Annotated in this window: 64 protein-coding genes and 1 other RNA gene (1 of these 65 cut by a window edge); 25 read left to right on the top strand and 40 right to left on the bottom strand. The window is 47.1% G+C overall.

The features are described from left to right. Window positions 1-13 precede the first annotated feature (13 nt). From P397_RS0110470 to P397_RS0110480, 3 genes are all read right to left on the bottom strand, one after another. On the bottom strand, window positions 14-490 hold the full coding sequence (locus tag P397_RS0110470) for a glutathione peroxidase (protein WP_028106499.1): 477 nt from the start codon (window positions 488-490) through the stop codon (window positions 14-16). A 74-nt stretch (window positions 491-564) separates the two neighbouring features. After that, window positions 565-783 (bottom strand): hypothetical protein, encoded by a 219-nt coding sequence (locus P397_RS0110475; RefSeq protein ID WP_028106500.1) that lies wholly within the window; start codon window positions 781-783, stop codon window positions 565-567. Between the two features lie 94 nt (window positions 784-877). After that, window positions 878-1,177 (bottom strand): hypothetical protein, encoded by a 300-nt coding sequence (locus P397_RS0110480; RefSeq protein ID WP_028106501.1) that lies wholly within the window; start codon window positions 1,175-1,177, stop codon window positions 878-880. 247 nt (window positions 1,178-1,424) lie between these two features. Between P397_RS0110480 and P397_RS0110485 the strand changes: the two genes are divergently transcribed. Both P397_RS0110485 and P397_RS0110490 read left to right on the top strand, forming a co-directional pair. Then, window positions 1,425-2,396 (top strand): DUF2268 domain-containing protein, encoded by a 972-nt coding sequence (locus tag P397_RS0110485; protein WP_028106502.1) that lies wholly within the window; start codon window positions 1,425-1,427, stop codon window positions 2,394-2,396. 176 nt (window positions 2,397-2,572) lie between these two features. Next, a complete protein-coding gene (locus P397_RS0110490) occupies window positions 2,573-2,761 on the top strand; it encodes a hypothetical protein (protein WP_026833230.1) in 189 nt (62 codons plus the stop codon). Window positions 2,762-3,022: 261 nt separating this feature from the next. Here P397_RS0110490 and P397_RS0110495 read toward each other — a convergent pair whose 3' ends face one another. After that, window positions 3,023-3,307 (bottom strand): hypothetical protein, encoded by a 285-nt coding sequence (locus P397_RS0110495; RefSeq protein ID WP_035414168.1) that lies wholly within the window; start codon window positions 3,305-3,307, stop codon window positions 3,023-3,025. Next, complete coding sequence (locus P397_RS0110500; protein ID WP_026833232.1) at window positions 3,307-3,606, bottom strand: DUF2089 family protein; 300 nt, start codon at window positions 3,604-3,606, stop codon at window positions 3,307-3,309. The genes P397_RS0110495 and P397_RS0110500 overlap by 1 nt, the downstream gene beginning before the upstream one ends. A gap of 187 nt (window positions 3,607-3,793) precedes the next feature. On the opposite strand from P397_RS0110500, the gene P397_RS0110505 reads away from it, so the two are divergent. The 5 genes from P397_RS0110505 to P397_RS0110525 all read left to right on the top strand — a co-directional run bounded on the left by P397_RS0110505 (window position 3,794) and on the right by P397_RS0110525 (window position 7,111). After that, on the top strand, window positions 3,794-4,207 hold the full coding sequence (locus tag P397_RS0110505) for a DUF4064 domain-containing protein (protein WP_028106504.1): 414 nt from the start codon (window positions 3,794-3,796) through the stop codon (window positions 4,205-4,207). Between the two features lie 27 nt (window positions 4,208-4,234). Then, window positions 4,235-4,924 (top strand): ABC transporter permease, encoded by a 690-nt coding sequence (locus tag P397_RS0110510; RefSeq protein ID WP_028106505.1) that lies wholly within the window; start codon window positions 4,235-4,237, stop codon window positions 4,922-4,924. Next, on the top strand, window positions 4,924-5,853 hold the full coding sequence (locus tag P397_RS0110515; protein WP_028106506.1) for an ABC transporter ATP-binding protein: 930 nt from the start codon (window positions 4,924-4,926) through the stop codon (window positions 5,851-5,853). The genes P397_RS0110510 and P397_RS0110515 overlap by 1 nt, the downstream gene beginning before the upstream one ends. Before the next feature lie 85 nt (window positions 5,854-5,938). Beyond that, a complete protein-coding gene (locus P397_RS0110520; protein ID WP_028106507.1) occupies window positions 5,939-6,178 on the top strand; it encodes a hypothetical protein in 240 nt (79 codons plus the stop codon). A gap of 15 nt (window positions 6,179-6,193) precedes the next feature. Further along, the gene (locus P397_RS0110525; protein WP_028106508.1) at window positions 6,194-7,111 is read left to right on the top strand and encodes a DMT family transporter; all 918 of its coding nucleotides are present in this window, start codon (window positions 6,194-6,196) and stop codon (window positions 7,109-7,111) included. A 171-nt stretch (window positions 7,112-7,282) separates the two neighbouring features. On the opposite strand, the gene P397_RS0110530 is transcribed toward P397_RS0110525, so the two are convergent. From P397_RS0110530 to P397_RS0110540, 3 genes are read right to left on the bottom strand one after another with little or no spacing between them, the layout of a single operon-like run. Then, entirely contained in the window at window positions 7,283-7,681 is a 399-nt protein-coding gene (locus P397_RS0110530) for a cytidine deaminase (RefSeq protein WP_028106509.1), read from the bottom strand. Beyond that, window positions 7,678-8,151, bottom strand: a complete 474-nt coding sequence (locus P397_RS0110535; RefSeq protein ID WP_028106510.1) for a GNAT family N-acetyltransferase — start codon at window positions 8,149-8,151, stop codon at window positions 7,678-7,680. Before P397_RS0110535 ends, P397_RS0110530 begins: the two co-directional genes overlap by 4 nt. A 38-nt stretch (window positions 8,152-8,189) precedes the next feature. Next, window positions 8,190-8,477 carry a hypothetical protein gene (locus tag P397_RS0110540; RefSeq protein WP_028106511.1) on the bottom strand — a complete coding sequence of 96 codons (288 nt, stop codon included), beginning with the start codon at window positions 8,475-8,477 and terminating at the stop codon, window positions 8,190-8,192. A 176-nt stretch (window positions 8,478-8,653) separates the two neighbouring features. Here P397_RS0110540 and P397_RS0110545 point away from each other — a divergent pair, with 176 nt between their 5' ends. Next, window positions 8,654-8,890, top strand: coding sequence for a hypothetical protein (locus P397_RS0110545; RefSeq protein WP_028106512.1), 237 nt, complete (start codon window positions 8,654-8,656; stop codon window positions 8,888-8,890). Between the two features lie 61 nt (window positions 8,891-8,951). Here P397_RS0110545 and P397_RS0110550 read toward each other — a convergent pair whose 3' ends face one another. Further along, entirely contained in the window at window positions 8,952-9,251 is a 300-nt protein-coding gene (locus P397_RS0110550) for a hypothetical protein (protein WP_028106513.1), read from the bottom strand. 363 nt (window positions 9,252-9,614) lie between these two features. On the opposite strand from P397_RS0110550, the gene P397_RS0110555 reads away from it, so the two are divergent. Together P397_RS0110555 and P397_RS0110560 are read left to right on the top strand one after the other, a co-directional pair. Then, window positions 9,615-9,860, top strand: a complete 246-nt coding sequence (locus P397_RS0110555) for a hypothetical protein (RefSeq protein WP_014970583.1) — start codon at window positions 9,615-9,617, stop codon at window positions 9,858-9,860. Between the two features lie 341 nt (window positions 9,861-10,201). Then, window positions 10,202-10,525: a DUF3784 domain-containing protein gene (locus tag P397_RS0110560; protein ID WP_028106514.1), complete on the top strand. Its 324-nt coding sequence runs from the start codon at window positions 10,202-10,204 to the stop codon at window positions 10,523-10,525. A gap of 115 nt (window positions 10,526-10,640) precedes the next feature. Here the strand turns inward: P397_RS0110560 and P397_RS0110565 are convergent, their stop codons facing one another. Together P397_RS0110565 and rnpB are read right to left on the bottom strand one after the other, a co-directional pair. Continuing rightward, window positions 10,641-11,786: a THUMP domain-containing class I SAM-dependent RNA methyltransferase gene (locus tag P397_RS0110565; protein WP_026833246.1), complete on the bottom strand. Its 1,146-nt coding sequence runs from the start codon at window positions 11,784-11,786 to the stop codon at window positions 10,641-10,643. A 110-nt stretch (window positions 11,787-11,896) separates the two neighbouring features. Beyond that, an RNA gene (gene rnpB, locus P397_RS17790) (RNase P RNA component class B) lies at window positions 11,897-12,270 on the bottom strand. Between the two features lie 134 nt (window positions 12,271-12,404). On the opposite strand from rnpB, the gene P397_RS0110570 reads away from it, so the two are divergent. Beyond that, window positions 12,405-12,848: a hypothetical protein gene (locus P397_RS0110570; protein ID WP_235183981.1), complete on the top strand. Its 444-nt coding sequence runs from the start codon at window positions 12,405-12,407 to the stop codon at window positions 12,846-12,848. A 53-nt stretch (window positions 12,849-12,901) separates the two neighbouring features. Here the strand turns inward: P397_RS0110570 and P397_RS0110575 are convergent, their stop codons facing one another. The 4 genes from P397_RS0110575 to P397_RS0110590 all read right to left on the bottom strand — a co-directional run bounded on the left by P397_RS0110575 (window position 12,902) and on the right by P397_RS0110590 (window position 16,538). Beyond that, on the bottom strand, window positions 12,902-14,245 hold the full coding sequence (locus P397_RS0110575; protein WP_028106516.1) for a S8 family peptidase: 1,344 nt from the start codon (window positions 14,243-14,245) through the stop codon (window positions 12,902-12,904). Between the two features lie 60 nt (window positions 14,246-14,305). After that, on the bottom strand, window positions 14,306-14,722 hold the full coding sequence (locus P397_RS0110580) for a hypothetical protein (RefSeq protein WP_026833248.1): 417 nt from the start codon (window positions 14,720-14,722) through the stop codon (window positions 14,306-14,308). A gap of 59 nt (window positions 14,723-14,781) precedes the next feature. Continuing rightward, window positions 14,782-15,474 (bottom strand): hypothetical protein, encoded by a 693-nt coding sequence (locus P397_RS0110585; RefSeq protein ID WP_110418093.1) that lies wholly within the window; start codon window positions 15,472-15,474, stop codon window positions 14,782-14,784. Window positions 15,475-15,542: 68 nt separating this feature from the next. Continuing rightward, window positions 15,543-16,538, bottom strand: coding sequence for a potassium channel family protein (locus P397_RS0110590; protein ID WP_235183982.1), 996 nt, complete (start codon window positions 16,536-16,538; stop codon window positions 15,543-15,545). 68 nt (window positions 16,539-16,606) lie between these two features. Here P397_RS0110590 and P397_RS0110595 point away from each other — a divergent pair, with 68 nt between their 5' ends. The 3 genes from P397_RS0110595 (at window position 16,607) to P397_RS0110605 (ending at window position 18,074) form a co-directional block, all read left to right on the top strand. Then, the gene (locus P397_RS0110595; protein WP_026833250.1) at window positions 16,607-16,834 is read left to right on the top strand and encodes a DUF1659 domain-containing protein; all 228 of its coding nucleotides are present in this window, start codon (window positions 16,607-16,609) and stop codon (window positions 16,832-16,834) included. A 35-nt stretch (window positions 16,835-16,869) separates the two neighbouring features. Next, window positions 16,870-17,076, top strand: a complete 207-nt coding sequence (locus tag P397_RS0110600) for a DUF2922 family protein (RefSeq protein ID WP_026833251.1) — start codon at window positions 16,870-16,872, stop codon at window positions 17,074-17,076. Between the two features lie 98 nt (window positions 17,077-17,174). Next, window positions 17,175-18,074 carry a hypothetical protein gene (locus P397_RS0110605; protein WP_028106518.1) on the top strand — a complete coding sequence of 300 codons (900 nt, stop codon included), beginning with the start codon at window positions 17,175-17,177 and terminating at the stop codon, window positions 18,072-18,074. 149 nt (window positions 18,075-18,223) lie between these two features. On the opposite strand, the gene P397_RS0110610 is transcribed toward P397_RS0110605, so the two are convergent. Further along, on the bottom strand, window positions 18,224-18,646 hold the full coding sequence (locus P397_RS0110610) for a hypothetical protein (protein ID WP_014970193.1): 423 nt from the start codon (window positions 18,644-18,646) through the stop codon (window positions 18,224-18,226). A gap of 355 nt (window positions 18,647-19,001) precedes the next feature. Between P397_RS0110610 and P397_RS0110615 the strand changes: the two genes are divergently transcribed. The 3 genes from P397_RS0110615 (at window position 19,002) to P397_RS0110625 (ending at window position 21,205) form a co-directional block, all read left to right on the top strand. Beyond that, complete coding sequence (locus P397_RS0110615; RefSeq protein WP_028106519.1) at window positions 19,002-19,685, top strand: lytic transglycosylase domain-containing protein; 684 nt, start codon at window positions 19,002-19,004, stop codon at window positions 19,683-19,685. Between the two features lie 15 nt (window positions 19,686-19,700). Continuing rightward, a complete protein-coding gene (locus P397_RS0110620) occupies window positions 19,701-20,282 on the top strand; it encodes a DUF1643 domain-containing protein (protein ID WP_014970191.1) in 582 nt (193 codons plus the stop codon). A gap of 125 nt (window positions 20,283-20,407) precedes the next feature. Beyond that, window positions 20,408-21,205, top strand: coding sequence for an SMI1/KNR4 family protein (locus tag P397_RS0110625; RefSeq protein WP_028106520.1), 798 nt, complete (start codon window positions 20,408-20,410; stop codon window positions 21,203-21,205). Between the two features lie 255 nt (window positions 21,206-21,460). Here the strand turns inward: P397_RS0110625 and P397_RS0110630 are convergent, their stop codons facing one another. The 8 genes from P397_RS0110630 to P397_RS0110665 form a co-directional block, all read right to left on the bottom strand. After that, entirely contained in the window at window positions 21,461-23,836 is a 2,376-nt protein-coding gene (locus P397_RS0110630) for a glycoside hydrolase family 31 protein (RefSeq protein WP_028106521.1), read from the bottom strand. 158 nt (window positions 23,837-23,994) lie between these two features. Next, complete coding sequence (locus P397_RS0110635) at window positions 23,995-25,518, bottom strand: cardiolipin synthase (protein ID WP_028106522.1); 1,524 nt, start codon at window positions 25,516-25,518, stop codon at window positions 23,995-23,997. A 103-nt stretch (window positions 25,519-25,621) separates the two neighbouring features. Then, a complete protein-coding gene (locus P397_RS0110640) occupies window positions 25,622-26,746 on the bottom strand; it encodes a GTP-binding protein (protein ID WP_028106523.1) in 1,125 nt (374 codons plus the stop codon). Window positions 26,747-26,909: 163 nt separating this feature from the next. Then, window positions 26,910-27,779, bottom strand: coding sequence for an alpha/beta fold hydrolase (locus tag P397_RS0110645; RefSeq protein WP_028106524.1), 870 nt, complete (start codon window positions 27,777-27,779; stop codon window positions 26,910-26,912). A 12-nt stretch (window positions 27,780-27,791) separates the two neighbouring features. Beyond that, window positions 27,792-28,238 (bottom strand): DinB family protein, encoded by a 447-nt coding sequence (locus P397_RS0110650; RefSeq protein WP_028106525.1) that lies wholly within the window; start codon window positions 28,236-28,238, stop codon window positions 27,792-27,794. Further along, the gene (locus tag P397_RS0110655; RefSeq protein WP_014970185.1) at window positions 28,231-28,746 is read right to left on the bottom strand and encodes a GrpB family protein; all 516 of its coding nucleotides are present in this window, start codon (window positions 28,744-28,746) and stop codon (window positions 28,231-28,233) included. Before P397_RS0110655 ends, P397_RS0110650 begins: the two co-directional genes overlap by 8 nt. An 83-nt stretch (window positions 28,747-28,829) precedes the next feature. Continuing rightward, window positions 28,830-31,547 carry a bifunctional 2',3'-cyclic-nucleotide 2'-phosphodiesterase/3'-nucleotidase gene (locus P397_RS0110660; protein ID WP_028106526.1) on the bottom strand — a complete coding sequence of 906 codons (2,718 nt, stop codon included), beginning with the start codon at window positions 31,545-31,547 and terminating at the stop codon, window positions 28,830-28,832. Window positions 31,548-31,753: 206 nt separating this feature from the next. Continuing rightward, window positions 31,754-33,148 carry a hypothetical protein gene (locus P397_RS0110665; protein WP_028106527.1) on the bottom strand — a complete coding sequence of 465 codons (1,395 nt, stop codon included), beginning with the start codon at window positions 33,146-33,148 and terminating at the stop codon, window positions 31,754-31,756. A 163-nt stretch (window positions 33,149-33,311) separates the two neighbouring features. Here P397_RS0110665 and P397_RS0110670 point away from each other — a divergent pair, with 163 nt between their 5' ends. The 3 genes from P397_RS0110670 to P397_RS0110680 are packed head-to-tail and all read left to right on the top strand — an operon-like array spanning window position 33,312 to window position 35,318. Then, the gene (locus tag P397_RS0110670) at window positions 33,312-34,352 is read left to right on the top strand and encodes a phosphotransferase (protein ID WP_028106528.1); all 1,041 of its coding nucleotides are present in this window, start codon (window positions 33,312-33,314) and stop codon (window positions 34,350-34,352) included. 17 nt (window positions 34,353-34,369) lie between these two features. Then, a complete protein-coding gene (locus tag P397_RS0110675) occupies window positions 34,370-34,819 on the top strand; it encodes a hypothetical protein (RefSeq protein WP_051523990.1) in 450 nt (149 codons plus the stop codon). A gap of 4 nt (window positions 34,820-34,823) precedes the next feature. Continuing rightward, the gene (locus tag P397_RS0110680; RefSeq protein WP_028106530.1) at window positions 34,824-35,318 is read left to right on the top strand and encodes an SMI1/KNR4 family protein; all 495 of its coding nucleotides are present in this window, start codon (window positions 34,824-34,826) and stop codon (window positions 35,316-35,318) included. A 6-nt stretch (window positions 35,319-35,324) separates the two neighbouring features. Here the strand turns inward: P397_RS0110680 and P397_RS0110685 are convergent, their stop codons facing one another. From P397_RS0110685 to P397_RS0110695, 4 genes are all read right to left on the bottom strand, one after another. Beyond that, entirely contained in the window at window positions 35,325-35,888 is a 564-nt protein-coding gene (locus P397_RS0110685) for a GNAT family N-acetyltransferase (RefSeq protein ID WP_028106531.1), read from the bottom strand. A 128-nt stretch (window positions 35,889-36,016) separates the two neighbouring features. Further along, window positions 36,017-36,262, bottom strand: coding sequence for an MFS transporter (locus P397_RS17635; protein WP_051523991.1), 246 nt, complete (start codon window positions 36,260-36,262; stop codon window positions 36,017-36,019). Next, window positions 36,259-37,143 (bottom strand): MFS transporter, encoded by an 885-nt coding sequence (locus P397_RS17340; RefSeq protein WP_235184025.1) that lies wholly within the window; start codon window positions 37,141-37,143, stop codon window positions 36,259-36,261. Before P397_RS17340 ends, P397_RS17635 begins: the two co-directional genes overlap by 4 nt. Before the next feature lie 48 nt (window positions 37,144-37,191). Then, window positions 37,192-37,950, bottom strand: a complete 759-nt coding sequence (locus P397_RS0110695; protein WP_028106532.1) for an MBL fold metallo-hydrolase — start codon at window positions 37,948-37,950, stop codon at window positions 37,192-37,194. A 117-nt stretch (window positions 37,951-38,067) separates the two neighbouring features. On the opposite strand from P397_RS0110695, the gene P397_RS0110700 reads away from it, so the two are divergent. Next, window positions 38,068-38,478: an Lrp/AsnC family transcriptional regulator gene (locus tag P397_RS0110700; protein ID WP_028106533.1), complete on the top strand. Its 411-nt coding sequence runs from the start codon at window positions 38,068-38,070 to the stop codon at window positions 38,476-38,478. A gap of 95 nt (window positions 38,479-38,573) precedes the next feature. On the opposite strand, the gene adhE is transcribed toward P397_RS0110700, so the two are convergent. After that, on the bottom strand, window positions 38,574-41,168 hold the full coding sequence (gene adhE / locus P397_RS0110705) for a bifunctional acetaldehyde-CoA/alcohol dehydrogenase (protein ID WP_028106534.1): 2,595 nt from the start codon (window positions 41,166-41,168) through the stop codon (window positions 38,574-38,576). 333 nt (window positions 41,169-41,501) lie between these two features. On the opposite strand from adhE, the gene P397_RS0110710 reads away from it, so the two are divergent. The 4 genes from P397_RS0110710 to P397_RS0110725 all read left to right on the top strand — a co-directional run bounded on the left by P397_RS0110710 (window position 41,502) and on the right by P397_RS0110725 (window position 45,260). Next, window positions 41,502-42,053: a beta-class carbonic anhydrase gene (locus P397_RS0110710; protein ID WP_026833269.1), complete on the top strand. Its 552-nt coding sequence runs from the start codon at window positions 41,502-41,504 to the stop codon at window positions 42,051-42,053. Window positions 42,054-42,201: 148 nt separating this feature from the next. Then, entirely contained in the window at window positions 42,202-43,524 is a 1,323-nt protein-coding gene (locus P397_RS0110715) for a Na+/H+ antiporter family protein (protein WP_028106535.1), read from the top strand. Window positions 43,525-43,738: 214 nt separating this feature from the next. Then, window positions 43,739-44,332 carry a DedA family protein gene (locus P397_RS0110720; RefSeq protein ID WP_028106536.1) on the top strand — a complete coding sequence of 198 codons (594 nt, stop codon included), beginning with the start codon at window positions 43,739-43,741 and terminating at the stop codon, window positions 44,330-44,332. Window positions 44,333-44,390: 58 nt separating this feature from the next. Continuing rightward, the gene (locus tag P397_RS0110725; RefSeq protein WP_028106537.1) at window positions 44,391-45,260 is read left to right on the top strand and encodes a hypothetical protein; all 870 of its coding nucleotides are present in this window, start codon (window positions 44,391-44,393) and stop codon (window positions 45,258-45,260) included. Between the two features lie 147 nt (window positions 45,261-45,407). On the opposite strand, the gene P397_RS17345 is transcribed toward P397_RS0110725, so the two are convergent. From P397_RS17345 to P397_RS17350, 11 genes are all read right to left on the bottom strand, one after another. Beyond that, window positions 45,408-46,328, bottom strand: a complete 921-nt coding sequence (locus P397_RS17345) for a hypothetical protein (protein ID WP_051523998.1) — start codon at window positions 46,326-46,328, stop codon at window positions 45,408-45,410. 53 nt (window positions 46,329-46,381) lie between these two features. Then, window positions 46,382-47,611: a glycosyltransferase gene (locus tag P397_RS0110735; protein ID WP_028106538.1), complete on the bottom strand. Its 1,230-nt coding sequence runs from the start codon at window positions 47,609-47,611 to the stop codon at window positions 46,382-46,384. Further along, the gene (locus P397_RS0110740; RefSeq protein WP_028106539.1) at window positions 47,608-48,381 is read right to left on the bottom strand and encodes a hypothetical protein; all 774 of its coding nucleotides are present in this window, start codon (window positions 48,379-48,381) and stop codon (window positions 47,608-47,610) included. The genes P397_RS0110735 and P397_RS0110740 overlap by 4 nt, the downstream gene beginning before the upstream one ends. Before the next feature lie 115 nt (window positions 48,382-48,496). Further along, a complete protein-coding gene (locus P397_RS0110745; RefSeq protein WP_028106540.1) occupies window positions 48,497-49,264 on the bottom strand; it encodes an ABC transporter permease in 768 nt (255 codons plus the stop codon). Window position 49,265: 1 nt separating this feature from the next. Continuing rightward, complete coding sequence (locus P397_RS0110750; protein WP_028106541.1) at window positions 49,266-50,183, bottom strand: daunorubicin resistance protein DrrA family ABC transporter ATP-binding protein; 918 nt, start codon at window positions 50,181-50,183, stop codon at window positions 49,266-49,268. Between the two features lie 244 nt (window positions 50,184-50,427). Further along, entirely contained in the window at window positions 50,428-51,321 is an 894-nt protein-coding gene (locus P397_RS0110755) for a carbohydrate ABC transporter permease (RefSeq protein WP_081776981.1), read from the bottom strand. A 12-nt stretch (window positions 51,322-51,333) separates the two neighbouring features. After that, entirely contained in the window at window positions 51,334-52,221 is an 888-nt protein-coding gene (locus P397_RS0110760) for a carbohydrate ABC transporter permease (RefSeq protein ID WP_028106543.1), read from the bottom strand. A 51-nt stretch (window positions 52,222-52,272) separates the two neighbouring features. Then, window positions 52,273-53,511, bottom strand: a complete 1,239-nt coding sequence (locus P397_RS0110765) for a sugar ABC transporter substrate-binding protein (protein ID WP_028106544.1) — start codon at window positions 53,509-53,511, stop codon at window positions 52,273-52,275. A 154-nt stretch (window positions 53,512-53,665) separates the two neighbouring features. Continuing rightward, window positions 53,666-54,631: a LacI family DNA-binding transcriptional regulator gene (locus P397_RS0110770; protein WP_028106545.1), complete on the bottom strand. Its 966-nt coding sequence runs from the start codon at window positions 54,629-54,631 to the stop codon at window positions 53,666-53,668. A gap of 17 nt (window positions 54,632-54,648) precedes the next feature. After that, window positions 54,649-56,184, bottom strand: a complete 1,536-nt coding sequence (locus P397_RS0110775; RefSeq protein ID WP_028106546.1) for an alpha-amylase family glycosyl hydrolase — start codon at window positions 56,182-56,184, stop codon at window positions 54,649-54,651. A gap of 34 nt (window positions 56,185-56,218) precedes the next feature. Further along, a protein-coding gene (locus P397_RS17350) for a GH36-type glycosyl hydrolase domain-containing protein (RefSeq protein WP_051524007.1) crosses the window boundary here: on the bottom strand, window positions 56,219-56,385 show its 3' portion. The gene runs 3,055 nt beyond the window's last position; the window shows 167 of its 3,222 coding nt (coding positions 3,056-3,222); the start codon falls outside the window, past its right edge; the stop codon is at window positions 56,219-56,221.

The raw sequence follows: 56,385 nt of genomic DNA on the forward strand, positions 1-56,385 counted from the left end.
GGACGTGGTTTCATTATACATAGCGCGTCAGTGTTTTTTCAATCGTCTGAATCGAATCAACCGGCGCAAAACGTTTGACGACCCGCCCTTGACGATCGACGAGAAACTTCGTGAAGTTCCACTTAATGTTCGACGACAATAGTCCACCCTGTTGCTGTTTCAAATACGTATACAATCGATGTTCTGTCGGTCCGTTGACGTCAATCTTCTGAAACATCGGAAACGTCACACCGTAATTCCGCTGACAAAATTGCATCGTTTCTTTCGGATCAGCGAATTCCTGATTGTTGAACTGGTCACATGGAAATCCAAGGACCTTGACGCCTTGATCCGTATACTTGTCATACAACCGTTGCAGGTCTCCGAGCTGACCGACGAGTCCGCATTTGCTGGCTGTATTAACGATGAGAAGCACCTCTCCCGCGTAATCTTGTAATGAAACGGTCTGTCCGGTTGCGTCTTTAACCTCAATCTCATAGAGCGATGGCATCCCGTCGCACCCCCTTTGCCGTCAGTATACGCCGCTGAAAAAACTCCGTCTTTTTTGAACATGCAACCAGTTGCTTACCAGATGTGTTCTTCCCGGTCACTCAGCTTAACGACAAACGGCATAATCAATAGAAAAAACAGGCTGACGTATCCGAGTGATAGATAATGTTGTGTATCTTTTGAAAGATACTGCTTCTTACCACAGTTCGGACATGTCTTGCCGCGCGTCGCAAAAACGACGACCACCACGTCTTTCTTTTTCCACTTGTAGTCACAATTCGTGCATCGTACCATTTCATCATCCCCTTTCCTCTTTTTACCTGTTTTTTCAAGCAAAGGTTTCATGATTTGGACGATTTGTTGAGAAAAGTCAATCAGCGAAACACGTTCATTTCTTAGCCTTTAGTCTTTTCTCTACTTCCTGAAACGCTTTGATCCAATTCCGAAAATCATCGTCTACATGAAAATACTCGGTCGGGCTATTCTGCAAATCCATCCCATAGACTGTCGTCAGACAATGAAAAACAGCCAACTCATCCTTTGTCAGCGCACGGTTTTCTTTTTCTTCCCTCCATTCCATCGCCGTCATCTTTTCATACGCCCAATCCGACACTTCTTCCCGTGTCAGCTGATTTTCTAAAACCATTTCCAACTTTGTGATGATTTCACTGATTTGAACGTTCTCCATTACACCAACTCCTACCGAGCATTCTTCCTGAATTGTATCGTGAATTTGTTATTTCCCGTTTCATTTTTTGTAAAAAAACGGAATATATGAAACCTCATCCGATAGTGAACGTAAAAAATATAATAATGCATCACTATAGCAAAAGGAATACCGCAGAAGCGTTCAATTCTACGTTTATTATGAGAATATGCATTAAAAATATGGTTTATTTTTACATAAAATCAAAAAAACAATGGAGGTCATCCAGTTGAAAAAAGTAATCGTTCCTTTGCTTTGTGTCCCGTTCCTTCTGTTATCCGCATGTTCAGATGAAAAAGAAAAAGCAGTGACTCATGAAGAATCCACAGCTTTCCGACCGGAAACCATAAAGATCGGCAAAGACAGTGAACTGACAATCGTACCGCTGTACGCGCCGTATCAAACATATTTGAAGGCATCGCTTAAGAAAGATGACTCAGAGATGGACGTAAAAAATTATGCAAAGTATGTCCTCGGCTACATCGACGCGATTGGGGAACAGGAGAACTTCAACACAAACAGCTTAAAGAGCTTTTTCACGTTGCAATCGACAATCAATGAGCAAGATCTACTCGATCGTACGAATGAATTGACGAAACGGCATGACGAAATCAAAGAAATTATTACGAACAGCTACATTGCTTCCCATAAGGTTCTCCCTAAAAAGAACAGCACGATTTTCATCGCACCATCCAACCCAGAATTTTGGTCGATGATTGATCCGCTAGAAGGAGTCGGTGGAGCCGCTTTTAAGGATTCCATCATCTTTAATCTAAATCCCGACTTCGATAAGGACGTGCTTGCCTATACGGTCGCACACGAATACCATCACCTAGTCCTGAATGATACACCCGAGTTAAGTTCAATCGATACGTCTCTCGACTCTGTCATCTTCGAAGGGAAGGCGGATGCCTTTGCCGATCGCATCATTAAAGATGTCACACCACCGTGGGATAAACCAATCGATGAAGCAGCGAAGAAACATGTAGCGCGTCTGATTCAAAATGGTGAAGCCAATTATCAGGACATTACAATGGGGAACAGTCAAAAAGACATTCCTTTATGGAGCCGTTACTCTTTAGGTCGCGATATCTTAACGCATCATCTAAAGGCCAACCCTGATCTCGCCATCAAAACATGGACTTATGAAGAAAATGAGGACATTTTAGAGGGTTATAAGTACCAAGATCTTCTTGAATGATAACTGACATGTAATGACGACATCTCAAATTGTTTCCGAAGTCTGATGATAACCATGCTGTTTCGAGCGGATTCACCATTGAGTTAAAGCTCGAAAAGGATATCCTTTGTAAAATCCCTGTTCTAACGATATACTCTTACTTTCGAAAGCAATCAATTAATTTAAGGAGGCATATCATGGGGTCACTAAAGGAAACGTACGTTAAGCTAGACGGACACATCGTTGTCAAAAAAGACGGCGGGCATGTTCCCCACAAAGAATTTCTCCACGAATTTACACGTTGGTTGGAGTCAAGCGGATACGGTTGGACCGGATCTTCTGTCCAAGTCGACCAAGATGGAAACAGCATTGACGATATCGGTTAATTACATAATTATGATACAAAAAGCGGGCAGAGAATTCATTTCTCTACCCGCTTTTTGTATATGCTCATCGGACGACGAACCGAAAAAATACTATGACTATTTGACCAAATGAACTGAGCCTTCATTGCATGACTGGAAGCTATGTAATTTTTTTAACGTTCGAACGAAAGTTATTGCCTCACATTCAACCAAACAGATTAATAAATTGAACGTTATTGAAGAATCTCCACCACTAAAACAGATTCTCTAGATATCGTTGCTTTAATTGATATCATACGTTCTTATTTTTTCTAATTCTTTTTCCTGATTCTTTTTCATTGCCTTTCGTCCGCGTGACCATTCCTCGAAAAGAACGATTAGTCCGAATCCTAAAATTAAAGCGTATGCAAGAAAACTGTTATACCCACCCTCAAGATAACGCCATGTCATTCCTGTCACGAAGAGGACTGGAATGATGACTCCGAGATATGGATTATTTTTACTCGATAAAAGGTACTGTAATCCCAATCCTGCTGCGATAAACAAAGCTGAAACGAGAACATCCATTAAGTATTGCTCCTTTCTTGTCTATATTTATCAATTATTTTTTTGGCATCATCTATGCTAATGCGGTCCTCAATAGCCATTTGCTTGATATATGCGATAAAGGGTTCATTCTCTGCCTTAGAATTTAATTCGATTTTTTGAATGATTCGATCGACCCGAATTCTGACGGTCGGATAAGAAACGTTATAACCTTTAGCTAATTCTTTCAGTGATCCAGAACTCAAAATAAATTTTTTAATGAATTCTATTTCGTCAAGTTCTAGAGATAAAACCCACGCAGGAACTTCGTTTTTATTCATTATCCATCTCCTTCCTGTATACGTAGAATAGCAAAAAAATAAATAAAGTTAAAGTATTTTTTACATAAGTTTAAAAAATAAAGAACATTTTTTTGAATTATATTCATTTTTTACTTGAATACGTTAACTTATTCGTGTTAGTTTGGAGTTGTTAAATCGGAAAAATAAGGAAAAGGAGTTGTTGTATTTGAAAAGAACTGGAGAAATCGTGTTTTCTTTTATCGGTATCATTTTATTTGGGTCGCTTTGTATTGGTAGTTTTATGCTCTATGGAACGATTGGTGAGAGTGCTGGTACAAAAGATTTAGCACAAGAATTTATTACAGACGAAAATATTAAGGACGTAACAGCTGCTCAAATCATCACCTTCTTACAAAATTTCTTTTTATACTTAGGAGCCATTTCACTTTTATGTACAGCAGGAGGAATCCTCTCAATCATACGTATCAGAAAAAATGAATCTGTCGGAAAAGTCTTAATCGCGACCGCCATTCTTGGAGGTGTACTCACCTTATTCGCAGGTTTCTTAGGATCAATCGCTTATTTGATTGCAGGAATCACAAACGTATCGAAAAATAAGAAATTAGCTCGACAAAATTAAATCAACTTATAGAGATGAGGTAAATCAATGTTGGCTATTACACTTCGAGAATTTAAATCACTCTTCCAAAGCATAAGAGCGATCATCATCATTGTTGTTCTGTTCGGAGTGACGGTTGGATCCGCTAAACTGGTCAGTCAGTTTAAAAGTGAACTGAGCGGCTTAGGGTTAGGAGACAATGCTTATGTGATTGGATTGATGCTACTTCTCTTCTTGGCTGCACCGTTATTTGTGACAAGCATTTCGCATAGCAGTGTCAATAAAGAGATGGAATCTAAAACCATTCGATTCTTAGCGACGAAAACATCTCGCGAAAACATTATCTTCGGGAAGTTTTTAGGGAATATCTCGTTTTGGGTACTTTGCTTAAGTATCGCGCTCTTGTTGATTGTTCCATTTTCTAAGTCATTTTATTTTGTGGATTTGATTCAAAGCATCATCTTCGTTTCTTACTTCATAGGTCTATCGCTGTTCCTTTCGACAGTAGTAAATAACTCTTCGTTGACCATGTTCGCAGGAATCGTCCTCTCTATCGCTTTACCAGTAATCGGCATGTGGAGTCTTCTTTCAAAGAACGTAGCAATCGATGCAATTTCCTATTTAACTCCGTATTTTTACTACACTCATGCAAACACTTCTTATACGTATTTCGTTTTAATACATACAGTAGTTTTTGTCATGCTAAGTTTAATCATCTTTAAAAGGAGAGATCTCTGATGATAGCCCTTCGCGCAACGAATTTAACTAAGCAGTATGGAAACAAGACGGTCGTGAACAATTTAAATCTAGAAATAACAAGTGGCTCTATTTTTGGTTTTTTAGGTCAAAACGGCGCTGGTAAATCAACATTCATCAATATGATTACAGGACTTGTACGACCCACCTCAGGTACTTTTGAAATATTGGGAGCAGCAGGCAATTCTTTAGATGATGTTCGAACACGGATAGGCGTTTTACCCGATTACTCAACTTTTTACGAAAATTTTACAGCGCTTGATCACTTGAAGTATTTCAGTAAGGTTCTTGGCCTCAAATTGACCACGGAAGAATTAAAAAAAGTCTTAAGAGATGTTCAATTAGAAGAGGCAATGAATACAAAAACAAAAAACTACTCATTTGGAATGAAAAAAAAGCTGGGGATTGCCCAAGCTTTAATCAATAAACCAGACATTTTATTTTTGGATGAACCGACTTCAGGCGTAGATGCGAACTCTATTCTGGGTATTCACTCTTTAATCAGAAAGGTAGCTGCTGAAGGTACTACTATTTTCCTGACTTCTCATAACCTGGACGAGGTCGAAAAGCTTTGTACAGAAATTGCAATCATGAACAAAGGTTCGATTCAGACAAAAGGTACCATGAGTGAATTAAGAAGTCAGCATCAAAAAAGTATCACCGTTTATGTGAAACATGAAATGATCGATAGCGAAACTCAACAGAAGCTAACAATCGAACTATCGAAATTAGTAAAAGTCTTAAGCATCTCCGCTACACATTCTGAATTCATCGTGCAAAATGAAAGTGCTATTCCTGAGCTGAATAAGTACCTGGTCATGCAACAAGTAAATGTCTATCGATTAGAAGTAGAAGAAGCTTCCTTGGAAGAAATTTTCCTAAACTTAGGTGTTGAAGTACGAACGGCCTGAGATACCATGCACTATAAAATCTGGTCATTGTCATTTTTTAGTGAAAATGTATAATGAAACATGATTCTAAACTGGAGTTGAGTATATGCAGAAAACCTTATTTTACCTTTCCATACTAAACACCATCTACATCGTGACCAACTCATTCACGTATTCCGACAGTTTTCTCAACGCCCCGCTCGGTTTGACGACGCTGTTTGCTGTCGTTTTAATGGTTCTTAATGACAAAGCGAAGAAAACGGGGAAATCGATTTATACCAAAACAACGGATGTCCTCAGTTTCATCAACATCCTGATTGGATTTTCGCTGATTGTCTTGATCTAGGAGTGGAAAATACCGATGACGATTTTTATGTACATGTTTTGTTTATTGATCTGGGGGCTTAATTTCATTGCCGTCAAGATTCAAGGGACGCCGGTCAGCTTAGAGTTATCGTTGACCTATCGCTTATTCCTGACCGCGATTTTGTTTAGTATTCTGGTCTGGATCATGAAGCCAAAAGGAAAACCTTCGAAAGAGGATCTTCCGTATCTCCTGGTGTTTGGTATCTGTAACTTCGCACTCAGCTATCTGTGTCTCTATTACGCGACCATGTTCAGTTCAGCCGCGATTGTCACGTTGATTTTTTCCTTGAAAGTCATCTTCACGCCCGTTGCTTTACGAATCTTTTTAAAAGAACATTTACACATCCGCATCCTGATGGGGGGCATATTAGGTGTGCTGGGCGTTTTGATTTTACTCTATCCGACTCTACACGACATACATCCGAATGATGTAAAAGGAATCGTGCTTGCCCTGCTCGGTACTGCCATTACGGCAATCGGCGACGCCAGTTCAGCACGGAACGCGAAGAAACAAGTCGATCCGATTTATGCGAATGCAATTGGATTTATCGCAGGCGGTGTGCTTCTCGGCACAGTCGTCGTATTGCAGGGGCAAGACATCCGTCTACCGTCCTCTATTTCTTACTTATCTGCGCTTCTCTACCTCACGCTGCTTGCTTCGTTTGGAGCATGGCTCTTTTACTTAAAGCTGGTCAAGAAAATCGGTGGTGCCAAAAGCGGCTACATGGTAGCGCTGTTTCCAGCAATCGGAGGTATCGCTTCCGTCCTGATTGGTGAATCCGATCCATCGATCTACTTAATACTCGGTTGCTTGTCGAGCTGTGTCGGTGCCGCTGTTGCGTTAGGTGCAGGAACTTATTTCCGAAAGACTTTATCGCTAAAGAAACTTCCGGTTCGTGCTAGATTGAAATAGTCGTTTGTATCAACCGAAAAATCAAGATGAGCGTACACATGAAACTCATGTACGCTCATCTTTTTGCAATTAAACACATCGATATTCACTTAATTACGGAATGACCTTCATCTGGACGGTCATTTCTTCAAATTCTTCTTGTTCAACCTCACCTTCTAGCATGGATGTTACCTATTGATACGCTTTTAACCAATGGTACGGTTGCAACTCATGGAGTGCTTTAAAGAGTAGTGCTTGCTCGGGATTCGTGACGGCAGCTTTAACGTCCGCACCAAAGTAAAACAGACGCTCCTGGCAGACACCGCATGGACTCAAAATCTTGAACGGTGCCTGTTCATCGTCCCGCACGACACAAATCGTATGTGTGATCCGACAGTTCAACTTGTGTGCTTCGAGGATGGCACCGGTCTCGATACACAATTCGGTCGACGCGTTCACGACTTCCGGTGCGACACTCGTCAGGATCCGTCCGTCATCGGTCGCCATCGCCGCCGCTCCGCCCCATCCGTTCGGATACCTCGTTTCAATTAATTCTTTTGCTGCCTCAAATAACTGCTGTTCGATGTTCATTTCATCACTCCTGTATGCAGACGCATTTTGACGAATTCATAGCTTCCGCCGTTCGTTGCCTGCTGAAACTGCTCGACCGGTTCAAAACCGCTTTTAGTGTACAGCCGGATTGCCCGTTCGTTAAACGTTGCGACGGCTAATTCAATGTGACGTGGTTGATACTGCTTGATCGCAAAGGCAAGACCGGATTCCAAAAAAGCCGTTCCGTTTCCTCGCCCCGTCAAATCCGGCCGCATCCCTAACGCCAATTCAAGGCTGCCCTGTCCGGGTTCAAACACAAAAAATCCGATCAGTTGTGTACTATCCATAACAGCATAGTAATGTTCCGTCCGTTGATCCGGATCCAAAAATTCCGCCAGGTCCTCTGGATCATTTGGCATATCGTAGAACGCAAAGTCACCCTCGTATTGCCAGTCATACGCAATCTGTTCCGCCTGACGTTGTGTCAGTGGTAAATAGGTATAGGTCATTGCAAGCGACCTCCTTTCAAAAGGAATTTATGCATCAATCAAGATCGATTTTTTCTGTATTCGAGTAACAGTGGTGTCAGATTCAGTCCAATCGACACAATCGTTAAGAACCACCAGGCGCGTTCCATTCCGGGAACAACGTCTGCCAAAGCCCCCCAATCCTCGGCTTCGACCCAGCTCGCCAGTTGACTGTATTCCGCACACAGCGTGAGCGCCGTAAGCGATAGCCCGACAGCCATTGCCAGCTTATAGTCCTTGCCGATGAAGTACAAAATCAGATTCACCGCCGTCGCGAAGATGGCAAGTATTCCAAACAGTAACCACATAGCATTTCCTCCTGTTTTCCGCTAGTCTGTCTTTCGACAACTGATAAATCATTATCTTTTCAAAAGAGCTCTTCATCTTCTTTAACTTATATTTTACATTTTTTACAAATAATTTGATAATCTAAATGAAAATACATAAACAAATCATTACGCTTAGTATTAAAGGAGGAGTTCAAATGAGAAAAAAATTGGGTTGGATATCTGTTGCGCTGTTCATCTTCACCTTTGCTCAAATATATCTGTTACCTGTAAATGGTTTTTGGGGAAGAATTATCTTTTGGGGCGGTTTAGCAGCAGCACTTGTGACCGCTCTGTTCAGCATTAGAGGTGCCGGAAAAGTGATTGCCCTTATTCTATTATCAGGCTTTTTGATTTATTTCGTTTACGGTGTATATGTCATGATTGGATTTTGATGATGAAACTAAAAACTTCTCAAGTCGAGCGGTTTTTTAGGGCACCTCTCGTGATAGTTGCTCACTTCAAATCCTGTATTCTTATACGATTCCATTCTTTTTCCTGATTTGTCCGAAACACTTCTCGACCTCGATCCCACTCTGCAATCAAACAAAGCAGACCAAAACCTGTCATGAGCAGGTAGTGCATTGTACTGACGGACTCCACGTTAACATACCGCCAAGTCATTCCCGCTACAAAAAGCAACGGAACAACTGCCCCTAAGTACACATTCTTTTGACTCGATAATACATACTGTACTCCGAGTATGCCTGCATAAAGTAAACCCATAAACAGAAAATCCATAAACAGAAAATCCATTCTTCTTCCTCCCTAGTCGAGCATATTTTAAAATCTTCAATCGTCAAAAGTTTTTTCATACATACAGGCTGGTTTGTTCAACCATTTGCTAACATCAATAATTTACCATATTAAAACGAAAAATGATTTGATATTTCTGATGATTACAAAAATGTAAGCGAACACCTAAATAAAAAAGCTAAAAAACGATTCTTCTCGTGTAAGAGAACAATCGTTTTTCGTCTTCCATCTGAAACACTTAATTGGATCCTGTTTTCTATACATACAAGGACGATGATTTGACTAATTTTAATCAAACCAAGCATAATGATAAACAGCAAAGCGTTACACAACTCGCTCTGCAATGAAAGGATGTTGGTTATTATGTCATCAAAAAAAGTATGGTCAGTAGAAGGTTATGAGGAACATGGTGTAGAGAACCATCAAAAAGCAACTATGACGGAAACGTTTACGAATGAAGCCGATGCTCGTAAAGCTGCTAAAAAAATGGCGGATAAGTACGATCAACTCGATGTATACGTCATCTATACGAATACATCAAGCGGTAAAGCAGAAGAACGTTTCTTTAATTCGGATGGATCTTATAGTGAAGAAGGATTTGAATGGTAACATCTCAGCCGTCGATTTGACGGCTTTAATTATTTTTTAATGCTGTCTATTATAAATGAACAAATTGTGTCGAGAATAATTATTTTGAATAAAAAAGAAACTTATGAGATGGTCGAGACCACTCTTGACTTCAATTGTGATATGAATCTGCCTCTAACTCAATTTTTTTCGCATCAATTCATAAACTGCGCCGGCAAAAAAAGGAATTTATTTCTCTTTTTCGTATTTTCAAATCGCTTACCCTAAACCTTTTGAAAATTTAATTAACTGGACTATACTCTCCATTTAGCAACTCTTCCTTACAGTGTATATACTAAAAATATATAAAGGAGGTATTTATTGTGAATGGTGCGATTGTTAATCTTATTCTCCTGATTCCTTTTTTAACTTTTTCTATCTTCCTGTCAAAAGGAAAAGGAGCATCATTACTTGCAGGTTATAATACAATGTCTGACAGTGAAAAATCCAAATATGATGAAGTAGCTTTGTGTAAATTCATGGGGAAAATTATGTTTGGTATTAGCTTCAGTTTATTATTATTTGCAATGAGTGAGATATTAAAAAAGCAATTTTTATTTGTTATTGGCGTTTTTTTACTTTCAACTCTGATCATTTTGGCGTTGGTATATTCAAATACAAGAAACAGATTCAAAAAGAAAGTTTAATGATGATGGACAGAGATTTTTATATCTTAAAGTTTTAAATTAATTAAATCGACGTTACTATTATCTTTTAGGAGACACAAAAAAACCGCCCCTTCATAGGAGCGGTTTTTTCAAGTTACGCTTGCGGACGTTTCCGGCGCAATCCGTAGTATTGATAAAACTGAACTTCAATATTCCCGTTATAGAGTTTACGGCGTTTCGTCGCCGGGCGACCGAATGCTTTTTCGAACTCGACGTACGACGTGATCATGTAGACACTGTAATACGGGAATTCACGGAACGCATTGCCGATCTTCCGGTACAGCTGATGGACTTCGCGCGCGTCCTCCAGACGTTCACCGTACGGCGGGTTGCCGATGATGACACCAAAGTCTTCCTTCGGCTTGAAGTCGGCTGCGTCGCGTTGCATGACGTTAATCGCGTCCCGGACGTCAGCGAGCTCGGCGTTTTGCTTTGCGAGCTTGACCATCTCCGGATCCGTATCGTTGGCATAGATTTTGAGCGGCTTGTCCCACTCGGCTTTGTCGTTTGCTTCCTTGATTGCATCAAACCAGGCTTTTTTCGGAATACAGGCCCATTCCTGCGACGCGAACTCACGGTTGATCCCGGGTGCGATATTCCGTCCGATCATCGCGGCTTCGATGGCCAGTGTCCCTGAACCTGTAAAGACGTCGTACAGCGGCATATCCGGCTTCCAGTTCGTCAGCATCAGCATCGCTGCTGCCATCGTCTCTTTCAGTGGTGCCGCCGAGTGGAACTCCCGATAGCCGCGTTTATGGAGCGCATCGCCTGACGTATCGATCGTCAGCGTCGCAATGTCTTTTAAGAGCGCGACTTCGATCGGGAAGCTGGCACCGGTCTTCGGTAACCACTCGTCGCCCATGTTGTACGCTTCCTGCATGTGCGAGACGATCGCTTTTTCGGTGATCTTCTGACAGTCACGGATTGAGAACAACTTCGATTTGACCGAGCGGCCGTTGACGACGTAGTTCGCTTCCCACGGCAACAGTTCGCTCCACGGGAGGTCTTTGACCTGATCAAATAACTTTTCGAATGATGTCGCTTTGAATTCCGCGACGACGAGTTTGACACGGTCCGCCGTCCGTAACCAAAGGTTGAGACGAGGAATGTCCTCGAGCTCGCAATCGATGTAGACTTTTCCGTCCTCGACCGTACATTCGTATCCTAAATCGCGGACTTCCTTGGCGACGAGGGCTTCGATTCCCATTGCCGCCGTCGCGATGACTAAACGTTTTGCCATGATTGTTCACGCTCCTACCTGTTTCTAAAATTTCCAAAAATCATTTCAATAAAAAAAGAGCCCAGTTGGACCTGGACTCTCGTTCAAAGTAAAAATAACAGCCTATGTGGTCCTGTAAGCCATGTTCTGTTCCCTAGTGTTGCAAACGGTTTGACCCTCACACGCGGGCGACAATCATCTATCTCCGTATTTACATACGCTCTCCTTCGCGTTCAGTTCCGCTCCGGAAATTCCCCTACCAAATTTGGGTTTCTCGCTCGTGGGGTTTACCTCGTTCCACCCTTACTGTTTCCAGTAAGGCTCCGTCACTGTGGCACCTTCAAGAAGTTTCGGCCATATCCGAAGACTTAGGCGTTCCTTCTGCCGTCAGCACGACGCTGCCTACACTTATCTTTTCGTGTAGCACGATCACTACAACCATCGCAGGTTGTGCGAGCATGGACTTTCCTCAAAGCACCGGAGTGCCCCGCAATTGTCCGAACCAACATAGTCACTGCTTAACAGTGTAGCGCACACGACCGATTCTAGCAAGAGGTATTTCTCGATCAATGGGCGGAACAGTTGCGTTTTTACGTGATTTTGCGGTATAGTACAATGGTTCAGAAGGGGGCATGTACTATGAAAAAACGACGCTCTGGTACGAACCAGCGTACCGTACGGAAATTGACGTTCTTGATCGAGATCGACGAAATCAAGGCACTTCATCTCCGGAACGGCATTTTTGCCTTTTATCGCAAGGGTGAATTCATCCATGCGTTCGAGCCATTTAATGTAAAACAACCTGATGCGTTATCGAAACGGAGCTACCATTTCGACCAGCATGATATTTTATTGATGAATGAACGCTTCCCGCAACAAATTCCGCTGTACGATGAAGCGATGACGTTACGGTCGTGGGCGAATCAAGTTGAATACGGACTATATCAACTGATCGACTCCGGACGCCTGTCTTTCATTCATGAAGACGATACCGGCTACAAAATGGAAGCGACGATCCAGTGGACCGGCGAAACGCTTGTCGCGCCGACACCGGTTTATAAAAAAGGAAAAGACCCAAAGTGAATCCTTTGAGTCTTCCTAAGCTGTCTCCCACGTGGTGAGACGGCTTTTTTTATTTATTTGACGGTGATGACACGTTCCGTCACCCGTGTGTGACGCCCGCTCGACGTCGCAAAAACGAGTTTATACGTCCCTTTTTCCTTCAACGCGTAGGAATACTTATGCGTCCCGTTGCGCAAATAATCGTTCGCGAACGTCTTGACGACCTTGCCGTCCTTGTAGAGACGGGTCAGGGTCTTCGCATTCGAATACTCGTCAAAGTAAAACGCAAACGGCTGATTCGGTTTCAAGACCGACGGGACCGACACTTTCGAGACAGGTGCCGGAATCGTCGCGAGCATACCCGCATTCAGACGGCCTGTTCCGTAATGGGATGTCGTATCGCCGTTCTTTTTCGCCGCTGCCGCATAAAGTTTACTGCGCAACGTACTGTTCGAAATGAACGGATTCTTCGACTTCGCAAGGGCGATGACACCGCTGACGATTGGTGTTGCCATCGATGTCCCGTCGAGGTAGCCGTACTTGTTGCCGACGATCGTCGAGTAGACCCCTTCGCCCGGCGCCATGATGTTTAGTCCCTTCCCGTAGTTCGAGAAGGTCGACGCACGGCCAAGCGTTCCGACCGATCCGACGGCGATGACGGATTTCATCGAGGCCGGGAAGAGCAGTTTATTGCGTCCGTCATTCCCTGCCGCACCGACGACGGTGATGTTCTTCGCTTCGGCTTTTTTGATCGCGGCTTCCATGTACGGATCGTATTCATATTGTCCGAGCGACAAATTGATCACGTCCGCGCCTTGCGCGATCGCATACAAGACCCCGTCTCCGATATCGAGCGAACTGGCGAAGTCACCGTCAAAGACGTCGGCGCCAATCAGTTTGACACCGGATGCGACCCCGACCGTTCCCTTGCCGTCTTCAGCGGCCGCAACGATTCCCGCGACATGTGTCCCGTGATCGTCCGGTTTGCGGATACCGGAAATCGTCGTTGTTTTATAAATGACGTTCTTAAACTCCGAGTGATTGACGTCAATCGCATCATCGATGATGGCGACCCGGATGTCGGATTTGCCGCGGCTGTATTTCCAGTAAGTAGGAATACGCGATTGATCCAAATATGTTTGCTGCAATTGAGCCGAATCGGTCGCTTTTTCGACGACCGTGACCGGAATCAAATCGGCTTCAACATCTGCCTCATCGAGGTGCGGCAACGGTTCGACGAGCGAAAAACCGTCCTGCTTCAGTTCCCGTACTTCCTGCAGACCTTGTTCCGATAACCAGGATTGTTTTTGTTGTTCCGTAAATGTTGGATCGTACTGCACATATTGAGAATTAGCGAACGCAGAGGTAGGTAACCCTACGACGACAGCAAATGTGAGTAGTGCAAGTTTCTTTTTCAATGTGGACCCTGCCCTTCTCTTTTTACACGCCGATTCTATTGATGTGCTGACCCAAACGGACTAAAAAAATGGAACGGTCCCATCGGACTCTTCGCTGACTTCAAATGGAATGATTTTTCCGATCGTGACATAAGAATAATAACGGACAAGCACTGCTCGCCAACGTGCCGCATCAATTCCGGTCAGATCTTCTCCGAGCGGCGATCCGTCAAACGTCTCGAACTGCTGGCAAAAAAAGGCTTCTTCCGCCTCACTCCAGGTTACGGCTTCTCCAATAAATCCGGTGGAAAATCGGACGAAATCGGCAATCGACGGACCAATCACTTCGGATGGCAGACGTTCACTCATCCGACCGACCAGTTCGTAGCGATCGCGTTCCGCCTGCTCTGCTTCCTCTAATGAATGGCACAGCAAGACTTCCCGATTGATCTCCACCAAAACGACATAATCACCTTGCGGCAAATTGACGTGTATCATCACTACACCCCTTGGATTAAATTCGTGTAGTTTCTAGATGTCACTTTCTATCTGTTAACTTATAATGTCCATTTTCGATCAAACATCAATTCTATCGGTTCGTTATCCTTAGACTTTAACATACGAACACGGGTCGTATCAATTTGATCGAGTAAATCACCGTCGCTCAGTGAACGAATTGCAGGTGCTTCCGCCTGTTCAATCCGGTCATGAAACGGCACTAACAACTCCTGTTGTTTGCTGGCAAGCGCATACCACGCGAGGCGGGCAAACGGCTCGTCTTTCGCCGTTTCCAGCGCATAACTTTCAAAGATGTCCGGTAAGTAACTGCTGAACTGATCGAGGGCGTCAATCCGCTCCGCTAAATCAAGCACTGTTAACCAACTTGGGAGAGACAATAACGATTCACTTGACCACCAATCGATCAAATCAACGTGCTCCTTGAACAATTGTTGTGCTTCCGACCGATCGATGAAGTGGTGCATCGTCTGGATCAACTCATTCCAAGCAATCGTCCAGTATTCTTCCGATGGATTGGCCGAGATGAAGAATTGGCGGTAGACCGTCAGCAACTCCGATACTTCCGGTAACGTCTCGACTTCCAGCCGTTGGTTGAGACGGCTGACTGCTTTTGTGAAATAACTTGGCTCTAACGTCAACGCCATATAAAGTAATTTAGGGACATCTTTTAATTCGCCTTGATCGACCGTTTCAAATAATTCTTGGATCCATTCTGGTTGTGGGTTTGTCATCATACTAACTCCTCTGCATAGTAAATGTATTTACTATACCCGAAAAAGAATTAATTGAATCCTCCAACTTACAAGGCGCCGATTTGTTTCGCTGTTTCTTCGCTGCAGAGAACAATCAACGTCGTGTTCGGCGGAATAGCTTCATCGAGGCGGCGGTTCAAATCAAGTCGTTTGCCGTCTGATAAAATCGTCACCCCGTCTTCGAGTAAGGTGTGAAACGCATCCCGAAACGTCGTCCACTCCGGTTTTGCAGGAATCGAAAACATTCCGTCCCCGTCTTTCGTCAGCAGATTCGTCACGACTTTCGTCACCCCCGGATGATGGGCGGCGAGAATCGCCATCCGTGCCACGGTCTCGTCCCCGAGCAACACTTCATCGACCTTGACTTGTTCAAAACTGTCGAGGTGTTCCTCAAGCATCATCTCGACGATCGTATAGATGTTCGGATTCGCCCGTTCGATACTTGCCGCAATCAATAAAGTCCGTCCGTCAGCCAGTGCCGGCGGTATCGAATGGTCGGCGAGAACGATCGCCCGGGTCGCCTTTTTGATGTTCGCCCGCTGTAACGTCGATTCCAGTGCCGGATCGCCGCTGATATAGTGGAAGCGTGGATGACTGAACGGTTCCCGCTCGAGATCATCGACCAAGATGACATCCGTCGTCTCGAGCAATTCATCAATGACGTGTTTCGAGCGGCGGCTGTAGCCGAAGACTAACGTATGCCCGGTTTCTTTCACTTGCAATAACCCTCTTTCCTTTTGATTTCGAATCAATTGCACCCCGTCGACGAGCTTTGAAATCAAGCCACCGACAATCCCGATTCCGAAGATGAAGATGAAAATCGTCATGAAGCGCCCGAAGTCCGTGTTCGGGAAAAAGTCCCCGTATCCGACCGTCACGACGGTCGTCATCGTCCAGTAGACGGCACGGAAGTACGAACCGAACGTGTCCGGTTCGACGAGATACATGATCAAGGCGACGCCAAAGACGAACACGAACGAGGCAAACGCCAACGTCCGCATCTTCAAAAAGGACATCTTCCGTAAAAAACGTAACCAGACCATCTTTTTTTCATCCTTTCCGAACAAATCCTGTTTTCGTCCTGTCAATAAGGGCGAAGGAGGTGATACACATGACACAAGCCGAAGAAATCAAAACGAGTTTAGTCGTCGTCTTCGAACGAAATGACAAGGTGACGCCGAACGGAGACGCGGTTCTTGCCCGCCGCCGCTTCAACGGTCTCCGTGCTGACTTGGAACCAGAAGTCGTCGCGTCGATTGGTCGCGCCATCGGACAATTGCTCGCTGGTTCGTACACACACACGGAAATCAGCCGTGATTTTGCCTTACTTAACGCGTAATCGATTCACCCCACTACGAATAAAGGAGGAATTTGATGGAACACACGATTTTGTTAACATTCGATACGGTCATGAAAAAGCCGTTCCGCCTGCGTCTCGCGGGTGCGAAATCTGCCACGACGGTCGAGGAGATCAAAGCGCTTGGTCAGCTGATGGTCGACCATGATCCGTTCCATACCGGCATCATCAAGTTGAGCCAGGCTGAGCTTCAGAACAGCTCGGAATCCGCCTACGTCATCTAACTCGACGAAAAGTTCATCCGTCACCATCACCGTAGAGGTGGTGGTGACTTTTTTTTGGTATACTAGAATCATCAAGCAATTGGAAAGGAAGTCAATTTATGGCCAAACGCCCTCTTACGCCTCGCGAATGTGAACTCGTCGTCAGCAGTCTTTACGTGATGGAGCTGATCCCGTTCGAAGGAATCATGGAACGCCTCGAGTCGATCACCCTGCGCGACATCATCGGACCGGTCGCATCCGGCGAGATGACCCGGGAGCAGGCAGCAGACGCCCTCGATCAATACATCAAAGTGCGCCGCCGCCGTTTCCGGAATGTCCCACCTGAACACCTTTGGTCGCTTGACGACCGGATGGAGCAAGAAGCGTTACGGATGATCCGTAAACGGGCTCCGTTGACCGCCGGGGAAAAGCTGCAACCTAAAGCGATTCCGTTCGAGATGGGCGACACCGTCGAGATGACCGTGACCGAAATCCAGGAACGGAACGGAAAAGTCAATGTCATCGGTAAGGTCGGACAAGTGACGGCGAAACTGCCTGTCGCCAACCGCCAAGCCATCAAAGGCACCAAAACAATGTCCGCCTGGATCACCGGAATCGAAAAGAAACCGGCTTTGATTCACCTGTCGACATCCGATTACGGTAAACACCAACCGTCCACTGACGTCCAGGCGGCTTACGTGACGGCGATCGCCGCTCTCCGCCGTTATTTCGAATCGGCAGAGTTGCCGTCGACGGAAGAGGTCGACCTTGCCAAGTCCTTGTTCCAACGGATGATCCGCCGTGATCAAAACGATTGGTTCACGGTCTATGTCGCGATGGGTCGCCCTCAGCTCGATCACGTCCGGCGCTGGGTGAAGGTCATCCAGATGCTCGGCAAGTCACTTCGCGGCGACGACGAATCGACACGTCAACTCGCCTCACAGGAAGATCGATTCTTTAAGGATGCCTTACTCCGGGCTTGCCGGGCTGCTGAAAAAAACTTTTCGACGCCTACGTAAGTCTTTCGACTAGGAGCCGGCCTTTTCCTCGTCCCATTTCAAATCATTTTTCAAAAACAGCCCTTCGTCTGCTCGTCAGAACATCAGAAGGGCTGTTTTTTTGCGCCACAAAAAAAGACGGACGGGCATGATCCCGTCCGTCTTACGAATTATGCGATATCAACTGTTGATTCTAATGCGCGGCAGGTCCGGCGTACGGTTGGAAGGAAATCCGTCCGCTTCGCGACGCCGCCTTCGATGACAAAATGTTGGACACCTTTCGTCCGTTGAATCGCCGTCAAGACCGTCACCAGTTCTATGAACCAGTTCGAGATCAATTCGACGACCTGCTCATCAAAAGCTGCTGCTCCATACACATCATACCCATTCTCACAGAGATGGTTCGGGAAACGTTCCTTGAACCGAAAAATCAGTGTAGCCGTCGTCGGAATGTAAAAGTGATCGAAGATGATCCGTTGTTCTTGATCTGTTTCTTTCTCCGTCAGTCCATCCATCATCAACTTCGGTTGACTCCCGATATTTAGAGTCCAACTTGTTTTCTTTCGTTCGCCAGTGGAAGTGATCGTTCGCATGGTTTCGTCCATCTCCTTTGATGTGTAAGCGTTTACCTCTTCATTTTACAAGCCCACCAACAGTTCCTGCAACCGTCAATTTCTTAAAAATGAACGATGACTTCATCTGACGTTTAGTCTAACAAATTTCTATTGTTTTGACGATGGCAGTAATTAACAACCTTTTTCTCATGCAACTGTTTCTTCCATCCACTTTGCTCTTGTTTCACCTGAAAAAGCGCACATGGTCATTCCATCTTTGAAGAAGATGTGACCGCTCTCACCGTTGCCTGGGAACGGACTTCACAAAAAAACTATTAGCGCCTTGCGAAATATGATACCATTCAGTGGAATCACAGAAAGAGGAGAGAACAATATGCGAAAAGTTTTTCGATTAAGCATCTTGTTCGTACTGATCGTCCTCATCGGTAGTAGCATCATCTACTGGCAAAACCGGGAACGTGTCCAAAATGAACTGTACCGCACCTATTACGGACAATCCGGTGTCCCAGCCGAGAACATCGACATCTACGAACAAGCCGGTGACCGGTACGAGGTCGATTGGAAGTTGCTTGCCGCGATTCACCGCGTCGAGACGATCTTCTCGAAATCGTCCGCCATGCAGTCTTCGGTCGGCGCGATCGGACCGTTCCAATTCATGCCGAAAACATGGGTCGGATGGGGATACGAAGGCGGCACGTCACTTGGCGACATCGAGCACGACGGAATCGACCTGACGGATCCGGACGCCATCAAGCAATACGGTGGTCTTGGCGTTGATGCAAACGGAGACGGCAAAGCCGATCCGACGGATTTGACGGACAGCGCCCATACGGCAGCCAAGTACCTCAATCAGCATGACGTCACGAAAAGTTCCGATCGAGCGACGCTTGAATCTGCCCTGTTTGAATACAATCGCAGTGAACAGTATGTCAGCGACGTCCTCGACCAATACGATGCCTATCAACAACAAATCGAGTCGATTGATGCGAACGATCTCGATTTCAAGAAACAGACTTTAGCGCAACTCCTTCGCATCAGCTTACGTTTGACCAACTAAAAGGAGGCACCACCCATGACACAACCCGATCGTTCGACATTGACGATTGAGGAATCGTCGATCCGCGTCCAGACGACGTTCGACCAAGACAAGACAAAACGTTATTTACGCAGCTACATCTTCGACGACATCGAGGACGGCACCCATGTCGCGGCCCTGATCTACACACCGCGGACGACGGATGCGTTTTTATCCGGGACGACGACCCAGCGCGCCTATAACTTGATGAAGAAATACGTCGAAGGTCCGGTCAAGCAGTACGACATCATCAGTCTGATGCCGGATTTGCTCGTCAGCGAGGATTTACCGTTCGCCCAGGCCAGTTTTGATGAACTCAATTACGAGTTCGTCGAACAGACGTTACGTCAGGTCAAGGAGAAGAACGGTGTCGTCTTATGCGGCTGGGGTTCACCCGGTCGTTTGATGCACCACCTGCCCGCTTATGAGAATCTGTTTGATCAGTATGCCGACATTCTGTATTGTTCCGGCATCACCTCTAAAGGCGAACCGAATCACCTTCGTTTGACCGTCGACGACAGTCCGATGATCACGTATCAGGACATGAAGTTAAAAGCGAAGAAGTTAAAGCGTAAATAATTCTGCTCGTCAGGTGTTCTTCCCGTATGATTGTTGCGGAAGAACACCTTTTTTTAGACTAACTTTTTCTCATATCTTGCCAAAACGCCGTCCATTAAATACGACATGAAAGAAGGTGAGGTCCTTTGACATTTTGGAACGAAGAAAAAAAGCTGACAGCCCCTGCTCTACTTCAAGCGGACATACATAGGATTCAAACAGAACTCATCGGTCGTTTTCCTGAAAGCTACCTCGAGAAATTATCCGAACAAAACGGAGGATTTGTCGTTTTTAATGCTGTATCAGTGGATTTTGAAAACACTTGGTCAGAACCCGGCGCTCAACCGTTTTTGCCCTTCACCTTCATCCAACCATTATCTTACGATGTGTACCAATCAAACGTTGGTACTTTACCGGAGTGGGATGTAACCGGAAAAAAGATGATTTTTGCCCATGGTGATGGCAGTTACTTCTACTATTTCAATTTTGAAGACAATGCGCACCAACCGTCCGTCTGGTGTCTGGATATCTCAGTTATTTCTAATCATGTTGTGGCAAGCTCCTTTGACGAACTGCTGACGAAGCTGTCTGTTCAGAAAGATGAGCCGCTTGATGCAGCTGACGCTTCTGTGAGTTTTTTGACGATGGCAGAAATCCTCGAATTCATTGATCACGGCGATGAGGATGACACTTTACTTGCCTACTCCCATTGGATGGTGATTGGTCAAGAACCGGAACGATTGGTTCGTGAATTGATGCAACGGATTGAACAGAGTAATCATGAAGATCAGATTGACAGTTATGCGGGATACCTAGCCGAAACAATGATCAATCATTCAGAAAAACTGCAGACTTCTTTTGAAGACGTCATCGACTTATTGAAGAGCAAACATCTGATTACAGATTTGAGTGATCTTATCGAATGGTTGAATGAAGAACTGTGATGAAAAACGGATCTTGAAGTTTGGTGTAATGCTGATTGACCCATTGATGTTTGCATATAAAAAGAAGCGATGGATGTGTCCACCGCTTCTTTTTAATTTTCGTGAATCCCACTACTCTTCATCCGACTCCTGCGTTTTCAGAGACAAACAAGACCCGGATTCGCGGTTTTGGAAAACTCGCGAATACTGGCTTGTGTCTCGCCTGAGGAAAGCGGATGAAAAGAGAGTGAGGGCTTGCACTACCTTGCTTTGTTGTTAGAATAACATGATTTCAAGCAAGCAGTCGACAAGATCTTTCTCCAGATCCAACGCCTGAAGCTGATGCATCAAGTTGACCGGTTCCAAACGTTGCGACAATAACCGATACAAACGGTCTTTCAGATCATAACCGATCTCCGCCTGATCAAGGAACGTATACAACCGTTCCATCCGGTTATCGTTCGTCGACATATCGACTTGGAGCGACAGAACTTGCGTCTCCCCGACTTCGCCGAGTTCGACCGACAACGATTGAGTTTTATGGTCATAACGGCTTGGCAGGACTTCCCCGTCCCGGGAAACGTGTCCTTCGTTGACTCCGCGCAGAATCAGTGTCACCTCACGTTTTTCCGGCAACAGTTCCCGTTTGCCGAACGGTGTCGCGATCGTCAAGGTCCGCGCTGACCAGTCGAGCTCGAATGCCGTTTCGACGTTTTCGCCGTCCCGGTGTGCGACGCCGACGTTGTCATCCTCAAATAACGTGAAGCGGTTCGACGCCCCTGGGAAGACAAGCAACTCGAGATGATCCGGATTGTGAAGTGCGTTCGAATGCTCGAGATGTTGACCAAGCGGGACGATTGCCCCGGCCTTTGCCAGAACCCCTTGATCTTCGAGTTTACGGAACAACCGCATCTGTTTGCCGCCCGTGTACCGGTGACCGGTGAAGAAATCAAACCATTCGCCGTCCGGCAACCAAGCGGTCGTCGCTGCGACGTGCAAGTTCGGATTCATCGGTTCGACGATCGGCGTGACCATCAATTCCGTCCCGAAGTAGTACTGGTTCGGAACCGCATACGCCAGTTCGTCTTCCGGATGCTCATAGTACATCGGTGAGACAAGCGGCAGACCGTCAAAGTGATTCCGAGCGTTCATCGTATAGATATATGGGACAAGCTGATGACGCAGACGCAAGTACTTCTTCATCACCTGCTCCGACTCGACCGAGTACCGCCACGGCTCTTTCCCGTTGAAGATACTCATCGTACTGTGGAGACGCATGATCGGGCTGAAGACACCGTACTGCAACCAACGCGTCGACAGTTCATCGTCCTTCTCGCCACGTTGATGTCCCCCGATATCATGACTCCACCAGCCGTAGCCGATGTTCGAAGCCGTCGCCGTGAAATACGGTTGGAATTTCAGCGATGCCCACGAAATCAATGTGTCTCCCGAGAAACCGACCGGATAACGGTGACTACCGGGTCCGGCATACCGTGAGAAGATTAACGGACGATTGCCGTCCCGGGCGATGTCGAGCGCATGGTAATGATTGAGCATCCAAAGTGGATCGAGCCCCTTCATCTTCGAGTTTGCCCCCTGTTGCCAGTCAATCCACCAGAAATCAACGCCGTCCGCTTCATGCGGGTGATGCAGTTTCGTGAAGTAATGTTCGATGAAGTCACGATCCGAGAAGTCAAACGGAATCCGGTCTTCCGTATCCGGATCGACGCCCATCGCAACGGCCATCGCCTCATACGCTTCCTCGAATCCACGGACGCCGTCCGCCGGGTGCAGGTTAAGTGTCACCATCCGGTCGTCGTCTTTGAGCCATTGCAGGAACCCTTTTGGATCCGGGAACAGATCGCGGTTCCATGTGTAGCCCGTCCAACCACTGCCGTACTTCTCCGGAATGTCCGTCACGTGCCAGTCCATGTCGATGACACTGACCGAAAACGGAACGTCTTCCGCTTTGAAACGGTTCATCAAATCCTTGTACTCTTTTTCGTTATAGCGCCAGTAACGGCTCCACCAGTTCCCGAGCACTTGCCTCGGTAACATCGGCGTCGGACCGGTCAGCCGGTAAAAGTCTTTTAACGCCTGTTTGTAGTCATGACCGTAGCCAAAGTAATAGATGTCTTGCGCGCCCTCTTGGCGGGGTTCGACAAAATGATCATCGGTCAGGACAAACGACGCCGAATCATCAATCGCCGCATAACCTTGGCGGGAGATGATCCCCTCTTCCAATGGAATCTCACCATCGGCGTGGTCAAGCGTCCGTGCCGTTCCCTTGAGGGTCCGGAGCGGTCCGCCATACGTGTAGCGGCTGTAGTACGTACTGAAGTTCCCAAGGACGTCGATATACAGCGTATTCGACGCAAACGGTCCTTTCGTATAGTGCAAATGGACGTGTTCCGTGATGATTTGCAGCTCGGTTTCGTCCTCGACGATCCGGTACGATGGAACGGGAAAATCACGGTTCCATACGGTTTGCGTCGGTCGATCCTCGAATCGCCCGTCCGCTGCGTACTCGAGTCGGATGAGACGACTTGTTAAGACGGTAAAGCGATACGTGTCGCCTTGGACAATCGCTTCTGGTCGTGCCAATGGTTTCATGTCTCGGGTATAAAAATGGGATTCGTCAATTGTGCGCATACGGGATCAGGACGCGAACGTCCTTGTCACTTCCTTCCAAAAATGAATGTGCAACCGATTACACTATTAGTGTATAAAACTTGTTGTTCCCGTTTCAAGTGACAGCTAATCAAAAAACGCACCGTTCCCGAAAAATCAGGAGCGGTGCATCCATCGTTTTAGAGCAATGGTGAAATCAGACGCGATAACGATTCGAAAATCCGGAACCGCATCGGTCGCTTGACGTAATGAGCAGATGACAGCTGGATCGAGACATCGAAATCATCGATGAAATCACGTTCGAGCCGGGCGGCACTCTCCGAGTCATACATGAACGCCATCAGTTCGTAGTTCAGGACAAAACTTCGGATGTCCATATTCGCCGTTCCGACGACGGCAATCTTTCCGTCGACGAGAAACAGTTTTGCATGGACGAAATGACGGTTATACGTATAAATCTTGACACCGTCATTCAACAACGGTCCAAAATAGGATCGCGTGCCGTAGTAAGATGTGAAACTGTCGCCTTTCCCCGGCGTCAGAATCCGGACATCTAGACCGGCGCGTGCCGCGAGACGAAGTAACGTCATCGTTTCATTATCCGGAATCAAGTAAGGTGTCGATATCCAGATCGACCGTTGGGCCGAAATGATGGCGGCGATCAACGCGTTCCGGATCGCCGGATCTTTCGACGTCGGTCCGCTCGTCACGATCTGGACGGCGCCGTCCGACTCGACATCATGTTTCGGGAAGTAATGATGAATCGCTTCGTCTCCGGCAAACGTCTCCCACGTGTCACTGCCTTCGAGATGGGCGTACAGCCAATCATCCAGGAACGTCGCCTGCAATTCCTTGACGGCCCGCCCTTCAAGCCGGAGATGCGTGTCACGCCAAAAGCCGAACTTCTTACTTTTCCCGTCGTATTCATCCCCGACGTTCAATCCACCGGTAAAGCCGATCTTCCCGTCGACGACGACAATCTTCCGGTGATTGCGGAAGTTGGCCGTGAAGATGAACAACGGACTCGAAATCGGATCATAGGCGGCAATCTTCGCCCCGGCTTCCCGGAGCGGCTTCAAGAACCCTTCCCCGAGCATATAGCTGCCGAGTCCGTCAAACATGAACCGGACTTCGACGCCGGCGTTCAACCGCTCGATCAAGGCTTCACGGATCGCTTGACCGGTCTCGTCGTTACGGTAAATGTAGTACTGGATGTGGACGTGATGTTCAGCAGAACGAATCGCCCGAAGGATTTCCGGAAACGTCTCGCTGCCGTTCGTCAGGATTTGACTTGCCGTGTGGACATCCACCCCGCCGCCGCCAAAGTTCCGGATCGTATTAGCAAGCTTTAAATGATTCGGTGGCAACTCACTGACGGCGAGCGAGCGGACCGGACGAATCGCCTGTCTCAGCAAGGTCCGCTCGTCATGCGACCGGCGGTTCCGGCGCCGGCGACGCGGATTGCGACCGAACATCAGCCAGATGATGACACCGAGGATCGGTAAGAAGATCAAAACTAAAAACCAGGCGATCGTCGACTCGGCCGTCCGGTTTTCGATGAAGATGATCATGATGACCGCGAGCGGAACGACGGTCGCGGAAATCGTCAGGACATAAAACAGGTAGCCTAATTGATATAGCCCCCAAATGATTCCACCTGCGACTAAAAACACGAGCGCGAACTGTAAAATCCGATTGCGCACTAGACTTCCTCCTCTGCAACGTACTCTATTGCTCTATTTCCCTGTCTCCTTTAAAAATATAGCAAAAAAAGAAACCACGGATGTGATTTCTTTAAAAGTTGACCTATTTTGAAAAATTCATGTCGTACATCTCGCGCCCCGGAATCGGATCACTCAAGCTGGCCCAATCCGTTTCATCCGCTTGAACGAGGCAGGCATCAAACTTCGCTTCGAGTGCCTGCTGATCGAAACTGATGCCGATCAAGACCAGTTCCGTCCGGCGATCGTTGATGCTTTCGAAACGTCCGGCATATTCCATGTTCGACGCATACCCCGCTTGATGGAACAGCAAAGCGATTTCCGGACGGGTCGCCAGGTACAAAAAGCCTTTCGCGCGGACAACCTCTTCCGGCCATGCCTCAATCAAAGCCAGCAACCGCTCCGGATGAAACGGGATATCCCGCTTGTAGACGAACGAGCTGATTCCGTACTCTTCCGTTTCCGGAACATGTTCCTCGGCATTCAGCTCGCGAATCCAACCGGCGCTTGCTGCCGCCTGTTCGAAATCAAACAGATCAACGTCCAGAATCTCAGCCGGATCAACCTGTCCGTGTGTCGTCTCGATCAGTTTGGCAATCGGATTCAAGGCTTTCAAATAGCCGATGACATCGTGCTTTTCCTCCATGGTCAACCGGTCGATTTTGTTCAACAAAATGATATCGGCGAACTCGACCTGATCAACCAGCAGATCCACGACTTCACGGACGTCCGTCTCGTCGACCGCCTGTTGCCGTTCAATCAGGGATTCGCCGGATTCAAAGTCCTTCAAGAACCGATAGCCGTCGATGACCGTCACCATCGCATTGATTTTCGTCGTTTCCGTCAAATCAATCTGACTGTCTTCATCGAGGTATGTAAAGGTTTGGGCAACCGGAATCGGCTCCGAGATGCCGCTCGATTCGATGACGATGCCGTCGATATTGCCTTGATCGACTAGTCGCCGGACTTCCAGCAGTAAATCATCCCGTAACGTACAGCAGATGCAACCGTTCGATAACGTCACAAACGATTCTTCCGTCCGCGAGAAGCCGCCTTGCTCGATCAATGCCGCATCGATGTTGACTTCGCTCATATCGTTGACGATGATGGCAAGCTTCCGTCCTTGCCGGTTGTTCAATAAATGGTTCAATACCGTCGTCTTACCGGAACCAAGATAACCGGACAGGACAGTGATGGGAATCGGATTCATAGAAAAAACTCCTTTTTAGTCAAATCGTAATCATTACGTTTTAAATAGTAATCGTTCCGATTTATCCTGTCAACTGATTTTGTCCCGATAAAAAAGCTTTCCCCGTTCCGGTCTGTGCTACCGGGTCGGAAAAAGCCTGTCCTTTGATGATGATTCGTGTCACTTACTCAAAAAACGAGGTCCGCATCAATCGGACGATCGTTTCCGCCGCCCCCTGCGAAAATCCGGCAATCGTATAATGATTCGTCTTCGGAATCACATGGAACGTCGCATTCGGTAAACTGCTTGCAAACCGTTCATGGGCGGCATTAATCCGTTTCGTCAGTTCCGGATGCAGCCAGTTTTCCGGCATCCCGCCAGCCCAATCGGAAGCCGATAAGACAAGCACAGGAGGTGTGACATGGGCGACAACCTGCAAGACGTGTTGATTATTCGCTTCAACTGCCTCCCACTCGTCTAACGTTCCCCGCCAGTGGTTTTTCCGTGCCATGTTCCGCCACATCGGTACCCGGTCGGCTTCCGGCAGACTCGTGAACATCCGCGCGCCGAGATCGTCAGGAATCAACCAAGCGATCGGCCGGACATGACTGAGCCCGTACAAAAAGCGGTTCCATTCCTCTTGCGTCCGTTCGTACCAGTTCGGCAGTTCGGCATCGACTTCCGGATGCGACGGATCCAGCAAGACAATCCCTGCTGTGTCGTCCGGACGGCGGCGGCCGAGTTCAAGCGAAATGTAGGCCCCGAGCGAATGCCCAATGAAGACGAACGGTCCGCGAATCGCCAGCAGATCAAGGACCCGCTCCAGTTCATCCGCTTGTTGCGTGAACAACCGTTTTGATTTACCGCGGGTCGATTTGCCGTACCCGAGACGGGAGTATTCAAAGACCCGTCCTTGTTTCAATAATTCACCGCGGAGCCAGCCCCACTGATGATGACTCGACATCATCCCATGATCAAGGATGAACGTCACATTTCCCGTTCCGGTCAGGCGGGTGTCAAACCGTCCGTCCGCTGTATCCACAATTCGTTCCATCACGACTTCCCCCTATTCAAATAAAGCCAGATCGATCTCATAACCCAGCAGATTCAGATAATCAAACAACTGTGACCGGTGGTGGTACAAATGGACCGCTGCTTCCATCAGCCAACCGGGAGCACTGTCCGTAACCCCCCAATAGGTCGGCCGGGTCGAAAAACCGGTCATCAGCTGCTGTTCGTATGCATGAAAGGCTTGCTCCAAGCGATCCACGATCTGGTCGGCCGGCACCGGGACGGCATAGAAGTCGGCCATCTCAGACGCCGTCGCTCCCGTTGCAATCCGTAAATCGGCTTCGAGTAACACCGCCAGATGGACCGCTACCTCGTACACTGACCGCTTTCCCGGAATCGGTCGCTTGTCCCAGTCGTCCGGTCGAATCAATTGAATCAGACTCCGTGTCGTCCGGACACCAACTCCGACATGCCGCAAGACGGCTTCCTGCCACTCATCCACGGGACCACCACAGAAGCGCCCGTCGCTCCATCGCTTTGACGAACAGATCCTTACCGGCAATGTAGGCACTGATGTCCGTCGGATATTGTGTCGCCAGTTGCTCCTTGATGTCACTATAGGCGCGGACTTCACCCGGATGGTGCCGCAAGTAATCGCGAAAGACGACGTGACGCGCGATTTCCGGATTACCGGTTGCATACAGGTGAATGTGATGCGTCCGGTTGTCGCCGCCTTTGCGGTAATACCGGCGGCCCGGCATCCCGAACTCGCCTTTGACTTCATAGCCGATGGCTTCCATCGCGGCATCGAACGCTTCGATGCCGTCGAGCGTATCGACGACCGGCAGGATGTCGAGAATCGGTTTTGCCGACAGTCCCGGGACCGACGTGCTGCCGATATGGTGCACTGCAAGCAACCGCTCCCCGAAAACCGTTCGGAGCCGCGCCGCTTCCTGCTCAAACGTGTCCGGCCATGATGTCTGATACGGTGTGACGATGACTTGTCTCATGAAATCCTCTCCCCTCGTATGTAGTATGCCAGTTTTACCGGCAAAACAAAAACGACTCCTCAGCTGAGAAGTCGTTTCGTTGCTTATTTTTTCGTGATGAAGTAACGCGATTGATCGAGACGGTCGGATGCCGTATAGATGTTCATCTTGTATGAACCCGTCGCAAGTCCGGTCCGCATCTTCAAGACGTAGTTGCCGTGGTTATCGGCAACGTCCTGCGCGATCAATTGATAGCCGTTGTCCGTTTTTTGGAACAGACGAACGATTTGACGTTTTTCAACTTTCCCCGTCAAAGTCTTTTTACCGGTCCATTTTTTAACCGGATATGTGTTTTTGATCGTAAACGACGCTTTTTTCGTGATCTTGTTTGAGATATCCGTCGACTTAACGGTATACGTGCCTGTCATCAAACCGTCTTTGACTGGAATCTTAAAGCCGCTTGCTGTTGTTTTCGCTTTGGCGATCTTCGTTGAACCTTTATACAGCGTCACATCCAGACCGTCAGTCGCTTTACCTGTCAGGACCGTTGAACCGTAAACAGCTGACTTTTTATCGATCGCCGGTGTCGCGACGACACCCGTGCCGACCGTGATCGTTTTTTCAGTTTTCATGAAACCGAGTTCTGAAACGACCGTCAGTTTGTCACGGAGTTTAACCGGACGCACCGTGACGGCATACTTGCCGGTTTCATCCGCAGTCGCCGTTCCAAGGACCGATGTACCGCGTTTGACCGTGACTTTTGCACCCGCAACAGCTGTTCCCGTGACGACTTTTGCGCCCGGCTTAACGCTGCTGACACTGACGTTGAAGTTTTTCATCGGAACGTTCATGTTAAACGTCAAGAATGTCCCCGTTTCGCCCGCCCGTTTGACGCCTGTGTTCGTGATGCCTTCGTAACGTTTCGTGTACGGTGCAGCCGCTTCCGCAGAATCAAAGTTGACCGTCAACGGTTTGCTTGCGACGAGTGACCAGTTGTCATCTGCTTGATAATCAACCGGTTGTTTCGCTTTGATGAAGTCCGAGATGACGTTACGTGTCTCGTAAGCCGATTTGTAGACGATGTTCTTTCCGCCACCAAGACCCGGGAAGCTGGCACTGCCGGCACGGTAGTTGTTGGTTGCGACAAGGAATTCTTGCTCGTCCGTGATGGCCTTGCCTTGGTACTTGATGTTTTGGACACGATTGGCGTCTTCTTTGACGAGAACCCCGTTAAAGTCGTACTTCGCCGGTTTCGTGATGTCGATTTCGTACGTCAAGCCGTCGAGGATATCGAAGTTGTAACTGCGGAACTCTTTGTTCAGCAAGTCTGTTTTCGCATCCGTCACTTCGTTGAATTGACCGGCCGACATCTCGAGCCAGTTCTTGACGTCAGCTCCCGTGACTTTGACGACTTCGAGTGTGTTCGGATAGACGTAAAGATCGGCGACGTTTTTCAGTGCGATTGGTCCTTTTTTGATCAATGTATAGTCTGAGGCGTTGACTTGGTTCCGGCCGCCTGTCTTAAACGGTGCGCCGGCAGACAGGAGCGGTAAATCTTTATATTGTGCGAGATCCGCGTTTTCTTGTAACTGTTTCTCGACGTACCATTTTTGCGCGTTCGTGACGAACTGGACCGAATCGTCATCTTGAACGAGAGCAAAGAAGCTTTGGATGTCGTCGTTGATCGTTCCGACTTGTTGACGGATATAGGCGAGTGTTCCTTCATGCGCTTTTTCGATCAACTTGACGGCACCGGCATCTGCCGTCGTGTCTTTCGTGACGTCGGCCAGTTTCGCAGCCGATGTATCCACGACCCATTTGTCGCCGTCTTGTTTTAATTGCAGATCGATCACGCCGACGTTTTTCCCTTGCGTGTTCGCCATGACGACCGGTTTGCCGTTGATGAGACCGTTCGCTGCATCGACGTTCGGTAATTTATTAAATGCAGAGTCTGTTGCCGGGAATTTCCCGTGCTGGTGACCGGTCATCAAAACATCGATGTCGGCGATTTTCGTCAGTGCATAACCGACGTTCTCGTCGCCGTCTTTTTGATCCGTCGTATCCCCGATTCCCGTATGTCCGAGTGCGACGACGACGTCTGCACCGGCGTCTTTTAATTTCTTCGCTGTTGCTTTGGCCGTCGGAATGATATCTTCGGCCGTGACTTTCCCGGTCAGGTTGCCGGCATCCCACGCCATGATCTGTGGTGTGACGACTCCGAAGACACCCACCTTGACCGTCTTCATCTGACCGTTCTGGTCCTTGACTTGGCGTTCGATGATTTGATAATCTTTGCCGTCTTCATTGTAATCTGAGACGATCGGCTTTTTCGTGACCGCATCAAGGACGTTCGAGTTTACGAACTTGATTTCGCCTTTAGACGCACTCATCGCGTTTTTCAAGAAGTCGAGTCCGAAGTTGAACTCGTGATTTCCGAGAGTGACGGCGTCATAACCGAGATATTCCATCAGCTCATACATCGGGTGTTTGCCTTTGTTGCCTTGATCATATTGATTTTTGACATAATCGCCAAACGGTGTTCCTTGGAGGGTATCCCCGTTATCAAACAGGAAGCTGTTTGATTCCCCGACGACATTCTGCTCTTGTTTGATGACAGTCGCCGCCTTGACGAGACCAATCGACTCATCCTGCGCATCTTTAAAATAATCATAGTTCATTGAGTTTGTATGTAAATCAGTGGTCTCTAAAAAACGAAGTTTGACGACGCTGTTGTCGGCGGCGAGTGTCTTGACTTGAATGACGGGCGCAAGCATCGGTGCGATCAACGTGCTGGCAATGATAATTTTCGTGACTTTTTTCATCTGATTTCCCCCTAAGTATAAATGACTGCTCAACTAATTTAACACGCTTTCATTGTAGCTTATAGCATCTTTGAATAGGTCGGACATCCGTCTTATTTAACCTACTTAACTAATACCAAATACTGGCTTTACAAACTTTGAATTGACTTTACATTCCAAAAAAAACGCCGGACGACCTTGTTACGGTCGTTCGACGTTTTTAACGTTCATGAAGTGGGTTTTCGTTTAATGACAAAACCGATTAATCCCGCCAGCAAGGCCATGCCGGCTGCATAGAGCGGTGTCAGTCCAACCGGTTGCTGCGCAAACTGCAGTAAGGCTTCATTCCGCCAAGCAACGGTAAAGTTTGCCGTCGTCGCTTGAGCGACAAGGAAACTCGTCACGCCGACTAAAACTGCAAAGACGATCGGATCAAGAATCGTCCGGAACGCACGGATACTGACGAGCAGATACAGAACAAACGGAATCAGAATCAAAATCCAGTAAGCACTTTCCGAGTCAATCGGCTCCGGTACGAATCCGGCTGATTCCGCATCGAGTGCCTGAATCGTCTGGCGGGCAATGCCGTAATCAACCGGTTCAAGATTCAACTGGGTATCCGACAAATCAGGTCGTTCGCCCCCGAGAATCGTCAACAGCTGTTCCGTCACCCGATCAGTGTCCACTTCTGCCAGGACATCCTCAATCGATTGATTTAATTTCCCGGTCGATGTCTCCCCGTTCAGCATCGTCACCGGTACGTCGACGTCTGCTCCTAGAACATTTGCTTTATAGGAAATTTGTCCGCCGTGCAACAAGTCGTACATACCGCCGCTTCCGGCATCGAGACTCGCGACCGTCAAGGCCGTCCGAAGCATCGAATCTCCGTTGTATTTGGTTTCATCCGTCACGACGAGATACAGCTGGAGACAACTCGCAAATACCAATACGAGCAGGCTGCCCCGGGCTGCCGCCGACAAACCGGATAACCCTTGCGGATAGAGCGCCAGATAACTTAAACCGATTACGATCCCAAGTGCCAGCAAACCTTGTGTCAATACACCGCCTTGGAACGATAAAAAGGAAATCGATTCACTGCGCTGGACAAGAAAGAACCAACCAATCCATGTCGTCACTAAAAAACTGACAGATCGGACTGTCCATCCAAGCTGGTTTGCTTTGATCCGCATCATTAAAAAGAGAATAAAAACAAATACGATCCCAAACACCGACAACAACAATGATCCATAGGTGGCGTCGAACGTCAGCGGGGACAAGACTTGATTCAAATCGATCCCAAAAATCGACAACACATCTCCGGCCGAACTCGCCCCGAGCACTTGATTGATGATTGCTTCCCGGACGGCACCCGGCATCGTCACGTCCAGTCCGCCGACGAATAACAGCATCAGCGTGACCGTCACGTCGCTGCTGCCCCAGGTGACGCCTGCATCCTGCATTTGCTCGACGAGCGACTGGTAATCACCCGAGGATTCGATTTGTCCGGTCACGAGTGACATCAGACCATATAAGACGGCAAAGAAAATTAGACCAAATCCAATCCCGAACGCGAGATCCATAATCGAAAAGCGCCGGTTGCGCCGCTCTTGTCGTTGCTCCATCCTCTAATCCCTCCTTTTCCTTTGTTTGATTATTCCTGTTCTATGCCGTTCAGAAACGCCGGTCGCCTAATTTCAATGACTTCTGGTCATTTCTGTACGATATACTCTAATTATAACCAAAACTGTATGGAAGAGGGATTTTGATTCCATGAGGAGGAACGACGTGACGACAACAGAAGCAAATCAAACACTCTTTGAGAACATCAGCAGACAATCAAAACTTGGTCAGCTGCTTACGGAACCGACAGTACTGTCCGGTGGTCTCCTGCATCAGATGAATCAAATTCAGACAACGACCGGGACATATGCAGTAAAGTTGCTGAATCCATCCATCCTTTCTCGTCCGACTGCACGGCAAAACTTCATCGATTCGGAACGGATTGTCAACGCTCTAGCAGGCAAAGTGTCCGCTCTGCCTGCCTTGACGATCGATGGATCTGCCTTGCAACAAATCGGCACACACTATTATCTTGTCTTCCCGTGGGTGGACGGGTCGACGTTGCCGATTCACCAAGTCACAGCGAGCCACGCTGAACTGATCGGCGAACAGTTGGCGCAGATCCACGCTGCGGACCTGTCCTCGCTGAAGGTTCACCAAACCGCTGCATCACCAGAGTCTCCGGTACCATGGGACACATTCGCAGAAAAAATCCGTCAGCAAGAACAAAAGGTGCTAGAACCTTACTTGTCGGATTTAAAACGAATCAAACGTTGGGACAGCGAAGCGTCTTCTGCCCTAAAACAATGGCGGGGAACTTCTGTCCTCAGTCATCGCGATTTGGATGCCAAAAACGTGTTGTGGAAGTCCGGCGCACCGATTCTCATCGACTGGGAATCAGCCGGTCCGATTCATCCGATGCACGATTTTTTAGAAACGGTCCTTTATTGGTCGCTCGATGAGCAAAATCGTGTGCGACGAGACCATTTCGAGGTATTCGTCAAAGGGTATCATGCGGCAGGCGGTCGACTTGACTATCCTCTTGAGCCCGCTCTGTCCGCTGGATACGCGAGTAAACTCGGATGGCTTGCTTATAGTCTGTCCAAAGCTCTTCACCTTGAACCCGTAACTGAAAAAAAGGAGCAACAAGTTGCCGTTCAACAGGTGCTTGAGACGTTAAAAGCGCTCAAAGACTACGAAGCGCTTTGTCCGGTGATTAGAAAGTTGTGGCGTGACAGTCAAAAGAACACGATTAGTACTTTTTAGTAAGGAGCTGGATTTAAATGTCCATCGATTACACTTACCTCATGACACTGATTAAAATGAATCAATTCAGCAAGGCAAAAATCTTATTTGAGACGTATGACATCGATGAAATCAGTGATGAATTCATCGGGGACGCCTTTGATCACGAGACAGACATTTTGTATCAGTTCGTCTGTTATCTGATTGAACAAAAAGAAACAGTCAAACTGCACGAGTTAGCGTTTGGTCTATTGATCCATCCTTTTTGTCATTATGACCGCGCCTACTACCGAGCGTATGACCATGTTCAGCGAATAGTCGCCCTGACCCATCGTCAAGACGTCGCTTTCCTGGAGTATTTGTTGTTCTTAGCGGAAGTGCCCGATCGAGTCACACCAAAACAGGAAGCCCTTACTGTGGCGAATGAAATCTTACGGATGGAACCGAAGAATCGAGTCGCAAAAGACTTTTTGAAGGGGATGAAATAAACACATGCATCAGGCAGGGATGGAAACATTACTTCACTTACAGGCACGTTTAATCAACGGTCAGCTCGAAGTGCAAAAGGAAGAAGGATATGTCGAGGTCGAATCGTTCACATTCCACTCAGGCGCCAGCCCTGAAGAATTGGCTCGACTCCCAAAAGACACACCAAAAGAAATCGTACATTTTTTAAGTGTTCATAATGGTGCCCGTCTTTATTTCACGCCGGACGGCGGCGGGGGTTTCGAGTTATTTTCGATTGATGCTATTTTGACGTACCTCCCGATTTGGGAATGTCCACCGGGCTTCATCCCGATTGGTGCCGGACCTGACGGCGAATGGCTCGTTTGCGAATCGATCAGTGAAGGCGACAATCGGATCTGGACCGGTGAATTCCTGACGTACGAAGATCCTGACTTCGAACGGCTCCCGTTCTCCTTCGATAAGTGGCTTGATTATCTGATTGTTGCGCAAGGGACGATGTATTGGGACTGGTTTCGGTAATACTGTTTAACGATTCAAATTTGTTTTTGTAATACGCGGTTTAAAGAGAAGGAATAGCAGGTTTCCCGCAAACTTTCGCAGCAACCGATAAAACTCATGTGTTTCTACGGCCGTTCCGTTCAAGAGTACTTCATATTTTGCCCATCGGTCTTCATACACCAGACCGGAATCTCGATAGCCGTTCCGCACATAGAACCTTTTCCGTGTCACCCGTTGTTGATAATTTTCAGCACTCTCATCCAGATTCTCGATGTTTAATATTATACGATTTCCCGGCCGGTGTTCTTCAATCTTCTTTAAGAGTTGACTCCCGTAGCCGCTTGATCTTGCCTGACCGTCAACAGCAACATACAAAACGTAGGTTAAATCTTGATGCGTGATCAAATAGGTAAAACCAACAAAAATGTTTTGATCATACAGCGCCCAAAAATCCACAGAGCGCTTTTTGGCTTTTCTTAACAATATGTTCATCGGCATCCGTTCATGATCCGGGAATGCTTCCAGGTATAATTGATTTACCCGGTCGATATCCCGATGGTCTTTCGTCAAGTGTTCCGTTTCCAAAAACATGTTCACTACTCCTTTGATAAAAAGAAAACTCAATCCGGTCGAAGAACAAAAGTCTTCCCCGACCACATTGAGTTTTTAGTTGTTTTTTTGAATTTCGTTTTTTGCATGACGTGCGTACTATGTCCCATTCATCGCAGAGAGAAACGTCGGTAAAGAAGAATCGTCAACAGCACGATGATTCCAAGCAGTACATACATGACGGTGTATCCAATAACCGGCAACATCAAGCCGAGTACAACCGGACCGAGTCCATTTCCGATATCAAAAAAAATAAGAAACGTCGCCGTTGCACGTGCTTTTCCTTCGCGCGGGACAGCTTTCACAGCCATCGTCTGGCTGATCGAAGAGAGATTGCCGAATCCGAGTCCAATCAACAGGCTAGCGAATAGAAAGACAACGGCATCAGTTCGACGGCAAACAGGAGAAAGGCGGGATACATGACCACGTCGGGTCCACGCTGATCCATCAAACGTCCCGTGACAGGACGTGAAACCAAAACCGTCAGTGTGTAGACGATAAAGAAATAACTGGCAGCAGTAATTAGGTTACGCTCGATGGCAAACAAGCTGATATACGAGAGAATACTGGAAAAACAAAAAGTCATTACTAAAATAAGCAAGCTGATGGGTAATGCTTTTCGTTCAAACATATGCGTCCACTTCAAATACGAAGTCGGAGTATTTATTTTCTTCGATGGAACCGAAAGGAACCATCCACACATCATACTCAGGACTGCCAGCAGCAAACAGAATATAAAGATTGTCGTAAACCCTGTCCGGGGCATCAAAAACAGTCCAACGAACGGACCGATTCCGGTGGCCAACGCTGTACTTACTGCAAAGTAGCCGATGCCCTCTCCGCTTCTTTCTTCCGGAATTGTCAAGACGACGATCGTTCCGATGATAGTTGTTGCAATCCCCATCGCAAAACCATTTAATAAACGGGTTAAGGCAAAAAAAACAAATCCAAAATCCAAAATATAGAGAGCCATCGTCAGGGCAAAGAACAGTAATCCAAAGCGTAACAAGGACTGACCGTTCACTTTCGACAAAAGCATCCCTGTCACGAGACGCCCCACCAACGCACCGATGATAAAAATACCTGCGACTACCCCCGCCTGACCAGTCGTCGTACCCAATTCATTAAGTGCATACAGTGTGATGATGGAATTTAGCAACAAATACATAAAAATCAAGAAAAAGTTAATACTTGATAACATCATGAATTCTTTTGTCCATAAAGACCGTTTCTCCATCTGCTTCAAGATGAGTGCCTCCAAAAATCACGGCAACTCCAGTTAAACTTAAAACACAAAACGCTCGCCATCTTCCGGCACGATCAGTTGAGAAGAAAAGTGATGTTCATCGGCAAACGTTCTTAAATCTGTCCGAGACAATGCCCAGTGATTCACAGCTTCCATATGCACGGATAAAATCATAGCCGCTGGAGCTGCCTGATGGACAGCTAAGACGTCTTCCGCTCCCATCACCAGTGATCCACCTTCAACAAACTGGTTATCGCCCGCGTTGACGACGATGACTTCCGGTTGATGCTGCTTGATCACTTTCTCCACTTCTTCATACCAGACCGTATCGCCAGCGATGTATACTGTTTTTTCATCCTCATGTTTAAAGACGACTCCGCATACCGAACCGGCGATTTCCAAAATGGGTCCTCTGCCATGTTCACCTTTTGTTTTAATCAATTGAATCCCTTCAAAAACGGTATCTTCTTGTAACACTTCGACGTTTTGGAAGCCGCTGTTTCTGATTTCTTGGGCATCCTGTTCATTCTGAGTGAACAACGGCATGTCTTTTGATAGTACTTCTTTCGCCACGTCGTCCCAATGATCGAGGTGCAAATGTGTGACAATGACCGCATCTGCATCAATAATAGAGTCAAGTGAAACCGGCAAGTCGTTTAACGGATTTTTTTGATCTTGTCGTGCCGAATTCGGAAATGCCGGATAGGCTCCCTTATTTGCTAAAAACGGGTCAATCAAAAACGTTTTGCCGGCATAGTCTACTTTTAACGTTGCATTGCGGATATGTTGGATGTTCATGTGTACCACTCCTTTTCGTTGTTAGGAGCCTAGTATATAATTTGAACATCCTCCCGATACAGAGCTTACTGAAGGTGTTTTTGCCGTTTTACTTTACTTATGAAGGGATTTGAAAGCGTGTTGGATCAGACGGACTTACAAATCATCGACGAACTGTCTCAGAACAGCCGGATTACGATGAAAGAATTAGGTCAAAAAATTCATTTAAGCGGTCCTGCGACATCCGCACGGGTCTTGAAATTAGAAGAGCAAGGCATCGTCGAAGGGTATACGATTCTTCTCAACCCTGTAAAGATGGGTTATACGATTCATGCGATGATCAGTATCTATACGAAAGATACCCATCACCAGCCATATCTCTCGTTTCTCAAAAAACATCCGTTATACGTTCTGAATAATTATAAAATCAGTGGAGACAGTTGTTATCTTTTGGAGTGTCGTTTTCCATCAAATCAGGAGTTAGATTCGTTTTTAACGGAATTAAATGAGCATGTGAATTATCAGTTATCGATTGTGATTAACAAATAAGTGAACGTTACTTCACGATTATGAACGCACGAAAGCCTTGCCTCCGTTAACCGGAAGCAAGGCTCTTTTCAATTGCCATGGTATTTTTTTCTCTATTAGATACCTTCGTAAGCAAATTCCATGATTTGACGGAGTTCCGTCACAAGCGGCATTTTCGGATTCGCCGTTGTACATTGATCCTCAAACGCGTCGACTGCCATCTTGTCGAGTTTCGCTTCAAAGTCGGCTTTTTTGATGCCTTGGGCTTTAAACGACATTTTGATGTTGAGGCGTTGTCCGAGCTCACTGACGGCTTGGATAAACGATTCGACGCCTTGTTCCGTCGTTGCTGCCGGCAGACCGAGGTAACGCGCGATCTCCGCATACCGTTCATCTGCAATAAACGATTCGTATTTCGGGAAGGCTGCCAGTTTTGTTGGTCGTGTCGCATTGTAGCGGATGACGTGCGGCATCAGAATCGCATTTGTCCGACCGTGTGGTGTGTGGAACTCCCCACCGATTTTGTGCGCGATTGAGTGGTTGATGCCGAGGAAGGCATTCGCAAACGCCATTCCGGCCATCGTTGAAGCATTGTGGACTTTTTCGCGTGCTTCGGCGTCTGAACCGTTATCGTAAGCGCGTGGCAAGTACTCAAAGATCATCTTGATTGCTTTTAACGCCAGTCCATCCGTGTAGTCGTTCGCAAGGACAGAGACGAACGCTTCCGTTGCGTGTGTCAAGACGTCCATCCCTGTATCCGCCGTGATCGAGGCCGGCACCGTCATGACGAACTCCGGATCAACGATGGCAACGTCTGGTGTCAACGCATAGTCAGCAATCGGGTATTTGACGTTTTTCTCTTTGTCGGTGATGACGGTGAATGGTGTGACTTCTGATCCCGTACCGGAAGTTGTCGGAATGGCGACGAACTTCGCTTTGTTGCCGAGTTCCGGGAATTTATAGGCCCGTTTGCGGATATCCATGAACTTTTGACGGAGGTTCGAGAACGTTTCGTTTGGCTGTTCGTAGAATAACCACATGCCTTTCGCAGCATCCATCGCCGATCCGCCACCGAGAGCGATAATCAAGTCCGGTTTAAAATCACGCATTGCTTGGGCACCGACTTGAACGGTCGTCACGGATGGATCCGGTTCGACTTGGTCAAAGATCCGGTAGCTGACGCCGGCCGGCAAGTTACGGATGACTTTGTCGGCATAACCGAACTCGACCATCGATTGATCGGTGACGATCAACGCCCGTGAGACATTTTGAATCGATTTCAAGTATTGAACCGAATTTTTTTCAAAGAAAATCTTTTCCGGTACTTTGAACCACTGCATGTTCACGCGTCGTCTCGCCACCTTCTTGACATTGAGTAGATGTTTCGCCGTTACGTTTTCTGAAACCGAGTTTTTCCCGTATGATCCGCAACCGAGTGTCAGCGATGGTGTCAATTCGTTGTAGAGATCGCCGATTCCGCCGTGTGCTGACGGACTGTTGACGAGAATCCGGCAGGCTTTCATCCGGAGACCAAATGCCGTCATCAACTCATCGTTTGTTGTATGAATGACGGCCGTATGACCAAGTCCACCGATTTCAAGCATGCGTTCTGCGACATGGAAGGCATCATTTGTTGAGGCGACACTGTATGCCCCTAGGACAGGGCTTAATTTTTCGTGTGACAACGGCTCTTCCGCTCCGACTTTTTCGAGTTCCGCAACCAGCATGACGGTGTTACTCGGAACGTTGATGTCCGCTTTTGCTGCGATCCAAGTCGCCGGTTTCCCGACGATGTCCGCATTGACGGCACATGTATCGGTTTTGATGACGAGTGCCTCCAGACGTTTTTTCTCGTCCGGTGTACAGAAGTAGCAACCGAGTGCTTCCATTTCTGCCCGTACTTCGGCATAAATCTCTTGATCGACGATGACCGCTTGCTCGGACGCACAAATCATTCCGTTATCAAATGTTTTTGAGAGAACCAAATCACTGACGGCGCGTTTGATTTTAGCTGTTTTTTCGATGTAACACGGTACGTTACCCGGTCCGACACCAAGCGCTGGTTTTCCGGTCGAGTACGCCGATTTGACCATGCCGGCTCCGCCTGTCGCGAGGACCATCGCGATATCGGTGTGATTCATCAAGACTTTCGTTGCTTCGAGTGACGGTTGTTCGACCCACTGGATACAATCTTTTGGTGCACCCGCTTTGACGGCCGCATCACGTAATGTTTTCGCCGCTTCGAGTGAACAGTTTTGCGCGGACGGATGGAAGGCGAAGACGATCGGGTTACGCGTCTTGATCGCAATCAACGCTTTGAACATCGTCGTGGATGTCGGATTCGTCACTGGTGTGACGCCACAGACGACACCGACCGGTTCCGCGATGTAGGTGATTCCGTTTTGGACGTCTTCTTCTAAAATCCCGACCGTTTTTTCGTTTCGAAGACTATTGTAGATGTATTCTGTTGCGAACATGTTTTTGATCATTTTATCTTCAAAGACACCGCGTCCTGTCTCTTCGACCGCGAGACGTGCCAGTTCGACGTGACGTTCCAGACCGGCGAGTGCCATATCCCGGACGATCGTATCGATTTTCGTTTGATCAAATGTCAGTAATTCTTGAAGTGCCGTTTGACCTTTCGCGACGATTTGGTTGATTGCTTGTTCGACAGGTGAGACATCTTGTTTGATTTTTTCTTTGACAGCCATGTTAGGTTTCCTCCCTATTTTGGAACGAATCTGAGTCTGCATTTCCCTACTGCATGTTAGGAATGCCAAGCTGATTTTGAATAGTTTGTGCTTTCCTTCACAAATCAATCATACCGCCTTTTCCTCCATTTGTGCATGACCATCCTGTGAACTATTTCACATGTATGAGAGCGTTTTCAACGAATCCATCTGTTCTGACGCAAGGATTTGCTTTTTTGTCCCGCCCCTGTGACAACTGTCACAGCAAATCATGAATCTGCTTGTCTGACCAATCGTTCATCGTGTACGCTAGAACTAGTTCCATCATTCATTTGTCTTAAAGGAGGAAGTATCATGTCAGTCGTTAATCAAATGCTTGCGTTTAATCAACAGTTCGTCGAAGAGAAACAATACGAACCATTCATCTCGGATAAGTTCCCGGATAAGAAGGTTGTGATTCTGACCTGTATGGATGCACGTTTGACGGAGCTCCTTCCCCACGCACTTGGTCTGAAAAACGGTGATGCCAAAATCATCAAAAATGCCGGGGCCGTCCTGTCCCATCCATTCGGATCCGTCATGCGGTCAATTCTCGTCGCCCTCTACGCCCTCGGTGCGGAAGAAGTCATTGTCATCGGACATCATGACTGCGGCATGAGTACAATCGATCCGGCGAAGATGATTGCGGAGATGCAAGACCGTGGAATCAACGAACAAGTCCTGCACACACTGGATGCTTCCGGCGTTGACTTGAAGCAATGGTTACGCGGTTTCACATCCGTCGAAGAAAACGTCGGTCACTCGGTTGGACTGATTAAAAACCATCCATTGCTGCCACCGGGTACGGAAGTTCACGGACTCGTCATCGATCCGGGAACAGGAAAACTCGATCAAGTCGATTGCTGAATCGCTCTTTAATGTAGAAGAAAGGTATGACCTGCCTCGATTTGACGCCGGTCATACCTTTTTGTGTTTTTTTCTTGACAGTCAAAAGAACGGTCTGTATGATACTTTAGTATAGTACAGTGATACCAAAAGAAAGTGTGGTTTTAAAATGTTTAATGCTGTCATCATTGCCGTTGTTTTATTATTTGCTTTAGCCATCTTCCGCGTCCACATCGTGCTCGCGATGGTCCTGAGTGCCATCGTCGGTGGAGTCGTCGGTGGACTCAGTTTATCGAAAACGATTGAAACCTTTGCCGGCGGGCTAGGCGCCGGAGCAGAGATCGCCCTCAGCTATGCCTTGCTTGGTGCGTTCGCCGTCGCCTTGTCGAAAACCGGTTTGCCGGATGCATTGGCTCACGCCTTAATCTCCCGTTCAAAACGAACAGCTGACGCCGCATCGGTCAAAAAATTAAAAGGGTTCATCACCTTCGCGATTTTGTTACTGGCGATCAGTTCACAAAACGTCTTGCCGATCCACATCGCCTTCATCCCGATCATCATTCCGCCGTTACTCGGCTTGTTTAATGAAATGAAGATTGACCGTCGTTTGATGGCAATCGTCATGACATTTGGTCTCGTCACACCGTATATGTTCTTGCCGGTCGGATTCGGGGATATCTTCTTGAATCAGATTTTGTTAAAGAACATCGAAGATAACGGAATGGATATCGCCGGTGCTTCCGTCATCCAAGCGATGGCGATTCCTGCACTCGGAATGCTCGTTGGTCTGTTGATTGGTCTTTATAACTACCGCAAGCCGCGGGAGTACGAAATGCGCAACATCGCACCGGACAATTACGAGATTCCGGTCATCACGAAAACGAAGTTGTTCCTCAGCGGACTCGTCGTTCTCGCGACACTGGCTGTCCAACTGACGACCGAATCGATGATCATCGCGGCAACGACAGGACTTGTCTTGTTCCTCGTCCTTCGCCTTGTCCGCTTCAGTGAAGCAGACGACGTCATCACACGCGGTATGCGGATGATGTCATTCATCGGTTTCGTCATGATTTCAGCAAACGGATTCTCGAATGTCCTGCGCGAGACGGGTGACATCAATCCGCTTGTCGAGAATTCCAAATCGTTAATGGGGGATTCGCAACTCGTTGCCGCCTTCGTCATGCTGTTGATTGGTCTCCTCGTCACGATGGGGATCGGCTCAAGCTTCTCGACGGTTCCGGTCATCGCTGCCATCTTCGTTCCGCTCTGCATGCAGTATGGATTCAGCTTGGAAGCGACGATTGCCATCATCGGAACAGCCGGTGCGCTCGGAGATGCCGGTAGCCCGGCTTCCGACTCGACGCTCGGTCCGACAAGCGGATTAAATGCCGATGGTCAACACGATCACATGCGCGAAACGGTCATCCCGACGTTCCTGCATTACAACATTCCGCTGTTGATTTTCGGAACGATTGCTGCCGTCGTCTTGTAAGCGGTCAGAAAACCAAGAACCAACGTCTCGACGGACGTTGGTTCTTTTTTTGACCAGAGGTCGTTTGTCTCAAATCATTGTGAGATGCTTGCACACGTGTACTCTAAAGATGCGACTGGCATATTTGTTTAATCCGTTTGATGAATTGTTCTTCCATTTTCCGTCTTTCTTCTCTAATATAAAGGAATGAAGTGAAGCTGAAGGAGTGTTTCGTGTGTTATCTCAAGTTGTTAATGATGTCTTACTTTACCTGGCAGATCTCGGGTATTTCGGGATTGCACTGGGTCTCATGATTGAAATCATTCCGAGTGAAATCGTTTTATCGTACGGAGGATTCATGATCTCTCAAGGAACGATTGGTTGGCCGCTCGCCATCGTCGCCGCTGTCATCGGCGGATTATTTTCGCAATTATTCTTATACTGGTTCGCCCGCTACGGTGGAAGACCGCTGATTTTAAAATACGGGAAGTACCTGTTAATTACGGAGCATCATCTTGATTTGGCAGAACGTTGGTTCGTCAAGTATGGACAAGGTGTCATCTTCGGTGCCCGGTTCATCCCGGTCGTCCGTCATGCGATTTCTATTCCGGCCGGCCTCGCAAAGATGGACCAGACGAAGTTTTCCGTCTATACGATTTTAGCAATCATCCCGTGGTCGATCTTATTTTTATATCTCGGAGACACGCTCGGAACAAACTGGCGCTCGATCAAAGAGGTGGCTGCCCCCTATACAAACGGGGTGTTGATTGCGGCGGTCGTCATGATCATTGTGTATGTAGCCCTCAAAAAACGTCAGCGTACAACGTAATTTAAGTTTTGCAGTCTGTCCCCCGCGGCAGACTGTTTTTAAAAAGGAGCGACTTCATTTGGATACTTCCAACACATTAAAAATCCACCTCGACCGTGTCACCGCCTCTCAAGTAACGGGAAAACATATTGCGACCGGATTGACGATTTCAGGACAGATCATGATGATCGAAGAAATCTATGATGCGAAACGGCACCGCGACGTCCTGCATGTCCATCGCTTACACGACCAATGGCGGACGACGACGATTGTCGCACAGGCCGAAACGGATTTCAGCTATGTCGATTCGTTTTCAGACGGTCGGATTTTGCTTGTCGCCTCACGGTGCGACGACGATGTCGACGGTCTTTGGTTACCCAATGCGTTTATCTATGATACCTCTGGTCACTTACTGGACAGCTACTGTCTCGATGACGGCATTCAGAATGTTCATGTCGATGAAAAGGATCAGATTTGGGTCAGTTATTTTGATGAGGGTGTATTTGCCGATGCCGCGACGAATTCAGTCGGATCATTTGGTCTCGTTGTATTTGATGCTCATGGACAGGTCGTCTTCAAAAATAAAGAGTATCCGATTGACGATTGTTACGCTTTGAATGTCTGTGCTTCAGACGATGCTTGGTTTTTCTATCATCCGGATTACCGGATCGTTCATCTTGAAAATGGTGCAGGAACCAGTTATAGCGTTCCCGCACGGCATTTTTCTGATTTTATCGTTCAGGGCGATCACCTGATCACGACCGATAATGAGCAGACCTATCTGCTGAAACGAGAGGGTCAACATTATGAGGAACAAGCCCGGATTCAATTCGAGTCGGAAAAAGGAACACCGTTGCAAGGAACAATCAAAATGCGCCAGGACCGGATTGTCCTGTCGACGGAAACCCGTTTGTATGCCGGAACATTTCAGGACTTTCTCCCCGAGTGACCCCGCGTCAAACAAATGATTTCGTTTAAACAAGAAGAGGGTGGCAGATTCTAAGTCTGCCACCCTCTTCTGTGTAGAAATTGACGGTTACGTCCATCTCATCTGTAGGTCGAACAGAAAGTCCGGTTGTTTTTTTGTTAAGAGGTATCATTTATTGGGCATCGAAGTTTGGACACGCGCAATCGCTTCATTTAGATAATCAAAGACATGTGTCGTCGCAGCATCCGTCAAATCAATCTGATCTAGCCGCTCCGTCATTTTGCGTTGCACCTCTTCTGAGACATAAGGTAACAATAAGGCATAGACGGAACTGGATTCGTCATCGGATCGGGGAGATGCAGTCGAGCGGTCATACCGTGCATACAGCTTCCCTTTCTTCATTTCTTGATCAATGAATGCATAAAATGCTTCATCTTGTTGCCCGGTCAATTCCTCGGAGACGATTGCAATCAAGGCCTGATCAATCATGTTGACTTCTTTGTCGTCCGCCGTTTTGTATCGCTTGTCTTCCGGAAGATAGATTTCATGGAAAAAAGGACCGGACCGAGGAGCCGCTTGAAGGACTTCCTGTACCGGTTCGACCAAGTTCAGTCTTTTCAGAGCGGTCGCATCGAGATAATTGAGACGAAGTTCATTCGTTTGCATCTTCAGATTCCAATCATAAAAATCGATGGGGACACCAGACACTTTCATGTGTTCTACGATTCCGTCGTCAATCCGTCGACTCAATTGTTGGTAGTCAGGTTCATCAAATCGTTTGGCTGCGGCAAACAACGCATTACTGATCCGAAAATCATCCACGATTGCATTCGTCGCTGTTTTCGGTGTCAACTCCCATTTAATGAAGTCCCCTTCCTCTGTAGTGACCAGAAACTGTTTGCGCAGAATGTCGACTTGTTCTGCAAATCGATCAGCATCTCCGATTTCGAGGAGATAGACCATATATTGTCCCAAACTTTCCGAAAGACGCTGGGCCTCTTCCCGATCATACGCCCGGATGAGACCCTCTTTCATATAAACGGTTTCAACCTGTTGAATGACAGGATCCTGCTGACGGGTCATGAACACGAATAGACCTCCTAAGGCAAGCACAATCAAGATAACGGCAAATCGCTTTTTTTTCATGGTTGCTCGATTTTAACCCGTTTGGTTTTGTCCCAAACGATGGTTTCCTTCCGAATTTTACTTTTCATGTAGGCAAACATACCACGGAACAGCAGGATGACGAACAGCTGGGCATAGGTGAAATACATGATCAGTCCAATCAAGACGTTCCTCGGAGTCGCTGTTTTTTCAAGTTCCTGCGCGGCTAATATTTGAATCGTATAAACGAGATACGTCATGAACCAGAACATGATCAACGGGGTCGTCGCCTCATCAAACGCATAACCAAACAACCCTAAGATCAAGACGATGTCAGAAATCAGCAGCAAGAAGATGAACAACAGATAGGTCATGATGTGCTGAAGTGAATGGACCAGCGTCCGCCCCCGCCAAAAATCACGGGTCAGAAACGCTTTTTCCAACAAGTAGATATTACCGAGCATCCACCGGGTCCGCTGTTTCATGTAAACTTTCATCGACTCCGGCTCCTGCTCCCACGTCTCCGCCGTATAGACGACCGGCAAGGTATAGCCGAGTGCCGTCACCCGCATCGTCAACTCCGCGTCCTCTGCTAATGCGTAAGGATCATATCCCCCCAGTTCTTCAATCACGCTGCGCTTCAACAACATATTGGTTCCAGCCAACGAACCTGTCTTAAAGGCCCGCCAGCGCCCGCTCTGCATGATGAGTTGGAACACTTGGAATTCAATTGCAATCATCCGCGTCAACGTATTCGTTTCGGCATTAATCGTTTTGACGACGCCTACCGCTCCACATGCGTTTTTTGTAGTGACCGCTTGTTCAACGAGTTTCGTCACCGCATCCGGTTTCGGCTGATTGTCGGCATCATAGATCAAAAAATACTCCGAATCCGTAATGGTTAATCCGTAGTTCAAGACACGGGATTTGCCAATCGGCTCACCTTTCGGCACTTGAATGTAATGAATCCGGCTGAACAATGTCGTAAATTCACGGGCAATCTGTTTCGTATCATCCTGCGATTGATCGTCCAACAAAAAGACGTCCAGTTGACCCGGGTATTCGATTGCCATCATCGCCTCTAACGTCTGTTGCATGACGACACCTTCATTGTGTGCCGGAATCAGAATGGCGACGGACGGATAGGTTTCAAGCTCCGGTCGCTTTTGCTTCGCATAACGATCGATGATTCCTGCAATCGTCAAGAACGAGTAATAAAGTAACATCAGCCAAAAGATTGCCATGATTCCGTTCAAGATGAGGTTCATCGCACGACCTCCTCATCCTGATGACGGACCGTGGCTTCGACTGACTGTTTGACCGGTAACACTTCAATATCAAAGGGGTAATGAATCGATGTCATCTGAGCACGCACTTCGCCTAAAAAGCGTTCACATGCAATGTTCGCTCCCGCCGTATCCGTATTTTGGAGGAAAATCAGGAATTCAAATTTGTTCCGTTGCGACATGACGTCATAATGCGCCCGGAAGACACGAAGACCGGCAACCGTCAAAAGTTGCATGATACTTTTTTTATTGAGTACCGCCGGTTTTAACCGTAAATGAATCAAGTAATTGGTTTCATTACGCCGTTTGGCACCGGCCATCAAAAAGTCCGTCCGGTCCAAAAATTCGCTGTAACTTAATAACTGAGGTGTTTCAGAATACCCTTCCAACGTCCGGACACGTTCTGTTAAATACTGATTTTCTTCGAAAACGGACCGCAGATGCCGCAACAGCAACCAATATAAGAAAATCAGCAATGAAGCAAGCAAATGTTGCTCGATGTACAGAAGCTGAGCCTCATTCGAAGCGTCGGTGTACCAGGACAAGATGAGATAAAAAAATCCAAGTCCGAGTGTATAGGCAATCAGAAGTAAAAAGTTTTTCCGTCCGTTTAAAAACGTCATGACCAATAATAATGGAAGGAGGATAAACACGGATGGTGTGGGTGCCGATCGCTCCAATAAGAAAAGACCATATCCTGCGGCACCAAAAAGCACCAGCAATAAGAATAAAGAACCGTTATAACGCCTCATTCTACTCCCCCATTCGTTTCTGTAGATTCCTATTATTTTATAGTTCCCAGATTCGAATGTCCATTAACTGACTTCTTTAAACTTTATTGGAAAAAATAGTGCATGAATTATCCATTCATTTTTTAAGGGCACCTCTGGCATTAAGCGCCGCAAACACGACCATCGCAAGACTGAGAACGGCCGCGACAAGCACCCCTTGCGTATAGACACTCCAGTCAATCGTCTCACGCAACAAAACGGCCCGCATGCCTTCCATGATGTACGTCGTCGGATTGAGTGTCGCTGCGATTTTTAACCATTCCGCCTCGATCAACTCTTTCGGGACGAACGTCGTCGACAAGAAAATCAGCGGGAAAAACAGCAATGTACCGGCTTGCGCTGCTTGGGCATTCCGGGTTTTCAGGGCTACCCCGACCGAATAACCGGCAAAGGCGAGACCAAAACCAAGTGCGAGGACAATCGTCAGGAAAAATCCGGCACTGCCGGCTGGAATCGACAGCCCGAGTAAAAAGCCCATGCCGAAGATCAGCAACGTCTGGACAAACAGTTGCAACATCCCGGCAAGCATCGGTCCGAGGACGATGGCTGTCCGGGAAACCGGTGTCAACAGCAACCGCGCAAAATAGCCGCTTTCGATATCTTTGACGAGCGCCTGCCCGGCTCCACCGGCTCCTCCAACTGCACCCGAGACGATTGATACCGGCAAGATGAAGTTCAAGTAATCGACGCCACCGAACTGGGGCAGACTCGAGATGCCCGACAACCCGCTTGTATAAACAAGCAGGAAGAAAACGCTGATGATTAAATTCGGGATGAATGAGAACGGATTTCGTAACGTTACCAGTAAACTGCGTTTGGTCAAAATCAAAGTTTCCCGCCACATGTCACTTGTCCTCCTTGTACGCTTGACCGGTCAACTGAATAAAGACATCATCGAGTGACGGTTGTTTGACGACAAGCGAGCGTGCTGTCAGATGATGGTCGTCCAAATAGCGGACGACTTGTTTGAGCGTCTCTGTTCCCGCTGACGGCAGAAGAACGATTTCTTTTTCGATCCGTCCTGAAAACGCCGCTCGAAACGCTTCGCTGGCGGATTGGTCTTCGAGGACAACCTCAATCCGTTCGGCTCCGTTCATCGCTTTCAGTTCTGCCGCTGTTCCTTCGGCAATCAACTTGCCGTCATTGATGATCGCGATCCGGTCAGCCAGCTGATCCGCTTCTTCCAAGTACTGTGTCGTCAAAAAAATCGTCGTCCCGTATTCTTCGTTTAAACGGCGGACTTCTGTCCAAATCTGTAACCGGCTTGCCGGATCAAGACCGGTCGTCGGTTCATCCAAAAACAGGACGGTCGGTTGGTGAACAAGCGTCAGTGCCAAGTCAAGCCGCCGCTTCATCCCGCCGGAATACGTCCCGGACCGGCGTTTGCCGTCTGCTGCTAAACCAACAAGCTCCAATAATTCATGCGCTCGTTCGACTGCTTTCTCTTGAGAGAAACCAAACAACTTTCCTTGCAGTACCAGCAACTCCTGCCCCGTCAAATCATTATCGATGCCCGTTTCCTGCAGGGCGACCCCGATTTGAAGCCGGACGTTTTTTTGATCGCGTTCGATATCGTATTGATTAATCGTCGCGTGACCGGACGAGACGGCAATCAATGTCGTCAGCATTTGAACCGTCGTCGACTTCCCGGCTCCGTTCGGTCCCAGAAACGCAAAAATCTCCCCTTTTTTCACGTGAAACGAAATCTGGTCGACTACCTTTTTCCCGTTGTACTCCTTCGTCAACTGCTCTACTTCAATCACGGTCATCCGTCCTTTCGGCTATAGAGTTTGCTGAACGTATTTTTCTTCTATCTTTTCCCGCTTTGAGGTTAGGATATGCGAACAATCCAAAAGGAGCTGACACAATGGTTGGTCTCTAGTTCTGTCGAAACTGCCATACTTTTTTACTACCGTGTTTAAAGCGTATATAAAAAAGACGAGAGCGATTTTAATTCGCCCCCGCCTGTCATTTGATTAACAACTCCCTGCTGTTTAAGTGCACCAATTATTTCATTCCTGAAATATTGTATCCTTCAATGATGTATTTTTGGAAGATCATGAAGATGATAATGATCGGTACGACCATGAATGTTGCTCCGGCCATTTGCAGTCCATAGTTCCCACCATGCTGTCCTTGTAACAACGCAAGACCAACTGACAATGTGTACAACGATTCATCATTCGCGATGATAAGCGGCCAAAGGAAACTGTTCCAAGCACCAATGAATGTCAAAATACCTTGAACAGCCAAGATTGGTTTCGACATCGGTAAAATGATTGAGAAGAAAATCCGAAATTCACTGGCTCCGTCGAGGCGGGATGCCTCCAAAAGTTCATCCGGTATCGTCGTCATGAACTGCCGGAACAAAAATACTCCGAACGCGCCGACTAATCCCGGCAAGACGATTCCGGTCATCGTATTCGTCAATCCCATCTGGTTTAACATCAAATAGACCGGAATCATCGTCACTTGTCCCGGAATCATCATTGTCGCCAGAACACCGATAAACAGGACTTTGCTGCCTTTAAACGTAAATTTAGCAAATGCATAGCCGGCCATCGCAGTCAGCAATAAACCAAAAAACGACGCAACAACAATCAGGATTGTATTTTTTAAATAGGTCAGGAAGTTTAAATTTACAAACAGGTTCACGTAATGTTCAAACGTGATTTGATCTGGCCAGATCGTCAAGGGGAGAGCTAAAATTTCAGCATCTGTCTTGACTGAAGAGATGACCATCCAGAAAAACGGTAACATGAAACATAGACCAAGTAAGGTTAACACCAGTCCCAGTAACCATTGCGGACGATTACGTTTTTTTCCTATCCTTACTTTCGGAATCGGAGAAAATCGTTCCGGTTTTACGTTAACCGCAACCGGTTTTTCTTTTGGAATCATGACGGTCCCTCCTTAATATGGATTCTCATTCTTTTGCACTCTAAATTGAATCAACGTCACAGTAATGATCAGAACGAACAGCACCACAGACCCGGCCGCTGCGTATCCAAAATTACTCAGCTGGAACCCGTTCTGATAAATGAACAGTGCAAGGGAAGTCGTCGAATTTAAGGGACCACCTTCCGTCATGATGAACGGTTCTTCAAAAAATTGAATCCAGCCAATCAAGGTCGTGACGGTTACGAAGAAGATCGCATACCGAAGCAACGGAATCGTGATTTTAAACATCTGTTGAAATGTATTTGCCCCGTCCAATGCTGCAGCTTCATAATAAGTACGCGGAATCCCTTGCAGAGCAGCCAAGAAGATGATCATGTTGATCCCAACCGCACGCCAAAGTGCAAGCAAGATCAATGATAACTTCGCGACGAACGGATCCTGAAGCCAAGGAACATCCGGCAAACCGACCGTGTTCAGAATAAAGTTAAACAACCCATACTGGGGATTAAATAAAAAGCCCCATACGACGGCGACAGCAACGACATTCGTAATTGAAGGCATATAGAAAACCACCCGGAACCATTCAAAGACCTTTCCTCTACCAAAGTTGATTGCGATCGCAATTGATAAGGACAAGGCAATCACAAGCGGTACACCGATCACAACGTAGACGACTGTATTTGATAAGGCTTGAAGGAATACTTCATCTTTGAAAATTTCCAGATAGTTCGTCATTCCAATCCAATCAACATTAGCGAAATTGGCGATACCCGCTAAATCCATATTCGTAAAACTCATGACAAAGGCGACGAACAACGGCGTAATCGAAAATAAAAGTAATAATAAAACCGTCGGAGCGATTAGTAGATAGGGCGCGCGATCGTTCAGCAAACGTCTCATGAAGTGACTCCTTTCACAAAACAAGAGGGGATAAGCATCCCCTTGTTTTGATTACTTGAGGATGGTTTCAGCCTTTTTCTGGAATACATTTACCTCGTCTTCGACCTTTGCCTTGCCTCGATACATCTTCTCAAAACTCTGCAGATAGGTTTGTGATACTTTTTCCCACGAACTGATCAACGGCATCGGCTGAGCGTTTTCCATTTGTTCGCCAAACGTTTTCAACTTTTCATCATTTTGTAACGTCTCATTTTTCCATGCTTCTTTTGTCGACGGCAATGATTTCGTCATCTCCATCCACTTCGTTTGTGTTTCAGGTTGACTCATGTAAGAAATAAATTTGGCAGCTTGATCTTTTTTCTTGCTGCTTTCGAAAATACTGAGGTTGGCGCCGCCTAAAAACGAAATGTTATTTTCTTTGGCAGGTAAAACAGCAGTTCCCCACTGCTTCTCAATACCCGGCATTTGCTCATTGATGATGTTAATCATCCATGGTCCGCTGATGAACATCGGAACGTTCGGCTCCTTCGCGCCAAAGGCCTGCACGATGTCCATTCCGAAGTCGATTGGCGCATATCCTTCTTTAAAGTAGTTTGATAGATAGTCCGCACTCTCCACGAATTCCGGCTGATTGAACAACGGTTTGTTCTCATCCGTCAGCAGTTCAGATCCGTTTTGACGGGCAAACATGAAGGACAGCATTTGATCATTCGTATCGAGTGTGATTCCATACATATCGTCACCTTTACGTTCCGATAATTTAGCCGAGACTGCCTCCAGTTCTTCCCACGTTTTCGGTGCTTCTTTATAACCGGCCTTTTCTAATGTATCTTTCCGATAATAGAGCACACGTGTATCGGTATACCATGGTGTTCCATAGACGCTACCTTTCAAGTTGACTGTATCGAACGAGCCTTTGTAGAATTTATCTTCCGCAAGTTCCGGATATTTTTTGACGTAGTCCTTCATATCCGCCAGTGCACCCGCTTCAACAAATTCTGGCATCCATGACGTTCCCATCTGGACGACATCCGGTCCGTTTTTAGAGGCGACCGCTGTCAGTAACTTATCATGTGCTGTATCCCAAGGAATAGCTTGAACTTTGACCGTAACCCCTTTGTTTGCCTGTTCATACTCTTTGACCAATTTAGGCAATGCTTTTCCTTCTTCCCCCATTGCCCAGACAGTCAATGTTTTTTCATCTTCTTCAGATCCCGATGAACACCCTGCCAACATACCTGATAATGCCAACGTACTGACAGCTACAGCGATTCCCACTTTTTTCATCATTTGTTTCCTCCCTTTCTTCATTTAATCGAAACGTTTCGATTAAATATCAAAAAAATAATGTTTATACAAATGTCTTTCTGCAAAAAAACAGGTTAAACGTTTCTATAAACATTATAATCATTAATGTATACGCTTACAATAGGTAATTAAAATTTTATTTTCTTTGACAAACAGATTCAGCCACAATGAATTTTGAGTCGATTTTTTCGATGCCGTTTTCTTTTGCATCGATCAGTCGCATGAGTGAATGAGCTGCTTTTTGTCCCCACTCCAATTTAGAATAACTGACACTCGCGATTTTCGGGTGTGTATAGTTCGTAATCTCCAGTTTGTCGAATCCTGCCAATGAAACATCCTGCCCGATACGAAATGACGTGTTTTGTAGTACATCATATACACCAAGCGCCATGTCATCATTGAGACAGACGATGGCATCGCCATCTTTCAAGTCTTCCAACAAATCACTTGTCGCCCGAATGCCCGAACGTTTAGTGAAGTTGCCGTCCCATTCCATGACGGTGATTCCAGCCTGTAATGCACGGGTCATGACGATTTCACGCCGCTCGATTGCATCATGGTTTCCGACGGGACCGTTCAACAAATGAATGTGATTTGGTCGTGTCGCTACGATTGCTTCCATCTCCTGCTCCATTCCCATCGCATTATTCAAGAGAACGCAACTGATATTCGGATGGATGATTTCCCGATCAAGTAATGTCAGCGGGTGCCCTCGGTCGGCAAAACTCATAATTTGTTCTTCCGTGAAACGATGTCCTAAAATAATCCCTCCATCCACAATCCGCTCCGTCATGAGTCGATGGGATTCCGGACCATTGCAGACGATTAGTTCGTAACCTGTGTTTGATAATTCCAAGTTGATTCCTTTTAACAATTCTCCATAAAATGATCCCGAGTAATCCCCTAGAAATGCACCGATGATATGTGTTTTCCGCGTCTTGAGCGTCCTTGCCGCTGCGTTCGGAATATAGTTAAGCTCATTGGCGATTTGAACGATTCGTTGTCTCGTCTTCTCCGTTACTTTCGTACTGCCATTAAGTGCGTATGAAACAGTTGAAATTGAGACCCCTGCCGCCTTGGCGATATCTTTTATCCCTGTCATTTTCATCACTTCCTTCTTCAAAAAGTATAGCATATGACCGCTTCATACGGTCTTAAAACTGATGATGGTTGCTCGTGCGTCGCACAAAGTATACGCTCGATTTCAAAGGGATGTTCTACTTCCTGATCCGTCAGATTCACTAGAACCGTCACTGCCCGTTCCGTGGGATCAGTTCGTCGAAAACAAAGAAGACGTTCATTCGTTTCCATCATGCAAAACCGCCCTTTCATCAGGACGGGATAGGTTTTTCGCAATCCAATCAATTGACGATACAGGAACAACAAACTGCTTTTGTCTTGTTGCTGATTTTCTACGGTTCTTCCGCTTTCTATTTTCACTGCTCTTAACCAGGGTTCGGATTTAGAAAATCCAGATGATCCACTTGTCCATGCCATCGGAATCCGGGCATGATCGCGTCCTTTCATCCGGACACCTTCCAGATTATCAGATGTTTTCAAGTAGTTTAATGTCTCGATATCCTTATAATCCTCCAGTTGAATCAATTCGTTCGTCATCCCGATCTCGTCACCTTGGTAAATGAAAGGCGTTCCCCTCAGTCCGAACTGGAGGACCGCCAGCATCGCTGCGGCCTCCAGACTGTCAGCGTACCAACGGGAAATTGCGCGTGGTTGATCGTGGTTATTCCAAAACAAGCTGTTCCATCCACCGTCCTGCAACCGTTCCTGCCAGCTGATCAGTGTGTCTTTGAAGCGTCGTCTGGAAAACGGAGCCAGCTCCCATTTTCCTCTCCCCGTCTGTTCATCTAACGCCGTCACCTCAAAATTAAAGACCATATCCAGCAGAGATGCCTGTTGAAGTTCGATGATTTGTCCGGCGTTTAAAGCACCTGCTTCACCGACCAGCACCAATCCGGATGAATCGACACGCGACAGCAGCGTCTTCAAACCGGCTTTTACTTTATCGAAACAAAACCACTCCAAAGTGTCGACATTTTTTCCGATTAAATCGATCACATCGAATCGAAACCCCTTGACGCCCTGCTTGACCCAATATGAAAGGACGTCGGCCAATTCTTTCCCCATTTGTTCCTGTCCCCAGTTCAAGTCCGGTTGTTCCGGTGCAAAGGAATGAAAGTAGTATTGTTTACGGATCGGAGAATATGTCCAGGCACTGCCTCCAAAAAATGAGTTCATCGCATTCGGCTTGTCCCGCCAAATATAATACTCTCCGTATGGACCGGACGGATCCAGTTCAGATGCTTTAAACCACTCATGTGTATGGGAAGTGTGGTTCGCAACGATATCCATCATGACACCTATCTGCCGTGCTTTCGCGTCTTTCAATAAGGACGTCATGTCTGCACGAGTTCCGAAAATCGGATCAATATCATAATAGTCGCTGATATCATACCCGTTATCAAAACCCGGTGAACGATAGACAGGACCGAGCCAGATGAGGTCCACCCCTAACCAGGACAAATAATCCAACCGACTGCGAATCCCGTTCAAATCACCGATGCCGTCGTCATTGGAATCTTGAAAACTTTTGGGATAGATGTGATAGATAATCTTATTTTGAATATGTGTTTTCATGATTCGCCTCCTAAAAAAGGGAAGACGCATTGCGTCATCCCTCCACTGTAATGATGATTCGGTTGATGTCCCCGGTCGTCTGTTCCAGTTCTTCTCGCGAGACACGGCGTCCGGATGTCCGGTAAGGGTTCAATATGGACGTTCCGGTCAATTCTTGTCCGTTACATGCAATGGAAAACGACTTCCCTTGTTTAAGTTGAA

It is taken from the genome of Exiguobacterium undae DSM 14481 (assembly GCF_000620805.1).
Lineage (GTDB): Bacteria > Bacillota > Bacilli > Exiguobacteriales > Exiguobacteriaceae > Exiguobacterium_A > Exiguobacterium_A undae.

What these genes read in the sequence shown, in the direction of transcription:
- P397_RS0110470 (WP_028106499.1), bottom strand. Translation starts at nt 490, where the DNA reads ATGCCATCGCTCTATGAGATTGAGGTTAAAGACGCAACCGGACAGACC.
- P397_RS0110475 (WP_028106500.1), bottom strand. Translation starts at nt 783, where the DNA reads ATGGTACGATGCACGAATTGTGACTACAAGTGGAAAAAGAAAGACGTG.
- P397_RS0110480 (WP_028106501.1), bottom strand. Translation starts at nt 1,177, where the DNA reads ATGGAGAACGTTCAAATCAGTGAAATCATCACAAAGTTGGAAATGGTT.
- P397_RS0110490 (WP_026833230.1), top strand. Translation starts at nt 2,573, where the DNA reads ATGGGGTCACTAAAGGAAACGTACGTTAAGCTAGACGGACACATCGTT.
- P397_RS0110495 (WP_035414168.1), bottom strand. Translation starts at nt 3,307, where the DNA reads ATGGATGTTCTCGTTTCAGCTTTGTTTATCGCAGCAGGATTGGGATTA.
- P397_RS0110500 (WP_026833232.1), bottom strand. Translation starts at nt 3,606, where the DNA reads ATGAATAAAAACGAAGTTCCTGCGTGGGTTTTATCTCTAGAACTTGAC.
- P397_RS0110510 (WP_028106505.1), top strand. Translation starts at nt 4,235, where the DNA reads ATGTTGGCTATTACACTTCGAGAATTTAAATCACTCTTCCAAAGCATA.
- P397_RS0110515 (WP_028106506.1), top strand. Translation starts at nt 4,924, where the DNA reads ATGATAGCCCTTCGCGCAACGAATTTAACTAAGCAGTATGGAAACAAG.
- P397_RS0110520 (WP_028106507.1), top strand. Translation starts at nt 5,939, where the DNA reads ATGCAGAAAACCTTATTTTACCTTTCCATACTAAACACCATCTACATC.
- P397_RS0110525 (WP_028106508.1), top strand. Translation starts at nt 6,194, where the DNA reads ATGACGATTTTTATGTACATGTTTTGTTTATTGATCTGGGGGCTTAAT.
- P397_RS0110530 (WP_028106509.1), bottom strand. Translation starts at nt 7,681, where the DNA reads ATGAACATCGAACAGCAGTTATTTGAGGCAGCAAAAGAATTAATTGAA.
- P397_RS0110535 (WP_028106510.1), bottom strand. Translation starts at nt 8,151, where the DNA reads ATGACCTATACCTATTTACCACTGACACAACGTCAGGCGGAACAGATT.
- P397_RS0110540 (WP_028106511.1), bottom strand. Translation starts at nt 8,477, where the DNA reads ATGTGGTTACTGTTTGGAATACTTGCCATCTTCGCGACGGCGGTGAAT.
- P397_RS0110545 (WP_028106512.1), top strand. Translation starts at nt 8,654, where the DNA reads ATGAGAAAAAAATTGGGTTGGATATCTGTTGCGCTGTTCATCTTCACC.
- P397_RS0110550 (WP_028106513.1), bottom strand. Translation starts at nt 9,251, where the DNA reads ATGGATTTTCTGTTTATGGATTTTCTGTTTATGGGTTTACTTTATGCA.
- P397_RS0110555 (WP_014970583.1), top strand. Translation starts at nt 9,615, where the DNA reads ATGTCATCAAAAAAAGTATGGTCAGTAGAAGGTTATGAGGAACATGGT.
- P397_RS0110565 (WP_026833246.1), bottom strand. Translation starts at nt 11,786, where the DNA reads ATGGCAAAACGTTTAGTCATCGCGACGGCGGCAATGGGAATCGAAGCC.
- P397_RS0110570 (WP_235183981.1), top strand. Translation starts at nt 12,405, where the DNA reads ATGAAAAAACGACGCTCTGGTACGAACCAGCGTACCGTACGGAAATTG.
- P397_RS0110580 (WP_026833248.1), bottom strand. Translation starts at nt 14,722, where the DNA reads ATGATACACGTCAATTTGCCGCAAGGTGATTATGTCGTTTTGGTGGAG.
- P397_RS0110585 (WP_110418093.1), bottom strand. Translation starts at nt 15,474, where the DNA reads ATGACAAACCCACAACCAGAATGGATCCAAGAATTATTTGAAACGGTC.
- P397_RS0110590 (WP_235183982.1), bottom strand. Translation starts at nt 16,538, where the DNA reads ATGGTCTGGTTACGTTTTTTACGGAAGATGTCCTTTTTGAAGATGCGG.
- P397_RS0110595 (WP_026833250.1), top strand. Translation starts at nt 16,607, where the DNA reads ATGACACAAGCCGAAGAAATCAAAACGAGTTTAGTCGTCGTCTTCGAA.
- P397_RS0110600 (WP_026833251.1), top strand. Translation starts at nt 16,870, where the DNA reads ATGGAACACACGATTTTGTTAACATTCGATACGGTCATGAAAAAGCCG.
- P397_RS0110605 (WP_028106518.1), top strand. Translation starts at nt 17,175, where the DNA reads ATGGCCAAACGCCCTCTTACGCCTCGCGAATGTGAACTCGTCGTCAGC.
- P397_RS0110610 (WP_014970193.1), bottom strand. Translation starts at nt 18,646, where the DNA reads ATGCGAACGATCACTTCCACTGGCGAACGAAAGAAAACAAGTTGGACT.
- P397_RS0110615 (WP_028106519.1), top strand. Translation starts at nt 19,002, where the DNA reads ATGCGAAAAGTTTTTCGATTAAGCATCTTGTTCGTACTGATCGTCCTC.
- P397_RS0110620 (WP_014970191.1), top strand. Translation starts at nt 19,701, where the DNA reads ATGACACAACCCGATCGTTCGACATTGACGATTGAGGAATCGTCGATC.
- P397_RS0110630 (WP_028106521.1), bottom strand. Translation starts at nt 23,836, where the DNA reads ATGCGCACAATTGACGAATCCCATTTTTATACCCGAGACATGAAACCA.
- P397_RS0110640 (WP_028106523.1), bottom strand. Translation starts at nt 26,746, where the DNA reads ATGAATCCGATTCCCATCACTGTCCTGTCCGGTTATCTTGGTTCCGGT.
- P397_RS0110645 (WP_028106524.1), bottom strand. Translation starts at nt 27,779, where the DNA reads ATGGAACGAATTGTGGATACAGCGGACGGACGGTTTGACACCCGCCTG.
- P397_RS0110655 (WP_014970185.1), bottom strand. Translation starts at nt 28,746, where the DNA reads ATGAGACAAGTCATCGTCACACCGTATCAGACATCATGGCCGGACACG.
- P397_RS0110660 (WP_028106526.1), bottom strand. Translation starts at nt 31,547, where the DNA reads ATGAAAAAAGTCACGAAAATTATCATTGCCAGCACGTTGATCGCACCG.
- P397_RS0110665 (WP_028106527.1), bottom strand. Translation starts at nt 33,148, where the DNA reads ATGGAGCAACGACAAGAGCGGCGCAACCGGCGCTTTTCGATTATGGAT.
- P397_RS0110675 (WP_051523990.1), top strand. Translation starts at nt 34,370, where the DNA reads ATGTCCATCGATTACACTTACCTCATGACACTGATTAAAATGAATCAA.
- P397_RS0110680 (WP_028106530.1), top strand. Translation starts at nt 34,824, where the DNA reads ATGCATCAGGCAGGGATGGAAACATTACTTCACTTACAGGCACGTTTA.
- P397_RS0110685 (WP_028106531.1), bottom strand. Translation starts at nt 35,888, where the DNA reads ATGTTTTTGGAAACGGAACACTTGACGAAAGACCATCGGGATATCGAC.
- P397_RS17340 (WP_235184025.1), bottom strand. Translation starts at nt 37,143, where the DNA reads ATGGAGAAACGGTCTTTATGGACAAAAGAATTCATGATGTTATCAAGT.
- P397_RS0110695 (WP_028106532.1), bottom strand. Translation starts at nt 37,950, where the DNA reads ATGAACATCCAACATATCCGCAATGCAACGTTAAAAGTAGACTATGCC.
- adhE (WP_028106534.1), bottom strand. Translation starts at nt 41,168, where the DNA reads ATGGCTGTCAAAGAAAAAATCAAACAAGATGTCTCACCTGTCGAACAA.
- P397_RS0110710 (WP_026833269.1), top strand. Translation starts at nt 41,502, where the DNA reads ATGTCAGTCGTTAATCAAATGCTTGCGTTTAATCAACAGTTCGTCGAA.
- P397_RS0110715 (WP_028106535.1), top strand. Translation starts at nt 42,202, where the DNA reads ATGTTTAATGCTGTCATCATTGCCGTTGTTTTATTATTTGCTTTAGCC.
- P397_RS0110735 (WP_028106538.1), bottom strand. Translation starts at nt 47,611, where the DNA reads ATGAACCTCATCTTGAACGGAATCATGGCAATCTTTTGGCTGATGTTA.
- P397_RS0110740 (WP_028106539.1), bottom strand. Translation starts at nt 48,381, where the DNA reads ATGAGGCGTTATAACGGTTCTTTATTCTTATTGCTGGTGCTTTTTGGT.
- P397_RS0110745 (WP_028106540.1), bottom strand. Translation starts at nt 49,264, where the DNA reads ATGTGGCGGGAAACTTTGATTTTGACCAAACGCAGTTTACTGGTAACG.
- P397_RS0110755 (WP_081776981.1), bottom strand. Translation starts at nt 51,321, where the DNA reads ATGATTCCAAAAGAAAAACCGGTTGCGGTTAACGTAAAACCGGAACGA.
- P397_RS0110760 (WP_028106543.1), bottom strand. Translation starts at nt 52,221, where the DNA reads ATGAGACGTTTGCTGAACGATCGCGCGCCCTATCTACTAATCGCTCCG.
- P397_RS0110765 (WP_028106544.1), bottom strand. Translation starts at nt 53,511, where the DNA reads ATGATGAAAAAAGTGGGAATCGCTGTAGCTGTCAGTACGTTGGCATTA.
- P397_RS0110770 (WP_028106545.1), bottom strand. Translation starts at nt 54,631, where the DNA reads ATGACAGGGATAAAAGATATCGCCAAGGCGGCAGGGGTCTCAATTTCA.
- P397_RS0110775 (WP_028106546.1), bottom strand. Translation starts at nt 56,184, where the DNA reads ATGAAAACACATATTCAAAATAAGATTATCTATCACATCTATCCCAAA.